Genomic DNA, 45,785 nt, shown 5'->3' with positions numbered 1-45,785 from the left:
GGCGCGTCCGGCGCGGACGGCCGGCACGGTCGTCAAGGACGAGGGTGAGGGCGGCAAGCAGCTCGCCGCGTTCCTCGCCGAGCAGAAGTTCATCTAATCCACGCAGTTTGCGTTCCAACGATCGATCAGGAGCAACGAATCATGGCTGAGATCCTGGTTCTCGTGGACCACGCCGACGGTGTGGTCCGCAAGCCGGCCCTCGAACTGCTGACCCTGGCCCGCCGGATCGGTGAGCCGTCGGCGGTCGTGCTGGGCGCCGGTGCGGCCGCGGCCGACCTGGCGGCCAAGGCCGGCGAGTTCGGTGCGGCGAAGGTGTACGTCGCGGACGGCGCGGAGTTCGCCGACCAGCTGGTCGTCCCGAAGGTGGACGCGCTGGCCCAGATCGCCAAGGCGACCGGTGCCGCGGCGGTGCTGGTCACCTCCTCCGGTGAGGGCAAGGAGGTCGCCGCGCGGGTCGCGCTGCGGATCGGCTCCGGCATCATCACCGACGCCGTCGACCTGGAGGCCGGTGCCGACGGCCCGGTCGCCACCCAGGCCGTCTTCGCCGCGTCCTTCCAGGTGAAGTCCAAGGTGTCGCACGGCGCCCCGGTCATCACGGTGAAGCCGAACGCGGTGGCCCCCGAGGCCGCTCCGGCCGCGGGCGCGGTGGAGAACGTCACCGTCGAGTTCACCGGCAACGCCGCCAAGGTCACCTCGCGCACCCCGCGGGTCTCCTCGGGGCGCCCGGAGCTGACCGAGGCCGCGATCGTGGTCTCCGGCGGCCGCGGCGTCGGCGAGGCGGCCGGCTTCGGCGTGGTCGAGGAGCTGGCCGACGCGCTGGGCGCGGCCGTCGGTGCCTCGCGCGCCGCCGTCGACGCCGGCTGGTACCCGCACAGCAACCAGGTCGGCCAGACCGGCAAGCAGGTCTCCCCGCAGCTCTACATCGCGGCGGGCATCTCGGGCGCGATCCAGCACCGGGCCGGCATGCAGACCTCGAAGACCATCGTGGCCGTCAACAAGGACCCGGAGGCCCCGATCTTCGAGCTGGTCGACTACGGCGTGGTCGGCGACCTCTTCGCCGTGCTGCCGCAGCTCACCGGCGAGGTCCAGGCCCGCAAGGGCTGACCGCACGGCGTCGGACCGACACTGCGCGAGGGCGCGCCCGGGAACCGTCCCGGGCGCGCCCTCGCGCTTTCGCGCGGGCGGATCCCCCGCTGCCGCGGTCCGTCCCCGTGGGCTCTGCGGGTGCCCGCCGCCGGGCCCGTAGAGTCGGACGCCGGACCGGCGGCGACAGGGCCGGCGGGGACAGAGCGCCACACCGCGACCAAGGGCGAGGGCAGACGCATGACACTCTTGACGGCACTTCAGGGCGACTTCGGCGACTCCGGCGACGCGCTCCGGATCGACGGGCGGGAGCTCTCCCGAGAGCAGCTGCTGGGAGCGGCGACCGCGGTGGCCGACCGGGTGGCCGGCGCCCCCGCGCTGGCGGTGCTCGCCCGGCCCACCGCCGAGACCGTCGTCGCGGTGGTCGGCGGGCTGCTGGCCGGCGTGCCCGTGGTGCCGCTGCCGCCCGACTCCGGGCCCAAGGAGCGCGCGCACATCCTGCGGGACTCGGGCGCCGTCCTGCTCGCGCACGCCGCCGGGGACACGGTGCCGGAGACCGGGGGAGTGTCGGCGCTGCCCGTCGACCCGGCCGAGCGCTCCGCCACCGGTCACGCCGAGCCCGCGCCGGACGCCACCGCGTTCGTGCTCTACACCTCGGGGACCACCGGCGCCCCGAAGGGGGCGATGATCCGGCGCTCCGCCGTCGCGGCCGACCTGGACGCGCTGGCCGAGGCCTGGCGCTGGACCGCCGACGACACACTGGCCCACGGTCTGCCGCTCTTCCACGTGCACGGCCTGGTCCTCGGCGTGCTCGGCGCCCTGCGCACCGGCAGCCGGCTGGTGCACACCGGGCGGCCCACGCCGGCGGGCTACGCGGCCGCCGGCGCCAGCCTGTACTTCGGCGTGCCCACGGTCTGGTCCCGGCTGGCCGCCGACCCGGAGGCGGCCGGGCAGCTCGCCTCGGCCCGGCTGCTGGTCTCCGGCAGCGCGCCGCTGCCGGTGCCGGTCTTCGAGAAGCTCGCCGCGCTGACCGGGCACGCCCCGATCGAGCGCTACGGCATGACCGAGTCGCTGATCACCCTCTCCACCCGGGCGGACGGCGAGCGCCGCCCCGGCAGCGTCGGGCTGCCCCTGACCGGCGTGCGGACCAGGCTGGTCGGCGAGGAGGGCGAGCCCGTCCCGCACGACGGCGAGAGCGTGGGCGAGCTGCAGGTCGCCGGGCCGACGCTGTTCACCGGGTACCTCAACCGGCCGGACGCCAACGGGGAGGCGTGGACGGCGGACGGCTGGTTCCGCACCGGGGACGTCGCCGTGATCGGCGAGGACGGCTTCCACCGGATCGTCGGCCGTGCCTCGGTGGACCTCATCAAGAGCGGCGGCTACCGGATCGGCGCCGGCGAGGTCGAGGCGGCGCTGCGCGACCACCCGGCGGTCGCGGACGCCGCGGTGGTCGGCGCGCCCGACGAGGACCTCGGCCAGGCGGTGGTCGCCTACGTCATCCCGGACGGCGCGGTGACGGGGGACCAGCTGACGGCCTTCGTGGCGGAGCGGCTCTCGGTCCACAAGCGGCCGCGGCGGGTGGTGCTGGTGTCCGAACTGCCCAGGAACGCCATGGGAAAGGTGCTCAAGAAGCAGCTGCTGGCGGAGTCGGCACTCGGGTGACGGGAGGTCACCCGGTGACGGTCGTTCATCTCTTCGACCGTCACCCCGGCGGTCCTCCTCACCTTCCGTGAACCCTTCCTTTGGCGCACTCCACTGCGCGCTGTGAGCGGCCGCGTGCCTAACGTGACACGCAGGCAGAACTGAATCCCAGGGTGACGAGCCGCGGCCTCCGGTCGCAGGGCCGGAAGCCGCGGCTCGTCACCGGGAACCCCTCTGCCCTCCCCGTTCAGTGTTCAGCCGGGGTTCAGCAGCGTCAGCGGTGCTGGGCAGTGCTGAGCCGCGTTCAGCAAAGGAAGACAGCAGGATGACGACCGTCAACACCGGCGCACCGGGTGCAGCCGACGACCCGACCGGGCAGACCGCCGCCACCACCGACGGGCCGGCGCGTGCCGCCCGGCCCTCCCGGGCGGCACGGGTCCGTCGGGGGATAGGCATGGTGGCGGTGATCGCGGCCGGTGCCGGCGTGATCGGCCTCGGTACCGGGGTCAGCAGCGCGGCCGCCGAGCCGGCGCCGGCCCACGCGGGCTGGGACGGGTCGCGGTACTGGTTCAAGAACAGCCAGGGTCAGTGGCGCTGGACCAGCCACTACGACATCTACCAGGCCCGGACCGGGAGCGGTGCCAAGGCCGCGGCCCCGGCGGGCTCCTCCTCGTCCGGGGGGATCACGCAGGGCTGGGACGGGTCGCGGTACTGGTTCAGGAACAGCCAGGGTCAGTGGCGCTGGACCACCCACTACGACGTCTACCTGGACCGGACGGGTGGCGGCTCCGCCGCCGGTTCGTCCTCCTCCTCGGGCTCGGCCGGGTCGTCCGCCGGCTCCGGCTCGGTGGCCGCCGACGGGGACGTCGAGACGGCGGTGCAGTTCGCTCTCGCCCAGCTCGGCAAGCCGTTCCGGACGGCCGGCAACGGGCCGGACGGGTACGACTGCTCGGGCCTGGTGCAGCAGGCGTTCAAGCGCGGCGGCATCGCGCTGCCGCGGGTGGCCAACGACCAGTACGAGGCGACCACGCCGGTCAGCGCCGGCCAGCTGCGCCGCGGTGACCTGCTCTTCTGGTCGGACGACGGCAGCGCCCGGGGCATCCACCACGTGGCGATCTACCTGGGCAACAACCAGTACGTGGAGGCCGCCCGGCCCGGCACCAACATCCGGATCTCGGGGCTCAGCAGCGGCTACTACCCGACGCAGATGGGCCGCCCCTGAGGAGCGTGCCCGCCGGGTGACGCCCGGCCGGTCGAGCGGCTGTCCGTACGCCGTCCGACCGGCCGGGCGTCCGGGCGTCCGGGGGCCTCGGCGCTTCCGCGCCTCCGCGCTTCAGGGATTCGGCACCCTGTCGCCGGGGCGGGCCGCCAGGGGTGCCGGGGGAGGTGCCGAGTGGGGCGCGGGGGATGGGGAGCGTGGGGCGGGTGGGGGCGCGAGAGGTGTTCAAGGGGGCGCGCGTAAGGTAGGTGGCCGCCGGTGATCAGGGGCGTGCGGACCGGCGGTCGGGCAGGCGCGCGTACCGTGGTGCGGACCGCCTGGCCTGGGCACATGCCCCTGTCACACGGCGTGGCCGGGTTCGGCCGCCGGGCCCGGTCCGCAGGTATGGGGACCGGCGCGGCGGGGGTACCACCTCGGGTGGCGCTGGTACGGCTGACGGGGGCGCCGCCCGGTGCGAACGGCATCGGGGGAAGTCGAGGGGCAGGGGACGTTGTGATCGTCTGGGTCAATGGCACATTCGGGGCGGGCAAGACGACTGCCTGCCGTGAGTTGGTGGAGCTGCTGCCGGGGAGCACGCTGTTCGATCCCGAGCTCGTCGGGTTCGGGCTGCGCGACCTCCTGCCCGCGGACCGGCTGGCCGCCGTGTCCGACTTCCAGGACCTCCCGGCCTGGCGCCGGCTCGTCCCCGAGACGGCCGCCGCGCTGCTCGGCGAGGTGCCGGGGCCGCTGGTGGTCCCGATGACGCTGCTCCGGGAGGACTACCGCGACGAGATCTTCGGCTCGCTCGCCTCGAACGGCATCACGGTGCACCACCTCGTCCTGGACCCTGAAGAAACGATCCTGCGTGCGCGTATCGCCCAGCGGGACGAGTGCCCCGGCGATCCGGAGCGCAGCGAGCGCGTCCGGCAGTGGTGCCTGGAGCACCTGCCGCGATATCGGGCCGCCCGCCGCTGGCTCATCGAGGACGCCCGGATGGTCGACAACGGCGAGCTGACCCCGCGCGAGACCGCCGCCCGGCTCGCCCAGCTCGTCCGTGACGGCTCGGCCCGCTGCCCGATCGTCCAGACCCCGGACCCGACCGGGGACACGGTGGCCTCCGCCGTGCTGTTCTTCGACGAGCAGGACCGGGTCCTGCTCGTCGACCCGGTCTACAAGCCGGACTGGGAGTTCCCCGGCGGGGTCGTCGAGCGCGGCGAGGCGCCGACCGACGCCGCCCTCCGGGAGACCGCCGAGGAGCTGGGGCTGCGGCTCGACCCGGGCACGCTGCGGCTGCTCGCCGTCGACTGGGAGCCGCGCACCGGCCCGCGCCGCGGCGGCCTGCGGCTGGTCTACGACGGCGGGCTGCTGGACGCCGCCGCCCGGCAGAACCTGCTGCTCCAGCAGGAGGAGCTGCGCGGCTGGCGCTTCGTCAGCCTGGACGAGGCTGCCGGTCTGCTGCCCCCGGGCCGGTACCGGCGGCTGGCGGCCGCACTGGACGCCCGCCGCAGCGGCGAGTTGCGCTACCTGGAGGCCGGCCGCCGGGCCGGTCTCGGCCTGGCCAGGGCGGCGGACGCGGCGTAGCACCCGTCGTGGTGCCCGCGGCCGCGAGCCGGCGGGGCCGCCCCCGGTGCGGTTCGGGTGTGCCGGGCGGGGCGGGGGCGGGAGGATGGGGCCATGCCGTTCACACTGAGCCATCCGGCCGCCGTCCTGCCCCTGCTGCGCGCGGCGGGGGCGCGCGGCCCGCTGGTGGCGTCGGCGCTGGTCGCCGGGTCGATGGCGCCCGATGTGCCGTTCTTCCTGGAGTCGTTGCTGCCCGGCGTCTACGGGCAGGGCGGGACGACCCACCGCTGGTGGGCGGTGCCCACCGTGGACGTGGCGATCGCGGGCGTCCTGGTGGCCGGGTGGCACGGGCTGCTGCGCGCCCCGCTGCTCGCCCTGCTGCCCGAGCGGTGGGCCGGCGCGGCCGAGGCGCTGACGGTCCGGCGGGGCGGCGGCGCGAGTGCGGCCTGGTTCGCCGGCTCGGCGGCGCTGGGCGCGGCCACCCACGTCGGCTGGGACGCCTTCACCCACGAGGGCCGGCTGGGTGTGCGCCTGCTGCCGGTGCTGGACCGGACGGTCGCCGGGCTGCCGCTGTACACCGTGCTGCAGTACGGCAGTTCGGCGCTGGCACTGGCGGCGCTGGCCGGGCACCTGGCGCGGGCGGCCCGTGCGGTGGAGCCGGTCCGGCCCGCCCCGGCGCTCCCCGCGGGGGCCCGGCGGGCCGCCGTGGCGGTGCTCGGCGCGGCCACGGCGGCCGGGGTGGTGCACCGGCTCGTCCCGCTGCGGCGGAACCCGATCCCGGAGTTCTGCTTCGGGGCCGGCGCCGGCCTCGCGGCCGGAGCGGTCGGGTACGCGCTGGTGCACGCGGTCGCGGGGCGGGTGGCGGGCCGGCGGCGGGCGGCCGGGCGGCTGCCGGTGTGACGGCCGCCCGGCGCACCGGGTCGCCGTCACACCGGGGCGCCGTCGCACCGGGTCGCCGTCGCACCGGCAGGGCGGGGCCGGGGCTCAGACGGAGCGCAGCTCGGCGTACCGGTGCAGGAAGAGCGCCTCGGTCAGCGCCATCCGCTCCAGCTCCCGCGGGTCGACGCTCTCGTTGACCGCGTGGATCTGGGTGGTCGGCTCCTCGACGCCGATCAGCACGATCTCGGCCTGCGGGTAGAGCGACCGCAGGGTGTTGCAGAGCGGGATCGAGCCGCCCTCGCCCGAGGCGACCATCGGCGTGCCGAAGGCCTCGGCCATCGCCGCGCCCATCGCCTCGTAGGCCGGGCCGGAGGTGTCGGCGGCGAACGGCTCACCGGCTCCCTGCCGTTCGATCCGCAGCCGGGCACCGGCCGGTGCCTGCGCCTCCAGGTGGGCGATCAGCGCGTCCTGGGCGGCGAGGGCGTCGCCGCCCGGCGGCACCCGCAGGCTGACCAGCGCCTTGGCGGCGGCCTGGACGGAGGAGGTGGCGCCGATCACCGGCGGGGCGTCGATGCCGTGGACGGTGACGGCCGGGCGGGCCCAGAGCCGGTCCGCGACGGTGCCGGTGCCGGTCAGCGCCACGCCGTCCAGCACCTTGGCGTCGGCGCGGAACTGCTCCTCGGGGTACTGCACCCCGGGCCAGGTCTGGTCGCTGGTCAGGCCGGCCACCGCGACGTCGCCGTGCTCGTCGTGCAGCGAGGCCAGCATCCGGACCAGGCCCTGCAGGGCGTCCGGGGCGGCACCGCCGAAGGCACCCGAGTGCAGGTTTCCGGCCAGGGTGGTGAGCGACACCTCGACCATCGTCATACCGCGCAGGGTGGCCGTGACGGTCGGCAGGCCGGCGGTGAAGTTGCCGGTGTCGCCGATGACGATGGCGTCGGCCGCGAGCAGCTCGGGGTGCGCCTGGGCGTACTGCTCCAGGCCGCCGGTGCCCTGCTCCTCCGAACCCTCGACGATGATCTTCAGCCCGACCGGGTAGCCGCCGTCAACCCGGCGCAGTGCCCGCAGCGCCGTCAGGTGCATCAGGATGTTGCCCTTGCAGTCGGCCGCGCCGCGCCCGTACCAGCGGCCGTCCCGCTCGGTCAGTTCGAAGGCCGGGCTGAGCCAGGCGTCCTCGTCGAGCGGGGGCTGCACGTCGTAGTGGGAGTAGAGCAGCACGGTCGGCGCGCCCTCGGGGCCGGGCAGCTCGGCGTAGACGGCCTGGGTGCCGTCGGGGGTGTCCAGCAGCTGCACCTTCGTCAGGCCCTCGGCGGCGAAGGCGTCCGCGACCCAGCGGGCGGCGCCGCGGCACTCCTCGACCGGGAACTGGCGGGGGTCGGCCACCGAGCGGAACGCGACCAGTTCGGCGAGGTCGGTGCGGGCACGGTCCATCAGGGACCGGACGGCGTCGGCCAGGGGCTGCTGCGGCATCGGGGGCTCCGGTGGTGGTGGTCCGGCCCGGAGGGTGTTCCGGGCGGACGGTGCTGACAGGGGGATATGTCGATCATAGGCGGATCGAACGGGCGGTCCGGAGGGCCGTCCGGGCGTTCGGGGCGGCGCGACGGACGGTGGCTCCGGAGGACGCATAGGATTGCTCGACGTGACTGACTCCGGAAGCTCCGATTCCCGTAGCCCGCTCGACGCCGAGGCGCCCGGACAGCCGTCCGAGCCGCAGCCCGCCCCGCCGCGGGACGGGCCCGATCCGCTGGACGGCGTCTGGGACGTCGTCGTGGTCGGCGCCGGACCGGCCGGGGCCTCGGCCGCGCAGGCCGCCGCCGCCCAGGGCCGCCGCGTCCTGCTGCTCGACAAGGCCGAGCACCCCCGGTACAAGACCTGCGGCGGGGGCATCATCGGCCCCTCCCGGGACAGCCTGCCGCCGGGCTTCCGGCTGCCGCTGCAGGACCGGGTGCACGCCGTCACCTTCGCGTACGACGGCCGGTTCACCCGGACGCGGCGCTCGAAGCGGATGCTGTTCGGGCTGGTCAACCGGGACGAGTTCGACCTGCGCCTGGTCCAGGCGGCCAAGCAGGCGGGGGCGGTGCTGGTCACCGGAGTGACCGTCACCGGCGTCGAGCAGCGCGGCGGCGAGCACCGCACGGCCGTGGTCACCGCCGCCGACGGGCGCACGTTCGAGGCGCGGGCGGTGGTCGGCGCGGACGGCAGCGCCAGCCGGATCGGGCGGCACGTCGGCGTCTCCTTCGACCAGATCGACCTCGGGCTGGAGGCGGAGATCCCCGTCCCGGCCGAGGTCGTGGCGGACTGGGCCGGCCGGATCCACCTCGACTGGGGTCCGCTGCCCGGCAGTTACGGCTGGGTGTTCCCGAAGACCGAGTCGAACAGCCTGACCGTCGGCGTCATCTCGGCGCGCGGCGACGGCGAGCGGACCAAGCAGTACCTGGCCGACTACATCCGCCGGCTCGGGCTGGCCGGGTTCCCGCCGAGCGTGGAGTCCGGGCACCTGACCCGCTGCCGGGCCGAGGACTCGCCGCTCTCGCGCGGCCGGGTGCTGGTCGCCGGGGACGCGGCCGGTCTGCTGGAGCCGTGGACCCGCGAGGGCATCTCGTACGCGCTGCGCTCAGGCCGGCTGGCCGGGGAGTGGGCGGTCAAGGTGGCCGAGGCGGGCACCGCGGCCGAGGTCCGCCGCGAGGCGCTGAACTACGCGTTCGCGATCAAGGCCGGGCTGGGCGTGGAGATGCGGGCCGGCAAGCTGATGCTGGCCGCCTTCGAGCGCCGTCCGTACCTGTTCCACGCGGCGGTCTGCCTGGTCGCCCCGGCCTGGCGGGCGTTCGCCCGGACCACCCAGGGCCACACCACCTTCGCCCAGGTGCTGCGCCAGTACCGGGCGGCCCGCAAGCTGACCTCGCTCGCCTCGCGGTAGCGGGCGGGGCTCCCGCGGGCCGGCGTCGGCCGGTCCGCGGGAGCCTCTTCGCGCGGTTCGTTCCGAGGGCGGCGCCGGCCCGGGGACCGGCGCCGCCCGGGCTCACTTCAGCCCGGTGTCGAGCGCCGTCATGAGGGCGCCGTTCGGGGTGTCGCCGGTCATCTCCCAGATCATCGCGCCGAGCAGGTTCTTCGACTTCAGGTAGGTCGTCTTCTGGCCGATCGACCAGGCGTCGTCGAAGGTCCACCACTGCCCGCCCGCACCCGTGTACCCGTACGTGGCGATCGACTGGGTGTCGTGGTGGACGGTGAGGTTGGGGAAGGTGGTGATCAGGTTGTTGTACCCGCGGGTGCCGGCCTCCTCGGCGAACTGGCCGGGCGCCGCGCCGGTCGCGCTCTGCCACTCGCCCGCCGCGCCGCCGTCCGCCACGCCCTGCCAGCCGCGTCCGTAGAACGGGAAGCCGATGGTGAGCTTGCGCGGGTTGACCCCGGCGGAGAGGTAGGCCTGGACGGCCGCGTCCACGCTGAAGTGGAACGGGTACGGGTCCTGGCCGTCGGCGTACAGGTTGGCCTGGTGCCCGGCCCGGTTCGGCTCCCAGGAGTTGTCGCTGCCGGCGCCGTGGAAGTCGTAGCCCTGGACGTTGGCGATGTCCAGGTAGTTGAAGATCTTCGAGAGGTCCCAGCCCTGGCCGATCTTGACCGGGTCGGCCGGGGTGAAGGCGGTCAGCAGCTTGTGGGAGCCGCCGAGCGCGTCGAGCTGCTTGCGGAACTCGGCCAGCAGCAGGGTCAGGTTGGCCTTGTCGGCCGTGTTGTAGTGGTTGCCGGCGTGGCCGTCGGCGGAGCCGGGCCACTCCCAGTCGAGGTCGATGCCGTCGAAGATCCCGGCCGCCACGCCGTCACCGCCGGCGCCGTTGTAGAGCGGCAGGTTGCCCTTGATCCAGGTGTCGACGCAGGACTTCACGAACTTCTGCCGGGAGGCCTCGGTGGCGGCCGCGTCCGAGAAGTACTTGGAGTACGTCCAGCCGCCGAGCGAGACGACCACCTTGAGGTTGGGGTACTTGGCCTTGAGCTTCTTCAACTGGTTGAAGTTGCCGCGCAGTTTGCCCCAGCCGTCGTCGGCCACGCCGTCCACGGACTGCGCCGCGCTCATCGGGCGGGCGTAGTCGGCGTCGGCGTCGCCCGCGCCGGTGCCCTGGTCCGGGTCCTGCGGGTCGGCCGTGGTGCCCTTGGTGACGCCGGCCAGGCAGGTCAGGTTGACCGGATCGATGTTCTCGAAGGCGTAGTTGATGACGTCGAGCTTGGCCGCGCTGCCCGAGGTGTCGAGGTTCTTCACGAAGTACTGGCGGCCGTAGATGCCCCACTGGGTGAAGTAGCCGACCCGGGCGTACTTCCCGGCCCCGACCAGGTCGGAGGTGGTGACGGCGAGCGCCGCGGAGGCGGGGGAGGCGTTGTCGGCGCCGTCGCGGGCCTTCACGGTGAAGGTGTAGGCCGTCGACGGGGAGAGGCCGCCGACGGTGGCGGTCAGGGTGCTGCCGGTCACCGTCCTGACCAGCGCGGGGCCCTGGTAGACGTCGTAGGCGGCCACCCGCTGGTTGTCGGTGGCGGCGTTCCACGCCAGCGTCACGTCGGTGGAGGTCACCGCGGTGGCACGCAGGCCGGTGGGCGCCGTCGGCGGGACGGGGTCGGTGGCCGGGTCGAAGGTGGCGGCCGTGACGGACGCGCTCGACGGGCCGGTGTTGCCCCGGGTGTCCTTGGCGCGCACCGTCAGGGTGTACGAGGTGGCGGGGGTGAGCCCGGTGACCACGGTGTCGGTGGTCGCGGCGGTGGCCAGTACCGTGCTGCCGCTCAGGACCTCGTAGGAGGCGACCGGGAAGTCACCGCCGGTGGCGGCCGGCCACTTCAGTGCCAGGCTGTGCGCGGTCGACTCGGTGACCACCGGGGTGCCGGGGGCGGACGGCAGGACGTCCGAACTCCCGTCGCACTTGTCGCCGTTGATCCGGCAGCCGGTCGGCGTGCCGATCGGGCCGTTGGCCACGAACCAGAAGCTGTACGGCTCGGTGGTGCCGTGTGCCGGGACGCTCGCGTTGTAGAAGGCGTTGGTGGCGGTGACGTGCCGGCCTGTGGTGGTCGCGGTGCCGTTGTAGCTGTTCTGGACGGTCACGCCGGCCGGCAGGTCGAACTCCAGCGTCCAGCCGGAGACGGCGGCGGCGTTGTCGTTGCGGACGATGTAGGTGCCCTTCCACCAGGAGCCGTTGTCGGCGGTGGTGAAGGTGGCGGTCAGTTTTCCGGCCGCGTGCGCCGGGGCGGCCAGCGCGGTGAGCGCGGCCAGTGGCAGGAGCAGGGCGGAGAGCAGCGCCAGCAGTCTGCTGCGCGCTCGCGGGCGTCGGGCCCGGGGTCGAGCGGACATGGTTCTCCCTGTGACTGTGGGGGTTGAACAGGGCGACGTAGAACCGTACGGGTGGTGCCGCGGCCGTGGTGCGTGGCCGACCGGTGCCCGCGCCGTGGGGAGACGGGGGCATGGGCACTGTAGGAGGACTGGACCAATGCGTCAACAGGTCTGTACCAATTGGGAGTTGGTGCGGGCGGGCTAGCCCCGGCGCGGATGCCCGGTCAGCTCGTCGCCGAGCGGGCTGCGGCCGTAGAGCACCGAACGGCCGTGCCGGGCCCGGGTGACCAGGCCGGTCCGGTGCAGGACCGCCAGGTGCTGGCTGACGGCGCCCGGTGTGACGCCCAGGCGGTAGGCCAGCTCGGTGGTGGAGGCCGGCTCGGCGAGCAGCGCCAGCAGCCGGGCCTTGGGCGCGCCGAGCAGCAGCTCCAGCGCGCGGGGGGTGACCGGGGCGGTCGGCGCGGCCATCCCCGCCCGGCCGCGGGCCGGGTAACTGATCTGCGGCGGACGGTCATTGCTGATCATCGTGATCGCGCCGCGGGCGAAGAAGGTCGGGACCAGCACCAGCCCGCGGCCGTCCACGATGATCTCGCCGTCCCAGTCCGTCCAGCGGCGGTTGATCGAGAGCAGGCCGTCCGCCCAGTGCAGCCGGTGGTCCAGGTCGGCGAAGAGGGCCGCGGCACCCTGCTGGGACAGCACCCGCGCCCGGTAGACGAGGTCCGCCTCCAGAACGGCGCGGGCCCGGGGCCACCAGGCGGGGGCCAGGCAGCGCTCCCAGTACTCCTCCAGCGCGTCGGCGATCCGGGCCAGCAGCCGGACCGGATCGGCGAGCCCGGCCGCCAGCGGGGCGGGCAGCGGCCGGCCGTGCGGCAGGAAGGTCTGCTCCAGTTCGGCGCGCAGCTGCTCGGGCGGCAGCGCCCGGACCACGGCCAGCTCGGTCCGGAAGTCCGGCGCGGGGACGGACGGGCGGGGCGTCAGGAAGTCGGGGATCCACCGGTTGGCGGCGACCAGGGAGAGCAGCAGCCCGGAGTCCAGCCGTTCGAAGCTCGGGCGCAGCCGCTCGAAGGCGGCGGACTGCAGCGGGTAGACGCCCGGGTGGGTCCACATCCGCAGGCTGAGCGCGGCCTCCTGGATCGGCGAGCAGGCGAACCAGGTGGTGGCGAGATCGGCCAGATCCAGCCTGAACCGGTGCAACTCCGACCCCGTCCCTCCAGCTGCTTTGAGGCAGAGCCTAAATCATTACTGCGGACGCCGGGGACGCGGTGGGATCGGGGCATGAACACCTCACCGGCGTCGTCCGCCGCGCCTTCGCCCGTCGCCGGCCCGGCCGGTCCCCCGGATCCGCCACCGCCCTCGGCCGCGTCAGGTCCTTCGGACGCGGGTGGTACCTCGCGGCCGGGCCCGGTCGGTCGGCCCGCCGGGGGCTCGCGGCTGCTGCACCCCGACCCGATGGTGCGCCGGCTCGCCGGGATCACCCTCGTCAACACCGTCGGCAGTGGGCTCTCGCTCGCCGTCGGCGTGCTCTTCTTCACCCGCGTCCTCGGACTGAGCGCCGCCCAGCTCGGGATCGGGCTCACCGCCGCCGGCCTCTGCGGCGTCGCGGCCAGCGTGCCGGCCGGGCGGGCGGCCGACCGCTGGGGAGCGCGGCCGGTGCTGGTGGTCCTGATCACGGTGAACGCGCTGGGCACCGCCGGCTACGCCCTGGTGCACAGCTACCCGGCGTTCCTGGCGCTGGCCTGCGTGGTGAGCGCGGTCGACCGCGGCGCGGCCGCCGTGCGGAACGCGCTCTACGCCGAAGTGCTGCCCGCCGACCGCAGGGTGGCGGGCCGGGCCTATCTGCGGGTGGTCACCAACGTCGGCATCTGCCTGGGGACGGCGCTCGGCGCCGTCGCCCTCCAGGTGGACAGCCGGCCGGCCTATCTGACGGCGATCCTGGCCGACGCCGTCTCGTACCTGGTGGTCGCGGTGCTGTTCCACCGGCTGGCCGTCCCGGCCAGGGTCCGCCCGGCGGCCCGCCCGGTGGCGGGCGGCGGTCCGGGCGAGCCGCCCGGCCGGCGGCGCAACCCCGCCCTGCGGGACGGGCCGTTCCTGGTGGTGACCGTGCTGAACGCGCTGCTCTGCCTGCAGTTCGCGATGCTGGAGGTGGGTGTGCCGCTCTGGGTGGTCCAGCACACCGAGGCACCCCGGATCACCGTGGCCGGCACCCTGATCGTCAACACCGTGCTGGTGATAGCCCTGCAGGTGCGGGCCACCCGGGGCACCGAGGACCCGGCGACGGCCGCCCGGGTCTGCGGCCGGGCCGGGCTGATCCTGGCGGCCTCCTGCGTGGTGCTCGCCCTCGCCCACGGGCTGCCCGCGGTGGTCGCCGCCGTGCTGGTGCTCGCCGGGGTGGCGCTCCAGGCGTTCGGCGAGGTGCTGAGCCAGGCCGGCGGATGGGCGCTCAGCTACGACCTGGCCGGGGAGCGCGACCACGGCGCCTACCAGGGCGTCTACAACGCCGGGTCGGCCGCCTCGCTGATGATCGGCCCCGCCGTCGTCAGCACCGCCGTGGTCGGGTGGGGCCTGTTCGGCTGGGTCGCCCTCGGCGTGCTGCTCGCCGGGGCGGGCCTCGCCATGGGGCCCGCCGTCCGGTGGGCCCGGGGCCGCGAAGGGGCCACCGCGGGGTAGGCCGGGTCGCCCGGTGCGTCCGGCCCCCGGGGGCCGGACGGCAGCGGGTGGCCGGTCGGTCAGCGCTGCTCCGGGACCAGGGCGAGCGCCTCCACCTCGATCAGCACCTCGGGCAGGAACAGCGCGGCGACCTGCACCGCCGAGCTCGCCGGGAGCGGGGTCGAGCCGAAGTACGCGTCCCGGGCCTCGCGCACGGCCGGCATGAACGCCATGTCGGTGACGAAGTAGGTCAGCTTGACGACGTCGGCGAAGCCGGCCCCGGCGGCGGCCAGGCAGCGGCCCAGGTTCTCGAACACCTGGCGCGCCTGCGCCGTCGGGTCGCCGGCCCCGACCAGGTGCCGCTGTTCGTCGAACGCGACCTGGCCGGAGACGGCCACCAGCCGGCCGGTGCCGGTGACGACCTGGGTGTAGCCGGTGCCGGGGGCGACCCCGGGCGGCTCGGCGATGTGGGTGAGGTGCGGGCGCTGGGAAGTCATGGCCCCATCGTGGCCGACGGGTGATCAGATGCACCAGGGCCTTCGCCCGCCGCCGCTCAGCGGACCACCTCGGGCAGGGTCCGGCCGTACCGCCGGTCCGCCTCCGGGAGGTCGGCGGCCGGTCCGCCGGCCCGCAGCACCACCTCCAGCACCGCCGCCGGGTCGCAGGCGTAACCGCCGCTCGCCCACGCCGGGTTGGCCTCCACCACCGCCCAGCGGCCGGAGTCCAGCGGGCCGACGTCGATCACCACGGCGCTCGGCAGCGCCCCGGCCGAGGCGGCCAGCACGTCCGCGGCGAAGGCCGTCACCTCGGCCCGGTACCGGTCCTCGGGCAGCGGGGCGGTGTCCAGGTCGCCGTCCACCGCGTAGCGCGAGGCGGTGAGCACCTCGCCGTCCAGGACGAACAGCCGGTACTCGCGGCGGAACCAGACCACCTCGCTGGCCAGCACGGGGGTGTCGTCGTCCAGCGCGTCCGGGCCGGGCAGGCCGGAGCCGTCCGGGTAGATCCGGGCGGGGAACAGCTTGTCGCCCGGCGGCTTCAGGAACATCGGGCGGCGCAGCAGGCGGGCCGCGGCCAGCGTGGTGAGGGTGACCGATCGGCCGGTCAGCTCCGCCGGCAGGCGGGCCGGCCAGTCGTCCGGCGGCTCCAGCAGCGCCAGGTCGAAGGCGGCGCCGACCGCGTCGCCGAACAGCGGACCGCCGTAGAGGTGCACCGGCGAGCCGATCAGCTCCTCGGGCGCGCGCCAGGCCGTCGCGGTGTGCGCGCGCAGGCCGCGGCGGCCTGCGGCGGTGCGCAGCTGCAGGCCGGTCTCGTTGATCCGGGGTGCGAGCAGGAGGACGGCGTCGGTGGTCATGGCCCGATGCTGCCGGGGCGGACGGCCGCCCGACCACCGGATTTCGGCGCGAAGGGGTGACGGGGCTCGCGGCGGGTGGCTCTGGCCGAGCGGCGGGTGGGCGTGTCAGAGTCGACCGGGCGCCGTCCGAGCAGGGCGGCCGCCACGCAATCCGACCCACCCTCAGCCGGAAAGCAGGCCCGCACCGATGACCCGCGAAGTGCCCTTCGTCCGTGTCGCCACCACCGATGCCGTCACCACGCTGACCCTCGACTCGCCGCACAACCGCAACGCGCTCTCCACGCGGCTGATGGCCGAGCTGACCGCCGCCCTGGCCGCCGCCGCGGCCGACCCGGACGTCCGCGCGGTGGTGCTCGGCCACACCGGCAAGGTGTTCTGCGCGGGCGCGGACCTCTCCGAGGCGACCGGTACGGACCCGACGGTGGGCCCGCGCGGCCTGGTGGACCTCCAGCGGGCCATCGTGGACTGCGCGAAGCCGGTGATCGCGGTGATCGACGGACACGTCCGGGCGGGCGGCCTCGGGCTGGTCGGCGCGGCCGACCTCGCCCTGGCCGGCCCGGCCGCCACCTTCGCGTTCACCGAGGTCCGGCTCGGCCTGGCACCCGCCGTCATCTCGCTGCCGCTGCGCCCCAAGCTGGACCCGCGCGCCGCCTCCCGCTACTACCTGACCGGCGAGGTCTTCGGCGCCGCCGAGGCCGCCCGGATCGGGCTGATCACCGAGGCGACGGACTCCGCGGAGTCCACCGGAACCGCGCTGAAGGGCCTGCTGGACGCCCTGCGGCTCGGGTCGCCGCAGGGCCTCGCGCAGTCCAAGCGGCTGGCCAACGCCGAGGTGGTGCGCTCCTTCGAACGGGACGCGGACGAGCTGGTCCAGCTCTCGGCGCGGCTGTTCGGCTCGGACGAGGCGCAGCAGGGCATGCGGGCGTTCCTGGAGAAGCGGCCCGCGCCCTGGGCGCGCTGAACCCCGGCCGGGGTCAGCTCCAGCGGACGACGGCCGTCTCCCGCCAGAGGTCCAGCAGCGCCCGGTCCCCGGTCAGCTCGACCCGCTCGGCGGGCAGCCGGTTCCAGAGCAGCAGGTAGAGGTCGCGGGCCGGGCCGCTGATCGTGAGGTCGGCCGGGCCCGCGGCCCCGGCCGCCCGGCGGGTGACGGTGAGCGGCTCCCGGCTGATGGTGAGCAGCCAGGAGCCGGGCCCGTCGGTCGGTATGCCGCCGGGGGCCGGGTCGGTGGGCCCGGCGCTCGGCGTGACGTCGCCGGGTGCCGGGTCGGTGGGCCGGATCAGCACGGTGCGCGGCTGTTCGCTGCGCACCCGGGCGCGGCCGCGGGACATGAAGCCCGCCAGCAACTCGTCGATCCCGTCCAGGGCCAGGCCGGTGGCGACCCGGGGGCCGTCCGCCCCGGCGGCCGCGTCCGCGTCGAAGCGGTGCACCGCGGTCTCGTGCGCCTGACGGCGGGCCCAGAACGCCAGCGGGGTCGGCGCGGGCAGGAAGCTCCAGCACTCCAGGTCGGCCGGGGCCGCCGCGAGCGCCGCCACCAGGGCGGCGTGGCCGGTCCGGAACCAGTCGACCAGCGCCGCGTCCGACGGCTCCGGTCCCCAGGCGGCGCGCTCGCCCTCGGCGTCCAGCGGCTCCCGGTGGCCGTCCCGCACGAGGGCGGTGGCCCAGCGGTGGACCTGGCCGGTGTGCAGGACGAGGTCGCGCAACTGCCAGTCGGGGCAGGTGGGGACGGGGGCGGCGAGGTCGGTGCGGGCGGCCGCGTCGGCCAGCAGGACGCCCTCGCGGCGCAGCGCGTCGATGTGCTCGATGATCTCCATGGTCGACGAGTGTCGCACCGCTCGCGGATTTCGGACACGGTACGGGCGGCTTCCGGGACGGGTGTGATGTTGGCCGCCTCCTCGGTGACGGCGCCGGGGCGACCGGTAGCGTGGCGGCATGTCGATCACCAGTTCCCTGTTCTCCGCCGCCCGGGCGGGCAGCCGACGCGTCGCGGGCCGCCTCGTCCACCGGGGCTGGACGTGGGTTCAGCGGGCCGGTGCGGTGTCCAGCGAGAGCCCCGGTCCGTACCGGTTCGGTGAACTGGGCGCGGGGACGAAGCTGACCTTCCCGCTCGGGGCGATCTTCAACGAGCGGTGGATCACGATCGGCCCGTTCTCGATCATCGGCGAGCGCGTCACCATCAGCGCGGGCTTCCTGCCCGGCCTCGACCTCGGGCCGGACCCGATCGTGCGGATCGGCGGCGGCTGCGTGATAGGCCGTGACAGCCACATCGTCGGCCACCAGTCGATCGTGCTCGGCGACGACGTCTGGACCGGCCCGGGCGTCTACATATCCGACCAGGCCCACGAGTACCGCGCGACCGATCTGCCGATCGGCAAGCAGTGGCCGCGCAACGAACCGGTCGAGATCGGCGGCGGCAGCTGGATCGGGACCGGCGCCGTGATCCTCCCCGGCGCCCGGCTCGGCCGCAACGTGGTGGTCGCGGCCGGCTCGGTGGTGCGCGGCGAGATCCCCGACCACAGCGTGGTGGCCGGAGCCCCCGCGAAGATCGTCCGGCGCTGGACCGCCGAGGAGGGCTGGCAGCCGCCGTTCCGTACCGACCCGCCCAGCCCGTTGCCGGACGGCATCACCGCCGACCAGCTGCGCGCGCTCGCCGGGTGGGACCTGCGGCTCCCCGGCGAGACGGGGGTGTGAGGCGCGGCGGTCGGCGGGGCCGAAGGCGGGCGGCGTCGGCGGGGACGGCGGGCTGGGGGTCGAGGGCTGAGGGCTGTGGCGTCGGCGGCGGGCGGGTCCGGCCGGTCCGGCCGGTCAGGCCGGCTCCTGGGCGCGCTCGGCGTCCCGCGCGGCGATGGCGGCGGTGATCCGGAGCAGGTCGGCGGGCCGGGGCGGGTCGAGGCCGGTGAGGACGGCCACCCGGCGCAGCCGGTAGTCGACGGTGTTCGGGTGCAGGTGCAGGGTGCGGGCCGTGTGGCGGCGGTTGAGTCCGCCGGCCAGGTGGGTGCGGAGCGTGGCGAGCAGTTCGCCGACGTCCTCCAGGGGCGCGAGCAGTGAGGCGAGCCGGGCTCTCGCCTGGCTCGGCCGGCTGAGCTGGTACTCCAGCAGGACGTCGTCCAGGCGGTGCAGCCCGGGCGGGCGGGCGAAGGCCCGCGCCACCTCCAGCACTTCGGTGGCGAGCACGGCCGCCGCCGCCACCCCGGCGGGTGCGGCGACGGCCGCCCCGGCCCGGACCGGGACCCCGGCGGCCCGGGCGGTGCCGGCCACGGTGTCCGCGAGGCGCTGCCACATGTCGGCCGGGACGGCGTCCGGCCGGCACTCCAGCGGGATCAGCACCGGGCCGCCCGAGGAGGAGAGCGCGGTGAGCGCCGACTGCCGGGTGCGGTGGTCGAGTTCGGTGCGCAGCCGGCGCAGCTTGCGGTGGCCGGCCACGGTCCGGTCGACGCCGGGCGCCCGCTCGTCGGGATGGTCGGCGACGGCGAGGCAGAGCACGGCGTAGGAGGGCGGCAGCCGGATCCCGGCCCTGGTGGCGGTCTCCTCGGCGGGGGTCCCGTCGAGCAGCGCGGTGAGCAGGGCGAGGCGGGCGGCCCGCTGCTCGTCGGCGAGGGTGCGGCGTTCCTCGACGTACCCGGCGCCGGCGGCGGAGGTGGCCTGGCGGAGCTGGTCGAGCAGCAGCCGGTTGAGCACCAGCAGGTCGGCGGCGTCGTCGTCGTGGGCGTCCCTGGTCACCAGCTCCCAGCAGACCTCCATCCCGAGGTGGTGGGCGAGCAGGACGGCGTCCAGCGGCAGGCCCTCCTCCGCCCGCCGGGCGGCGGCCTCGCGGACGGAGGTGAACTCCTCGTCGTCGGCGGGGTTCCCGGTGCGGACGGCCTGGGCGAGGGCGCGGATCCGGCGTTCGGTGACCTGGCTGAGTTCGCCCGCCACCTGCTCGTGCGGCAGGCGGCGGTAGGTCGGCACCCGGGCGAGCAGGGTGGCGATGACGGCCTCGACCAACTCGGGTACGGCGCCGAGCAGCCGCTGGTCGGCGGGCACTCCGCCGATCAGCGGGATCCGCCAACCGGGGGCGCAAGCGGGTGAATTGTGACCGGTCACAGAAAACACCGTCCAGGTCTGGGGGACACCCAAGGGCCGGGCCGGAGGGGCGACCGCATGATGGAGGCACTCGGGTTACCTGTTGGTAACAAACTTCCGTTGTGGAGGCAACAGTTGAGAACCCCACTTCTCCGCTCCGCCGCCGGACCGGTACGCCGCAGACTCCTCGGAGCACTGGGCTCGGCCCTGCTGGCCGGTGCGCTGCTCGCCGGCGCCCCCGCCACCGCCGCACACGCCGCACCGGACGCGACCCCCACCGCGTCCGGCGTGGCGGCCCAACTGCCCCCCGACGGCGATTCGGTGGCCTCGCCGCCGGGTGCCAACGACTGGGCCTGCAAGCCGACGGCGGCTCACCCCGATCCGGTGGTCCTGGTGCACGGCACCTTCGCCAACCGCTACGAGAACTGGCTGGTGCTCTCGCCCCTGCTGAAGAGCCAGGGTTACTGCGTCTTCGCCCTGGACTACGGCATGGTCCCCGGCATCACCTCCTCCGGCAGCGGCCTGGTGCTGCCGATCGGCGGGCTCGGTCCGGCCGCCGAGTCGGCCGCGCAACTCGGCCGCTTCGTCGACCTGGTGCGCGGCGCGACCGGCGCGACGAAGGTCGACCTCGTCGGCCACTCGCAGGGCGGCATGCTCCCGAACTACTACGTGAAGTTCCTCGGGGGCGCGTCGAAGGTCGACAAGTTGATCGGCCTGGCGCCGTCCAACCACGGGACGACGCTCGACGGCATCGCCAACCTCGCCCCGTACCTCCCCCGGGTGGCCGAACTGATCTACACGGCCTGCCCGGCCTGCAAGGACCAGGTGGTGGACTCCGCCTTCAACCGGAAGATGGCGACGGTGGCGGACACCGTGCCCGGCGTCCGCTACACGGTGATCTCGACCGTGTACGACGAGGTCGTCACGCCGTACCGGACGCAGTTCCTCAGCGGCCCGAACGTGAACAACATCGTCCTGCAGGACCGTTGCCCGCTCTCGCTCGCCGAGCACGTGGCCATCGCCTTCTCGCCGACCGCGTTGCACCTGGTCACCAACGCGCTCGACCCGGCCCACGCGTCCCCGGTGTACTGCGGCTGACGCGCCGTCCGGCCGCCGGGTGCGGCGGGCCGCCCGCACAGGAAGTCGGACCCGCCGACTTCCTGTGCGGTGGTGTGTCCTGGGCGCGTGTGCCGGGCGGTGTCAGGCGAGCGGCGTGCGGAAGGTGACGGCGGCGGTCACGCCGTCGGGCCGGAGCTCGTACGGGCCGGGCCCGGCCGGCAGGGCGGCGTCGTAGCGGTCGAGCACGGTGTCGCCGACGGTGGCGCGGCCGGCCAGGCAGACCAGCAGGACGGTGCCGCCGGCCGGGACGTCCACGGTGCGCGGCCCGGTGGTCAGCGCGAGGTCGGCGGTGGTGCGCCCGCGACGGGTCATCACGTTGAAGTCCACCACCGGGCCGCCGAGCAGTCGGCAGCCGGTGTCGGCCTCGCCGGAGAACGCGAACGGGCGGAACGGGGTGTCGACGAGGTGCTCGGCACCGTCGACGGTCAGGGCCATGCCGGTGCCCTCGACCAGGGTGATCACCCGGTCGACGCCGGGGAACGCGGAGAACGGCCCGGCGGAGGCGACGTCGGCGAGGCTGACCCGCCAGTCGAAGGCGTCCAGCCCGGCCCCGGCGGGGAACCCGGCGACCTCCCTGGTCACCCCGCCCCCGTTCAGCCACGCCGTCGCCGGGCGCTCGTCCGCCCGCAGTACCTGGATCCGCCCGGTCGTCGTCATGGCCGCATCCTGTCACGGGGCGGGACGCGGGAGTGCGCCCGGAGGGTCCGGGGCTGCCGGGGGCGCCCGCCGGGGGAGTACGGGAGACCGCCGGTCCGCGGACCGGCGTGCGGGGGCCGCCGAGGAGGTCGGCCGGCCGTGGGTCGCCCCGGTGGGGCCGTGGGTGGGTGGCGTGGTCGGTGGCCCCGACCGGGGGATGCGCTCGCGGGGGTGTGCCGCCGGTCCCGGCGTGGCGCCGGTGGGCACCCCGGCCCACCGGTCGGGAGCCCCGACCGGCGGGACGTGCCGCGGGCCGTCGTGCGGTGGCCGGCGGCGGGTGCGACGCGTGGTGGGGCGTCCTCACCGCCCGCCGTACCCGCCGCCGGGCTCCGTCAGCGGGTACGGCGGGCGGTGAGGGGGAGCAGGGCGGCGAGGACGGCGGCGAGCGCGACCGAGGTGAGGGCGAGCGGGAGTCCGACGGCGTCGGCGAGGAAGCCGATCACCGGCGGGCCGATCAGCATGCCGCCGTAGCCCAGGGTGGAGGCGAGCGCGACGCCCTGCGGGCCGCCGGTGGCGCCGGCCTGGGCGATGGCGAGCGGGAAGATGTTGGCCAGGCCGAGGCCGACCAGCACGAACCCGGACAGCGCGAGCGGTACCGAGGGCGCGAGTGCGGCCAGCAGCATGCCGGCCGCGGCGGTCAGGCCGCCGAGGACGATCACCCGGTTCTGGCCCAGCCTGATGGAGAGCCAGGTGCCGCCGACCCGGCCGCTGGTCATCGCGAAGGCGTACGCGGCGTACCCGGCGGCGGCCGTGCCGGCACTGGCGTGGACGTCGTCGGTGAGGTGCAGGGTGGTCCAGTCCGCGATGGCGCCCTCCCCGTAGGCGCAGCAGAGCGCGGTGAGGCCGAGCAGCAGGACGAGCAACCGGGCGTGCGGCACCCGGGCCGGCTCCTTGGGGGCGGCCGGGGCGGCCGGAGTGGCGGGGGAGTCGGCCGCCCGGCCGGGGGCGACGACCGGCGCGGCCGGGCCGCGGAGCAGCACGACGCCGGCGCCCGCCGTGACGGCCAGGCCCAGCAGGCCGCTCAGGGCGAGCGCCCACGTGGTGGTGAGGGTGCCGGCGAGCAGGCCGCCGACGCCCGCGCCGAGCAGGCCGCCGAGGCTGTACCCGGCGTGGAAGCTCGGCATCACCGGGCGGCGCAGCTGGGCCACCAGGTCGACGGCGGCGCTGTTCATCGCGACGTTGGCGCCGCCGTACCCCGCCCCGAAGAGCAGCAGGACGCCGCCGAGCGCCGCGACCGAGTGGGCGTGGGCGGGCAGCGGGACGGCGAGGCTGAGCAGCGCCAGCGAACCGACGGTGACCGGTCGGGAGCCGTACCGGAGGCAGAGCCGGCCGACCAGGGGCATGGTGGCGACGGCGCCGGCCGAGACGCAGAGCAGGGCGAGCCCGAGCGCGCTGTGGGAGGCGCTGACCTGGCTGCGGATGTCCGGGATGCGGACCACCCAGGCGGCGAAGAGGAAGCCGTCGACGGCGAAGAAAGCGGTGAGTGCGAGCCGTGCCGCGCCCCAGGGGGTGCCGGAAGCGGCCGGAGTGCTGCGAGACTGGAGGGACGGCCGGTCGACCCGGTCATGGACGTGGATTTTGTTTCGGAGCGGCACAAAGTAACAATAGGGCCGTGCAGCTCACTCCATCAAGTCCGAAGCCCGGCTCTGGGGCCGACCACGACGCCCAGCGTGACGCCCACCGCCGCTCGGCCCCCGATCGCGGTCGCACGCTGCTCGGCCCGGCGCTCTCGCTCATCCACACCGGCCAGACCCCCACCCGCTCGGCGCTCACCCGCGCGCTCGACGTCACCCGGGCCACCGCCGGAGCGGTCACCGCGGAGCTGGAGGCGCTCGGCCTGATCACCGTCGACTCCCGGCCGGCCGGCGGCGGCCGCGGCCGCCCGTCGCACCGGCTGGCCATCGACCCGGCCGGTCCGGTGGTGATCGCCGGCCAGATCCACGCCGACGGGCTGAGCGTCACCCTCGCCGGACTCGGTGGACTGCTCGATCCGCCCGTGCACCGGCCGCTGCCCGCCGCCACCGACCCGGTCCGGATGCTGCGCGCCGTGGCCGAGGCCGGCGCCGAACTGGCCCGCCACAGCGGCCGCCGCTGCCTCGGTGCCGCGCTCGCGCTGCCCAACCCGGTCACCGAGCCGGACGGCACCGCGCTCGCCGCCCTGCACTTCGCCTGGCCCAGCGGCACGCCCGTCGCCGACCTGTACGACGTCGAGGTCGGCCGCGCCGACAACGGCCCGCTCGCGCTGGACCCGCTGCCCACCGCGATCGCCAACGACGCCAACCTCGGCGCCCTCGCCGAGTACCGGCACGGCGCCGGCCGGGGCGCCCGCCACCTGCTGCTGGTCACCTCCGGCCACCGGGGCGTCGGTGGCGCGCTGGTGATCGACGGCCGCCTGCACACCGGGAGCGCCGGGCTGGCGCTGGAGGTCGGCCACCTCACCGTCGACCCGCAGGGCCGCCCCTGCCAGTGCGGCAACCGCGGCTGCCTCAACGCCGAGACCGACCCGGACGCGCTGTTCGCCGCCGCCGGGCTCACCCCCGACCCGGACCGCCCGCTGCTCGACCAGGCCGGCGAGCTCTGCCGGGCCGCCGCGACGGACGAGCGGGCCCGGGCGGCCGTCGAGCACGTCATCGACCGGCTCGGCCTCGGACTGGCCGGCGTCGCCAACATCCTCAACCCGGACCGGGTGGTGCTCAGCGGTCTGCACCTCGATCTGCTGGAGGCCGCGCCGGAGCGGCTGCGGGCGGTGGTCGCCGAGCGCAGCCTCTGGGGGCGCAGCGGCCGGGTGCCGATCGTGGGCGCCGAGCTGGCGCACGGCGCACTGGCGGGCGCGGCCGAACTGGCGTGGCGGCCCTACCTCGCCGACCCGCAGTCGGTGCAGGCGGGGGCGTAGCAGGGCGGGCGGCGGCGGAGCGCGGCGAGGCCCGGTGGCCGTGGATAAGCGGAAGCTGGGGCTACGAAAACCGTCACTTATCGTGACTCTCGTACACTCGTAGTGAGCAACCGGGGGGTTCGAGCGAGGAGAGTGACGATGGGTGCGCAGCTGAGTGCCGAACGGACCGAGGATGTGGACCGCTCCGACGCGGCCTACCGCGGCTGGCTCAAGGAGGCGGTGCGCAAGGTCCACGCCGACGCCAACCGCTCGGCCGACACCCACCTGCTCCGGTTCCCGCTCCCCCTCGACTGGGGCATCGACCTCTACCTCAAGGACGAATCCACCCACCCCACCGGCTCGTTGAAGCACCGGCTGGCCCGCTCGCTGTTCCTGTACGGGCTCTGCAACGGCTGGATCCGGCCCGGCAAGCCGGTGATCGAGGCATCCAGCGGCTCCACGGCCGTCTCCGAGGCCTACTTCGCCCAGCTCATCGGCGTGCCGTTCATCGCGGTGATGGCCAAGTCCACCAGCCAGTCCAAGATCGACCTGATCGAGTTCCACGGCGGCGAGTGCCACCTGGTCGAGCGCTCCGACGAGGTGTACGCGGCCTCCGCCCGGCTCGCCGAGGAAACCGGCGGCCACTACATGGACCAGTTCACCTATGCGGAGCGGGCCACCGACTGGCGGGGCAACAACAACATCGCCGAGTCGATGTTCGCCCAGCTGCGCCTGGAGCCGCACCCGGAGCCGGCCTGGATCGTCGCGACCGCCGGGACGGGCGGGACCTCGGCGACCATCGCCCGGTACGTGCACTACATGCAGTACGACACCCGGATCTGCGTCGCCGATCCGGAGAACTCCTGTTTCTTCGAGGGCTGGGTCGGCCACGATCCGGACGCGGTCTGCGAGAGCGGCTCGCGGATCGAGGGGATCGGCCGGCCGCGGATGGAGCCGAGCTTCGTGCCCGGCGCGATCGACCGGATGATGAAGGTCCCGGACGCCGCCTCGATCGCGGCCGTGCGGGTGCTGGAGCAGGTGCTCGGCAAGAAGGCCGGCGCCTCCACCGGGACGGGGCTGTGGAGCGCGCTGAAGATCGTCGCCGAGATGCGGGCGGCCGGGGTGCGGGGCAGTGTGGTCACCCTGATCTGCGACCCGGGCGACCGCTACCTCGACAAGTACTACTCGGACGACTGGCTGGCCGGGGAGCGGATCGACATCGCGCCCCACCGGGCCCGGCTGGAGTCCTTCCTGGCCGACGGGGCCTGGACCGGCTGACCCGCGGCGGGCGTCACCCCTGCCCCCGGCATTGCCGCGGGCAGGGGTGACGCGTTCCTTTCAGGGCTCTATTGCCTAGCGCTGCTAGAGTCGATGTCATGTCAATCCAGGAGCGCCGCGGGCGCGAACGCGCCGAGCGGCACCAGCTGATCATTCGAACCGCCCGTGAGCTGGCGGAGTCCGAGGGCTGGGAGGCGGTGACGACCCGCCGGCTGGCCGAGCGGATCGAGTACAGCCAGCCCGTGCTCTACAGCCACTTCGCCGGCAAGGACGCGATCGTGGCCGCCGTCGCGCTGGAGGGCTTCGCGGAACTCGCCGCCGAGCTGCGGGCGGTCACCCGCGGGGCGGCCGGGCCGGCCGGGGCCTTCCGCGCCGTCGCGGGCCGCTACCTGGCGTTCGCGGCGGCCAACCCGGCGCTCTACGACGCGATGTTCGTGCTCGCGACGGACCTGCCGTTCGGCCGTCCGGACTCGCCCGCCCCGCTGAAGGAGGCGTTCGCCGCCCTCGCCGGACCGGTCGCCGAGGTGGCCGGGGCCGAGGACCCGGAGCCCTTCACCGAGGTGGTCTGGGCGGCCCTGCACGGCCTGGCCACCCTCGCCCGGAGCGGCCGGCTCCGGCCGGACCACGCGGAGCCCCGCCTGGCGCTGCTGGTGGACCGGATGCTGGGCGACGAGGCGGCCGCGGAACGCGGCTGAAAGCGCGGGGACCGAGCGGAGGTTCACCTGCCCGGTGGACGACGGTCAGGGCAGGCGGGCCGCCGGCAGGTCGGCGGGGACGAGCAGTTGCAGCTCCTCGGTCGACGGATCCGCGAGGTGGGCGACCCGCATGGCGTGCCGCTCCACCATCGTCTCGAAGACCTGCCGCGCGGTGCGCCCGTTGCCGAAGTTGGGGCCGCGCTCCAGCGTCCCGAAGTGCAGGAGCAGCGCGCCCTCGGTCGCCTCGGCCAGCGCGTACTCGTGCTCGGCGCACTGCGCGCGGGCGATCTCCAGCAACTCGTCCGCGGAGTAGTCGGGAAAGGTGATGGTGCGGGAGAACCTGGACGAGACACCGGGGTTGGCGGAGAGGAAGCGTTCCATCTCGGCGGTGTAACCGGCCACGATGACGACCACTTCGTCCCGGTGGTCCTCCATCAGCTTGACCAGGGTGTCGATCGCCTCCCGGCCGAAGTCCCGGGCCCCGTCCTCGGGTGCCAGCGCGTACGCCTCGTCGATGAAGAGCACGCCGCCGCGTGCCCGGTCGAAGGCGGCCGCGGTGCGGATCGCGGTGGAGCCGATGTGCTCGCCGACCAGGTCCACCCGGGCCACCTCGACCAGGTGCCCGCGCTGGAGCACCCCGAGCGAGGCCAGGATCTCGCCGTAGAGCCGGGCCACGGTGGTCTTGCCGGTGCCGGGGGCCCCCGTGAAGACGAGGTGGCGGCGGAGCGAGGGGGCCTTCAGCCCGGCCTGGCGGCGCCGGCGCCCGACCGCGATCAGGTCGATCAGGGTCCGGACCTCCTGCTTGACGGTGGCCAGGCCGACCAGCGCGTCGAGTTCGGCCAGCGCCTCGTCGGCCGGGCGGCAGTCCGGGATCGGCCCGATCGCCGAAGGCGCCGGCAACGCCGGTGCGGTGGCCGTCAGTTGGGCGGCCCGTGCGGTCCGTGCGGCGCGGGGGGCCGGCAGCTCGGCGGCCGGAGCGGCCGGGGCGACGTCGTCCGACGTGCAGGCCTCCACCACCGGGCCGGGTTCGGAGAACTCGAAGCCGGCCCGTTCGTTCTGCTCGGCCCGGCAGCGGGTCAGCACGGTGCGGCAGCCGTCGATGATGTGGAAGCCGAAGCCCTTGCCGTGCGAGACCCGGCAGTCCTCGAAGGTGCCCCGGCCCTGGGCGGAGACGTAGACGCCGGCGTCCGAGCTGGCCCGGACGGTGCAGTCGCGCAGGACCGGGTCGGCGCCCTTGGTGACGATCACGCCGGTCGCGACGTCGGAGATCTCGCAGTCGGTGAGCAGCCCGCCGCTGCCGTGGTCGCGGAACCAGAGCCCGGTGCCGGCCTCCTGGACCCGGCAGCCGCTCAGCGTCACCCCGGCGCCGCCGCTGACCGAGACGGCCGAGCTGCGGATCCGGCTGAACGAGCAGCCCTCGGCGGTGGCGGCGGAGTCGCGGTCCAGCACGAAGAGCGCGTCCGGCAGGTCGTGCAGCGAGCAGTCGGTGAGGGTCAGTCGGGCGCCGTCGCTGACCCAGAGGGCCGGGTACTCGCCGGTCGAGCTGTGGATCTCGCAGGATTCGGCGATGGCCTCGGTGCCCTGGTCCCAGACCGAGAGCGCACCGCGCCCGAAGTCCCGCACGGTGGTGCCGGCCAGTGTGAGCCGGGCCCGGCCGCGCAGGTCGGCGCCGTTCTCCGGCAGGTCGTGCACCCGGCAGCCGGTCAGGACGAGTTCGGCCCCGCTGTCCAGGGTGATCCCGTTGCCGGTGACCCGGTGGATGTCGCAGTCGACCAGCCGGCCGCCGGCGTGGGCCTCCGCCTGGACGCCGCTGCCGCGGATCTCGTAGATCTCGCAACCGGTCAGCTCGGCGGCGCTGCCCGGGTCGGTCAGGAGCACCCCGGCGCCGGTCGCGTGGTGGACCCGGCAGCGTTCCAGCGCGGCCGTGGCCCCGCCGAGCACGGCCAGTCCGGCCTGTCCGGCGGCGGCGACCTCGCAGTCCTCGAAGGCCGCCGCGGTGCCCTCGCCGCGCAGCCGCAGGCCCAGCCCGGCGGGGTTGGCGACCACGCAGCCGCGCAGGGTGGGCCGGGCTCCGCCGGTGACCTCGACGCCGGTGGCCGAGCGGGTCTCCACCCGGCAGCCGCCGAGCGCGGGCGTGGCCTCCGGGCCGGTGATCAGCACGGCCGGGAGGGAGGTGTCGCTGCCCTCGATCACCAGGTCGCGGACGGTCGCGGCGGCCGTGACGGTCAGCGGGACACCGCTCGGGGGGTCGATCCGGACCGTGCCGGGGCCCTGCGCCGGGACGATCGTGAGCGGCTTGTCCAGGACGAGGTTCTCCCGGTAGGTGCCGGGTCGGACGGTCACGGTGTCGCCCGGCTCGGCGGCCGCGAGGGCCTCCGTGAGGGTGTCGTACTCGCCGGCGCGGCGACGCCAGCGGGAGGCGCTGTCCTGGGTGACTCGGACCCTGTGCTCAGCCATGACGGTCTGTCGTCCCCACCTTCATCGAGCCGGCGATCCCATCGGGCCGCACGCGCGGGGTGCGCGGGTGGCCCGCCCACCGTAGCGCGCCCGCGACGGTGCTCCGGCCGCCGGCGGTCGGCCCCGGCCGGGGACCGTTCCGGGTTCCACACATGTTTCAACGAGCGCACACAGTCGGGGTTCCGAACGCGGCGCCGGCGCGGCCGTGTCCGGCGACGGCGCAGCCGGTGCGCGGAGCGGCGCCCGGGGCGGCGACAGGGCGGTGTACGGAGGGCCGTTCGTGGCGAAGGCCGGGGCGCCCGGGCCCCCGGAGGGGCCGGCCCACCGGGCGACGGCCGCGCGGACCGCGGGCCCGCCGGCGGCGCGGGCGGGAGGGGCGCCCGCCGCTCGCGGGCGCCCCCGGCTCACGCCCGTTCGTCCGCCGGCCAGTGCGCGCCGCCCTCCAGCAGCTCGACCTCGTCGCCGAGCCGGAGCGTGCCGAGCACGTCGCCCCCGACGCCGGCCGGGCGCTCGGGGATCAGGTTCTGCCCGAACGAGGCCTTCTTCAGCAGCCGGTGGTGCCGGGCCAGGGTTCGCAGTGGCTCGGGGCCGCGCCGCTCGCCGCTCTCCTGGTCGGTGGTGGTGACCACGCAGCGCCCGCACGGCTTGACCACCTTGAAGGTCAACTCGCCGATCCGGATCCGGCGCCAGCCGTCCTCGGCCCACGGCTCGCTGCCGGAGACGACCACGTTGGGGCGGAACCGGGCCATCGGGAGCACCTCGTGGCCCTCCGGGTGCTCCTGTGCGATCAGCGCGTTGAGCCGGTCCAGCGAGGCGGTGGTGGTGAGCAGCAGCGGGAAGCCGTCGGCCATCGAGACGGTGTCGCCGGGCCCGCCGAACTTCGGGTCGACCGGGCGGGCCCGGGGGTCGTCCAGGTGCACCAGCCGGTAGTCGCCGGTCAGCTGTTCGGCGATCCAGAGCTGGGCTTCCTTGGCGGCCTCGGCGGCGTGGAACCGGGTGCCCCAGACCTCGACCTCGGCGAGCGGGTCGCCGGCGGCGGCGCCGGGCGCCGGAACCTCGATCCGGGAGCCGCCGGGTGCGGTCAGCACCAGCGTGCCGTCGGCGGCCGGTTCGGCGCGGATCAGACCGACGGCGGTGTCGTCGCGCTGGCTGACGAAGCGCCCGGTGGCGTCCACCAGCATCCAGCGCCGGTCGCCGGCCAGCCCCCACGGCTCGACCTGGGCATGCTCGGGGCTCAGGCGGTACATCGACTTGACGGGGTGGATGTGGAGTCCGGTGAGCAGCATCCCCCCATCCTGCCAGCTCCCCCCGGGAGCCCGGCGTCCCACCCTCCGCGGCCGCCCGGGGCCGGAACGCGCACGGACCGCCCGGACGCCGTGGGGTGGCGGTCCGGGCGGTCCGTGGATGACCCGTTTCTCCGTACGCCCGGCGCGGGATGACGTCGGGATCGTGCTCAGGTGCTGCGGGCGGGGGCCGGGTGGGGCCGGCCGGGGGTGTCGGTCAGTAGCCCTGCCCCTGGGGCTGGTAGCCCTGCTGGAACTGGGCGGGCTCGCCGTACGGGCCCGGACGCTGCGGCTGCATCGGGCGGACCGGGGCGACCGGGGTGACGGCCGGGCGCAGCTGCGCGCCGCCGAACCCCTGCTCGCCGCCCTGGCCCTGGTAGCCGCCACCGTTCTGGCCCGGGGTGCCGAAGGACTGCTGGCCGCCGAAGCTCTGCTGCCCGCCGAAGCTCTGCGGGCCACCGTGCGGCTGACCGCCGCCGTGCGGCTGGCCGCCGAAGGAGCCGGGCGCGCCCATCGGCTGCGCGCCGAAGGTCTGCTGGCCGCCCTGGCCGGCGCCGACGAAGGTGTTCTGGCCGCCGAAGCTCTGGCCGCCGGAGGGCTGGAAGGCGCCGCCGCCGGTGGCCTGCGAGAAGCCGGGGGCGGGGGCCTGCGGCCGCTGCGCGGACAGGTACGGCTGGGGGGCGCCGTAGCCGGGGGCGGGCGGCTGGGGCGCGGAGGCGTACGCCGGTGCGGGCTGCGCCGGGATGTATGCCGTGGCGGGGCCGGCGGAGGGAGCGCTGCTCGGGCCGGGGCCCAGGGCGAGGCGCGCGGGCGGCAGCGCGGGGAGGTTGCTGCCGGGGGTGTCGTACCCGGTCGCGTACCGGTTCTCGTAGGACTGGCCGAGGCTTGATCCGTAACCGGACGACAGTGCCGGCGGCAGGGCGGCCGGCACGTTGATGGGCGCGATCTGCGGGACACCGCGCTCTGCGACGAGGCTGTCGTAGATGGGCGTGCCGGAGGAGAAGGACGGAGGGGGGTAGCCGACTCCGTCGTAGGAGCGGGGCGAGGTCATGGGGCATACGGTAAGCCCACAATGCGCCTGCTGAGGAGAGTGGGAGGGCGAGCAGTTCGAGTGTTTACACAGTCTTCGCTCGCACAAAAGTTTCGAAAGTGCGAAGAACGGACATTCCGGCGACGACTTCCGGCCAGCTTCGGACCGGGGTGCACGGTCGAACAGAGCCCGGACTGGGCTGGTGAAGCCCCGTGCGGTGACGGGCCGGTGGACGGTTCCGGGCCGGGCGAAGAAACTTTTGCGGTCAGGGCGTGCGCCGGCGCATTCAAGCCCCCGCCGACTGCGCGGCGAGGGCTCGTGAATGTTTCGGGGATAAAGTCACGGTGAGAGCCGGCGGGCGTGGCAGAACCCGAGGTCAGCGCACCTGGAGCGGCTCCGCCGCGGACTGCGCCGGGAAGCCCGGCCGACCGGCCACCTCGGAGGTGCAGAACGAGCAGCGCACCGCCGCCGCCGGGATCGGGCTCAGGCACTCCGGGCAGTCCGCCTTGGCCATCGGGGCGGGCTTGGCGCCGTCCAGCCGGGCCTGCAGCCGGCCGACCGGGACCACCACGATGAAGTAGATCACCGCGGCCACCAGCACGAAGCTGATCAGCGCGTTCACGAAGACGCCGTACGGGAAGTCCGTCCCGGCCACCGCGAAGGTCTTCTGGGTGAAGTCGCCGACGGCGCCGCTCGCGACCCCGATGAGCGGGGTGAGGAACGCCGTGACGAACCCGGTGACGACAGCGGTGAACGCCGCACCGATGACGATGCCGACCGCGAGGTCCACGACGTTTCCGCGCAGCAGGAAGCTGCGGAATCCCTTGAGCACCGGGTGACTCCAAATCCGTACGGGGGAGGGTGAGATGGGACCGCGGGCCCCGGCCGGACATCCTGCCGACCGGGCGGGGCCGCGGTCCAACCGCGTTCACCCGATCCGCCTAACGGGACGCGGCCCGGTCAGGCGGCGCGCAGACGCTCCGCGTACGGCTGGATCCGGACTACCGCTCCGGCGATCCGGCGTACCGTGGGCGCGTCCATCTGGGTCCAGAGCGGCACCGTCAGCACCGAGTCCGCCAGCCGGTCGGTCAGCGGGAGCGACTCGGCCTGGCCGAGGTGGGCGTAGGCCCGCTGGCGCTGCACCGGCGGGTGGAAGTAGCGTCGCGAGTCGATGCCCTCCGCCCTGAGCGCGTCGGCGAGTTGGCGCGCGCTGAGCCCGAACGCCGCGGCGTCCAGGATGAGCGTGAGGTCCTTGAAGGTGGACACGTCGCCGTCCTCCGGCAGGGCCAGCCGCAGCCCCGGCAGTCCGGCGGTCACGGCGGCGAACTCGGCGACGAGTGTGCCCCGGTGGACCACCCGTTCGGGCAGCCCGGCCAGCCAGTTGAGACCGACGGCGGCGTGCAGCTCGCTCATTCGGGCATTCAGGCCGGGGAACAGCGTGTCGTAGTCGCCCGGGTTGCCGTAGTCGCGGGCGGTGCGCAGCCGTCGGGCGAGCGCGGCGTCCCGGGTGGCGACCAGGCCGCCCTCACCGGCCACCGCGACCTTGGTGGGGCTCATCGAGAACACCTCGGCGTAGCCGAAGTTGCCGATCGGCACACCGCGGCGGCTGCTGCCGAAGCCGTGCGCGGAGTCGTACACCAGCGGCACGCCGGTCGCGTCGGCGACCTCCTGGAGGCGCTCCACCTGGCAGGGCGTGCCGTACACGTGGGTGGCCATCAGCGCGGCCGGGCGGTCGGCGGCGGCGAGCCGGGCGGCGGCGTCCTCGGGGTCCAGGGTGATGTCCCGCTCACGGGCCTCGGCGAACACCGGGGTGCCGCCGGCCCAGTGCGCGGCGTGGGCGGTGGCGGAGAAGGTGAAGCCGGGCATCACCACCGGCCGGCCGTCGGCCACACCGGCCGCCTGGAGCACCAGCATCAGGCCGGCGGTGCAGTTGGAGACGGCCACCACGTGCGGCACGTCCAGCAGTTCGGCGGCGGCCTCCTCCAGCTCGGCGACGGTGCGGCCGTTGGTCAGTTGCCCGCTGTCCAGGACGGCGCCGAGCCGCTCCAGCAGGGCGGCGCGGTCCGGGACCTGGACGCGGGTGAGCGGGAGCCCCTCCGGGAAGGCGGGCGTGCCGCCGAGGGCGGCGGGCAGGGCAAGGGTGTCGGTGGTCATCAGATACCTCCGTGGATAGTCCGGTGCTCGCCGGTGGCGGGGGAGTGCGAACGGGCGGTGGTGTCCGCGAGGTCGGCGGAGCCCTGGAACCGGGCGCCGGGGACGGGCCAGAGCCCGGGCGGGGGGAGGGGTCAGGGCGCGGTGGATCCCCCTCGGGACGGCGCCGCCTCCCCGGGCTCCCGTCCGCCGAGCCGGACGGGGTGGGGCCCGGGCGGCCGCCGCTGCCCGCCCCACTGCCCCGGCGCCACCCGCCAGACCGGCGGCGGTCGGCGCTCGGCGGCCCCCCGGGCGGCGGTGGAGGCGGCCGGGACGACCAGCAGGACCAGCACCAGGGGCAGTACCTGGACGCGTTCGCGGGACAGGATGCCCATGTTGTTGATGGTCGAGAAGGCCCAGCAGAACAGCAGCGTGTAGACGGTGGTGAAGGCGACGTAGGACCGCTGCACGAAGAGCCGCGGCACTCTGCTGAGCTGCGGCCAGCTCCGGATGAACATCACCAGCAGGGCGAAGCACTCCACCGACTGGATCAGGTTCTGGATGTTCGAGGCCTCGAAGGGGAACGGCCGGAAGAGCACGCTGACCACGGCGACCGGCAGCCCGGCCGGATTCAGGCTGAAACGCGGCGCGGCCTCCTCCGGGGCGGTCGCGCTGATCATCGAGTTGCCCTGGCTGGTACGCCGCGAGGTCTCCGAGAGCACCTGGTTGACGGCGTCGCCGCCGGTGCCGTCGGTACCGAAGAAGGTCGAGACCTGTTGCAGCATCAGCACCGCCATCGCGCCGAGCACCACGGCGGTCAGGATGGTCCGCAGCGGTCCGAGCGCGCTGGCCTGCCGCGGCCGCTTGCGCAGCACGTAGGCGACCAGCAGGCCGGCCCCGGCGAGCGCGGTGACGTGCGGGCGGACCATCGCGGTGCCGACCGAGCCGAGCGCGATGCAGGCGAAGGCGCCGAACCGGCGGTCCAGCAGCCGGGCGGTCCCGTAGGTGGTCAGGCCCAGGCAGAACATCATCCAGGCGTCCTTACCGATGCTGGACGGCCAGAACAGCAGCGAGGGCAGGAAGAAGACCAGCTTGGCGTACTTGCGGGTGTCCGCCTCGGGGAAGGCGATCTGCAGGGCCCGCCAGAACAGCAGCAGTCCCCAGAAGCCCAGCCAGGAGAAGACCAGGAAGCCACCGATCAGCGACGGCCCGGTGATCGCGTAGACCACCCCGGTGACGATGATGACGAACCCGGTGCCGGCGACCTTCATCCCGAGGTCGTAGTGCACGCCGGCCAGCAGGTCGGCCTGCCCCAGGTAGGTGGCGAGTTCGGCGCCCTTCTGGTGGTACATCTTGGCGTCGGCCGCGCCGCCGTACAGCACGAAGGCCATCAGGTAGCGGGGGAAGGCGCAGAGCAGCTTGGCGGTCATGGCCAGCACCAGCAGCCGGAACACGTCCCGCTCGGGGTTGGCGGCGGCGATCCGGGCCAGGACCGGGGTGCCGACGGCCATCAGCACCGGCAGGACCAGCAGCGCGCCCCAGGTGTCGTACGAGGTGTGCACCATGGCGACGACGAAGAGCGCGACGTAGGCCGTCACCAGGGTGGCGGCGACGGCGGACGGCCAGGGCACCCGGGCCCGGACGGCGGCGACGGCGGACGGCCGGGGTGTGCGGCGCGGCACGGCCCGAGCCGGAGCCGGCCGGGGCATCAGAAGACCTCCAGGTCACCGAGGGTGAACCGCCAGTCGGGCAGGGTCAGTGCGGTCCGGCCGGTCGGGGTGCGCGCGGCGAGCGTCATCCCGGTGCGGGGGGCCCGCAGGAAGCCGGAGCGCAGCGCCGCGGCGGCGGCCTCGGTGCCGGGGGAGAGGTGCGTGGCGACGTGGTCGCAGCCGGACTCGCGGGCGGCGGCGCGCAGCAGCCGGGCGGCGCTGTCCCGGTCGCCGGGGCGGACCAGGACGTCGGCGAGGGTGAACTCGGCGAGCGGGCCGCGGCGTCGGGGCCGGCCGACGGCCAGGCCGGTCAGCTCGCCGCCCCGGTGGCAGGTGAGGACGCGGTAGTCCAGGCCGGGGGCCTCGCCGTAGCGCCAGCGCAGGAACTCCGGGGTGCGGAGCACGGCGAGGCGGGGGTCGGCGCGGTCGGCGGCGGCCCGTTCGCGCAGCAGCTCGGCCAGCGGGCCGTCGGCGCCGGCCATCGGGTCGCCGGCGGGGCCTCCGGAGGAGCCGGTGGCCGCGTCGGGAGCGGCCCGGCCGGCGGTCGGGTTCTGGCGGTCGGCGGTGGTCGGGCCGTCGGGAGCGGCCCGGTCGGCGGTCCGGGGCGGGTCGGGGAGCGTCACGCGGTCGGCGAACCACGACCGGGCGGTGGGCAGCCCGCAGGCCGGTGGCGCGGCCGCACCGGCCGGGGTGCGGGCCAGCGCCGCCCGCACGCCGCGGGCGAACGCGGCCGGGCGGACCGGGCGCAGGGCCACCGGTACCCGGCCGAGTTCCTGCCAGCCCATCGTCCGGTACCCGGGCAGGCTGTTCCCGTTGGGCGTGTTGAAGACCAACTCGGCCTCACCGGCGACCTGTCCGAGCAGGTCCAGGGTGAGCCGGCGGAAGATCCCGCGGCCCTGGAAGTCCGGGTGGGTCGCGGTGTCCACCGGCCGGACGGCGGTGACGGTACGGCCGGTGGAGCCCTCGTGCCACTGCCAGCGCAGGAACAGCCGCACGCCCGCGAGCCGCCCCTGCGGGGTCTCGGCGACCAGGCCGGGGCTGGCGCCGAAGGGCCCCAGCCGGTGCTTCCAGCCGAAGAAGTCGGCGGTGCGGGTGCCGGTGGGGCCGCCGGCCAGGGAGGCGGTCAGCAGGTCGAGCACCGCGGGGAGGTCGTCCTCCGCGAGCGGGCGGAACGTCAGCTCGGCAGGGGCGGGCAGGGCACTCACGTCCGGACTCGCTCTCCGTTCGGTGGTAGCAGCCTTCGGGGGACCAGGGGGCTCAGCGCCGCAGCACCTTCTCGTACACCGCCTCCACGGCCCGCTGGGCGCCCGCGACGTCGAAGCGGGCGGAGCGCTCCCGCGCCGCCGCCCCGAGGCGTTCCCGCAGCTCCGGGTCGTCGGCCAGCCGGCCGAGCGCGGCGGCCAGGGCGACCGGGTCACCGGGCTCCACCAGGAGGCCCTGCTCGCCGTCGTCGAGCACCTCCGGCATGCCGCCGACCCGGGTGACCACGGCCGGCAGGCCGCTGGTCATCGCCTCCATCAGGGCGACCGGCAGGCCTTCCTGACGGGAACTCAGGGTGAAGACGTCCAGTCCCGGCAGCAGCGCGGGGACGTCCGGGCGGGAGCCGGTGAACAGCACGCTGTCGGTCACGCCTAGCTCGGCGGCCCGGGCCCGCAGCCGCTCGTCCAGCGGCCCGGCGCCGATCACCACCAGCCGGACCGGCGGTCGGCCGCGGCACAGCTCGGCATGGGCGGCGAGCAGCGTGGACTGGTCCTTCTTCGGTGTCAGGTTGCCGACCGTGCCGACCACGAACGCGTCCTGCGGCAGGCCGAGTCCGGCCCGCGCGGCGGCCCGGGCGGCCGGTCCCTGCGGGGCGCCGGCCAGGTCCGGGCCGTGGTGCACCACGTGCACCCAGGCACCGGGTCGGCGGCGCGCGGCCGGGATGGTCCGCTCGACGGCGTGCGAGACGGCGATCACCGCGTCGTTGCGCCGGTAGGTCAGGGCGTTGGCCCAGCGGGTGGCCGGGCGGTAGCGGTCCCAGACGTTGTGCTCGGTGTGGACCAGGCGCGGCCCGCCCCCGCCGCCGAGCCCGTAGGACAGCAGCCGGGCGGCGGTGGCCGGGACGGGCATGTGGGTGTGCACCAGGCCGTAACCGCGGTCGGCGAGCAGGCGGCGCAGCCGCAGCGGCCAGCGCGGGTCGGCCCGGCCGGGCGCGCCCGGCACGCCGCCCAGGCAGTGCACCCGCACCCCGGCCTCGGTGAGCGCGGGGGCGAGCGCGTCCTTCCAGGGCAGTACGTAGGCGACCTCGACCTCGTAGCGCGAAGCGTCCACCTGGCGGGCGCAGTTGAGCAGCAGCTGCTCGGCGCCCCCGCGGCCGAGGCCCTTGGCCAGCCAGAGCACCCGGGTGCGTCCGGTCACCGCTCCTCCGCCTCGCGCAGCAGGGCCGGCTCGCCCGGGTCGCCGCCGACCGCACCGGCCTTGGGGCCGTGGCCGTTGACGCCCGGACCGGCGTCGGGGCGGGTCCGGCCCGGTCCGGCGGTGTCACGCCGGGCCCAGCTCGGCGCCGCCCGCTCGGAACCCCGCTCGGTGCCCCACTCGGCACCCCGGTCGGTGCCCCGGTCCGCACTCCGGGCCGCGCCCCACTCGGGCCCCCGGTCCCGGCCCCGCTCCAGGGCCCGGTCGGGGGCCCGGTCCACTGCCGGCGCGGCCGGGCGCGGCAGGGTGGACGGGGCGGCCCGGCCGCCCGGTGCCGCCGGTCCGCCGACCGGGCCGGTGCGCCGGCGCCGTCCGCCCGGGCCGAAGCTGGCGAGCAGCGCCACCCCGGCCACCGGCACCCCGGTCCGGGAGAGCAACTCGGCGACCCGGTCCGCCTGTTCGGGCGTCACATTGCCGCTGCGCACGGTGACCAGTACCGCGTCGGCGTGCTGGACCAGGTCGTAGGCGTCGTTGGCGTGCAGCAGCGGCGAGGTGTCCACCAGGATCACGTCGGCGTGGCGGCGGGCCCGGCGCAGGACTTCGGCGGCGCGCAGCACCAGTGCGGCCGGGTAGGCGGTGGTGTTGCCGCCGGTGATCAGCGAGACGCCCGCCACGTTGGTCGGCCGGATCAGGTCGTCCAGCTCGCCGAGCCGCTCGCCGCTGAGCAGCTCGGCCATCCCCGGACCGCCGCCCACGCCGAGGTGGGCGTGCAGCTGCGGGTGGCGGAAGTCGCAGTCCAGGACGAGCACTTCGCGACCGGTCTCGGCGAGCGCGGCGGCCAGGTTGGCGACGGTGGTGGTCCGTCCGTCCCCGCTGCCGCCGGAGGCCACCAGCACCACGGGTGCCGGGTCGGCGTGCCGGCGCGGGGCGGGCTCGGCGTGCTCCCACTCGGCGGGCCCGGCGGCCGAACGGCCGAGCGCGTCCGGCCCGGTGAGCAGCAGGGTGGAGCGCAGCGAGCGGTACGCCTCGGCGGCCGGGTCCGAGGGGCGGGCCCGGACCAGCGGCTCGCGCAACCGCCGCAGCCGGCGGGAGAGTTGCGGCACCTCGCCGATCACCGGCAGGTTGAAGCCCTCCTCGACGGCGTTGCGGGTGCGCAGCCGGGTGTCCATCCGGCTGAGCATCAGCGCGGCGACCACGCCGAGGCCGAGGCCGAGCGCGACCGCCAGGCCCAGTCGGACGTTCCGGCTGGGGGAGGAGAGCAGGTTGCCGGCGTTCTGCCGGGCGTCGATGCTGCCCCACTGCTGGATGGCGTCGGTCTGGGCGCCGTTCTGCAGCTTGCTGATGGCGGTCAGCGTGGCGGTCAGCGAGGTGGACGCGGCGGTCAGCTTGGGCTGGAGCTTCGGCTGGTCGCCGGCCGAGGAGCGGTTGAACTGCTGCTGGATGTCGTCGAGTTGCTTCTGCTGGGCGTCCGCCTGCGCCTGCAGCCTCCGGATCGTCTCGGCGGCACTCTTGGCGGACTCGTCGCTGAAGCCCTTGATGATCGCGGCCGAGTAGGCGGCCGCGAGGTCGGAACAGGACTGCTGGGTCGGCCCGGTGGTGGCGATCGAGAGCATCTGGGCGCTGTCGGCCGTCACGGTCCGGCGGGCGATCACGGCGGCGGCGTCGCCGATGCCGAGCTGGTGGGCCGCCGCCGTCGCGACGTCCGAACCCTGCGCGTACGAGAGCACCTGGTCGGCCCGCACGGTGTCGCCGGCCCCCGCGACCGGCGTGATGGCGACCTTGCACTTCCATTTGGCGTTGTCCACCGTGTCACCGGTGGGGGTCAGCAGCCAGCCGACGACGAGTGCGGCGAGCGTGCAGCCGACGAGCAGCCGCCAGTATCGCCGCAGGACGGTGAAGTGGTTTGCCGGTTCCACCGGTGGGATCCCCTCGCGTTCGTGGTGCGGTGGTGCTGGTGAGCTCCCCTCGGGAGCGCGGCGGTCCGGGTGCTGCTGCCTCTGTCTGTCCTGCGCCACGCTCTCGGCCCGGTGGAATCCCTCGCCCGATGTCGCAACTCGCCCCCTGACGAACCGCTGCCCGACCCGCCCCCCTGACGGCTCGCTCCCCGCCGACCCGCCCCCGGCGGCGCAGCGGTGCCGGGCCCCGGCCGGCCCGGTCGGGGCCGCGCCCTCGCCCACGCCGGCCACGCACGCCGCGCACCGGCCCCCGGTCCTCCTGCGATGCTTGCCGAGCCCCGACGTGCGGCGCAACCGCTTTGGCGATACTGGGACCGCCCGATGGCCGGGCGGCGCCCGGGACCGACGGGATCCCGTCAGATCGTGCGCAGGCGCAGGGAGCGCTCGTAGAACCCGACCATCTGCGCCGACACCTGGTGCAGGGTGAACGAGGTGAGGAACCGCGCCCGCGCCGACTTCGCCCGCACCCGGGCCGAGGCACGGTCCTGCACCGTGTCGACCAGCGCCGCCGCCAGCGCGGCCGGCTGCTCCGCCGGCACCAGCCGGGCGTAGTCCTCCGAGCCCACCGTCTCGCGCAGCGCCGGCACGTCCGCGCAGACCAGCGGCACGCCGACGCCCATCGCCTCCATCGCCGCGCTGCCCAGCCCCTCCCAGCGGGACGGCACGGCGAACGCGTCGGACGCGGCCATCAGGTCGAAGACGTCGCCGCGCGGCCCGAGGAAGCGCACACCGCCCGCCGCCTCGGCGAGGGCCGTGAGCCGGGCCGTCTCGGTGCCCTCGCTGCCGGCCAGCAGCAGCACCGCGTCCGGCTCCGCCCGCAGGACCGCCGGCCAGGCCTCCAACAGCACGTCCAGGCCCTTCTGGTACTGCTGGCGGGCGGCCGCGAGCACCACCGGCGCGTCCTGCGGCAGGCCCAGCGCGGCCCGGACGGCGGCCCGCCGCTCCGGGGTGACGGTGCCCAGCAGCTCCGGGTCCCGCCCGCGCGGCACCACATCGATCCGCTCCCGCGGCACCCGCAGCCGCTGCGCCATCGCGCCTGCGACGTGCCTGGTGAGGGCGTGGAACCGGCGGGTGCCCTGGGCGGTCACGGCGTCCACCGTCTGGGCGGCCCGCACCTTCCAGGGGCTGAGGCCGCGCGCGTTGAGGTGCTCCGGCCCGTACGCCGAGTTCACCAGGCTGGAGACCACCGGCGTACGCGCCGACAGCGCGGCGGCCCGGCCGAGGACGTCCGACTCGTACAGCGTGGTGTGGACGAGGTCCGGGCGGCGTTCGCGGACCAGCCCGCGCAGCGCGGCGAGCGTCCGCCCCCGGGTGGCCCGGCCGACGCCGAAGACATCAGCGCCCGCTCCGGTCAGCTCCGGCTGGAAGCCCCCGGGCGAGTCCTTGAGGTACGCGACGTCCAGCTTCACCCCGGACCGCACCAGTTGGGGGGCCATCGCCACCAGGCCCTGCTCGGCCCCGCCGACCCGGCTCACGCTGTCGATCACATAGAGCACATGCACAGGCCAACCCCCGCCCTCCGGGGCGCGGCCGGTCTCCCGTGCCGGTCGGCACCCTGACTGCCGATCAGCATCGCAGGTGGCGCCGCCCGCCCGCCAGGTATTCGGCCAGGAGCCTCCCGCCGCCCCGGGCGGTCGGGGGCGGCCAGGGGCGCGCACCGGGGCGCGCGCCCGACGCCGGCGGCGTACGACGGCACCCGACCGGCGTCCGACAGGGGTAACCGCGCTGGCGCACGGGCCACCGCCGGGTTGCGCGAAGGGGCTGCCCCGGACGCCCCCCTGTGCCAAGGTCGTTCCCATGCCCGACGCGACACCGGCGAAGACGGCCGGAACCCGCCCCCGCATCCTGCACGTGATCACCGACCCGCGCCGCCGCGGCGCCCAGAACCTCGCCCGGGACCTGCACCGGGAACTGCGCCGCCGCGGCCAGGCCTCCGCCCTGCGGGCCCTCGCCCCGCACCCCGACGCGGCCCCCGACGCACCCGACACCCTCGCCACCACCGTGCTCGGTCGCGCCCGGCTGCACCCCGCCACCCTGCTCGCGCTCCGCGCCGCCGCGCGCACCGCCGACGTGGTCGTCGCGCACGGCTCCGCCACCCTCCCCGCCTGTGCCCTCGCCCTGGCCGGCACTCGCACCCCGTTCGTCTACGTCTCCATCGGCGACCCCCGGCACTGGACGGCGAGCCCGCTGCGCCGGCTGCGCACCGGCGCCCTGCTGCACCGCGCGGCCGCCGTCACCGCGCTCGCCGACGAGGCCCGCACCCTGCTGCAGGAGCGCTTCCGACTGCCCGCCGGCAAGGTCCGCACCATCCCCAACGCCCGCGCCGCCGACGGCTACCCGCCTGCCGGGAGCGAGCGCGAGCGGCGCGCGGCCCGGCAGGCGCTCGGCCTGCCCGCCGAGGGTCTGCTGGTCGCCTGGATCGGCGCGATCGCCCCGGAGAAGCGGCTCGACCTCGCCCTCGACGCGCTCGACCGGCTCCCCGACGTCCGCCTCGCGGTGGCCGGCGACGGCCCGCAGCGCGCCGCCCTGGAACGGCACCCGGCCGCCGCCCGGGCCCAGTTCCTCGGCACCCTCGCCGACCCGGCCCCGCTCTACCGGGCCGCCGACGCCCTGCTGCTCACCAGCGACAGCGAGGGCGTCCCCGGCGTCCTGATCGAGTCGGCGCTGGCCGGGCTGCCCGCCGTCGCCACCGACGTCGGCTGGGTCCGCTCGGTGGTCCGTGACGGCGCCACCGGCGCGCTGGTCGCTCCCGGGGACCCGGTCGCGCTCGCCGAGGCGCTGGCCAAGGTGCTGGCCGGCGACCGGACGGCGCTCGGCGCGGCCGCCCGGGAGCACGTGCTGGCGCACTGCGAACTCGGCGTGGTGGCCGACGCCTGGCAGCGGCTCTTCACCGACCTGTGCGGCCGCTGACCCGCGCGGACGGCAGGCGCCGGCCCCGGGCCGGTCCGCCGGTGCGGACGCCGTCCGCGCCGCCATTCGCACCGGCCCCCGGGCCGGGCTGCGCCGATCGGGCGAATCGCGGCCCGGCCCCCTCGGGGCGAGTGGCCGTCGACGATCCGTCACCGCCACACTGCCCGGTGTGAAATCGCTGCTGAGGTCCACCGTCCTGCTCGCCGTCGCGACCGGGATCGCCGCGTCCCCCGTCCAGGCCGGCGCGGCCACCACCCACCAACCGTCCCGCGAGGGCTCCCAGTCCGTCCGCGTCGACCAGCTGAAGCCGGTGCGCGAGAGCGCCCGCACCGAGGCCGTCGAGTTCTTCTGGTACGACTGCGGCCACTCCCAGCAGCTGGAGCAGCCGCTCCAGGCCTGGGCCGAGAAGCACCGCTCCGACGTCAACCTGCGCCGGGTGCCCGCGATCTGGCCGGGCAGCCCCGAGGAGCGCACGCAGCGCGGCCACGCGCGGCTCTACTACACCCTGGAGCGCCTCGGCCTGGTCGAGCGCCTCCAGACCAGTGCCTTCCGCGCCGTCCACACCGACGACAAGGACCTCACCACCGAGGACCCCGCCACCGACTGGGCGGTGCGCCAGGGCGTCGACGAGCGGACCTTCCGGGACGCCTACCGCTCCGACGACGTGCGGCGGGCCGTCGACGACGCCGCCGCGATGTTCGTCCAGAACAAGATCAACGAGCTGCCCACGGTGATCGTCCAGGGCGAGGAGCGCACCACGCCGACCCGGGCCGGCGGTGTCTCCGCGATGCCCGACGCCCTCGACCGGCTGGTCGAGCAGGACCAGCAGCGCCACCCCCGCGGCTGACCCCTCTCCCGACCGACCGATCACCTTCACCGAACCGACCCCCGGCGACCACACTCTGTGCCAGAGTGGACGCCGGGCCGCGCCGCCGGAATCGAGAACTGCCGTGGTGGCGGGCCTACTTCTCGATACCGGCGGTACCGGAGAGGGCAGGGGTCCGTGGGGGGACAACGCGCGCAGCTCGTCGACGAGCGCGACAGCCAGACATCGGCCGCGTCGTGGCGGCCCGCGGTCGCCGACGGGCCGCCACCCGACCTGGTCTTCAAGCGACGGCTGCGCCCCGCACAGGTGGCCCGGGAGCTGTGGGGCGCGCGGGAGCTGGTGCGGGCCCTGGCCGAGCGCGACCTGCGCGCCCGCTACAAGCAGGCGGTGCTCGGCTTCGCCTGGGCGGTGCTGACCCCGCTGGCGCTCTGCGCCATCTTCACCCTGGTGTTCCACCGCGCCGTGAAGATCGACACCGGCGCGGTGTCCTACCCGCTCTTCGCCTACGTCGGCCTGATCGTCTGGCAGTTCTTCAGCAACACGATGAACCAGGGCGCGCTGAGCCTGGCCAACAACCTCAGCCTGCTGAACAAGGTCTACTGCCCGCGCGAGGTCTTCCCGCTGGCCACCATGCTGGTCGCCAGCGTGGACATGGTGATCGGCGTCGGTGTGCTCGGCCTGCTCTTCCTGATCTTCTGGACCGCCCCGGCCGTCACCTTCCTCTGGGTGCTGCCGCTGCTGCTCATCCAGTTCGCCTTCACCTACGGCGTCGCGCTGATCCTCTCGGTCGCCGTGGTCTACCTGCGCGACGTCCGCCACCTGCTGCCGATTATCACGCAGATGGGCGTCTTCGCCACCCCCGTCGCGTACCCGCTGGCGCAGATCCCGCAGCGCCTCCAGGAGATCTACGTCGGCTTCAACCCGCTGGGCGCCGTCATCGAGGGCTACCGCGGCGCCCTGCTGTACGGCGACGCGCCGGACGTCACGCTCACCTCGATCGCCGCGGTCTCCTCGCTGGTGTTCCTGGTCGGCGGCTACCTGCTGTTCAAGAAGCTGGAGACGGGGATCGCCGATGTCGCCTAGCCCGACGCACCCCCTGGGGACCATCCGCACCGACCGGGTGTGGAAGCGCTTCAAGGCCGACCAGCAGCGGATGCTGCTGCGCGACAAGGTCGACTCGATGGCCCGTCGGCTCCGCGGTGAGAAGGGCGAGGAGTGGCGCTGGGCGCTGCGCGACATCAGCCTGCACATCGAGCCGGGCGAGTCGGTCGGGCTGATCGGCTCCAACGGCTCCGGCAAGTCCACGCTGCTGAAGATGCTGACCCGGGTGATGTACCCGTACGGCGGCGTGATCGACGTGCGCGGCCGGATCGGCGCCCTGATCGAGATCAGGGCCGGCATCCACCCCGACCTGACGGGCCGGGAGAACATCTACCTGTTCGGCGCGTTGCTCGGCCTGCGCCGCCGGGAGGTGGCCGGCCGCTTCGACGACATCGTGGAGTTCGCCCGGCTCGGCGGTGCGATCGACCGGCAGGTGAAGTTCTACTCCTCCGGCATGCAGATGCGCCTCGGCTTCGCCGTCGCCGCCTACCTGGAGCCCCATGTGCTGCTGGTGGACGAGGTGTTGGCGGTCGGCGACGCCGTGTTCCAGCAGCGCTGCCTGGACCGGATGCGCGAGGTGGCCGAGCAGGGCACCACCATCGTCTTCGTCTCCCACGACCTGCCCGCCGTCGAGTCCATCTGCCGGCGCGGGATCTGGCTGGAGCAGGGTTCGGTGCGGGTGGACGCGGGCATCAAGGACGCCATGGCGGGCTACCGGGACTCCATCGAGGCGCAGTCGGAGTCCGGCGGCCGCACCGGCGAACCGCTGCGACTGCTCGAGCACGCCGTCCGGGGCGAGGACCGCGACAGCCTGACCACCGACGAGCCGATGACGGTCGAACTGACCCTCGGCGGCGACTACCGGGGGGACGCCACGCTGCACCTGGGCGTCAGCGAGGGCACCTCCAGTCCGATCTTCCAGATCAGCCACGAAGTCCGGCTCACCGGGGAGGACCACCAGGTCGCCTGCGTGATCCCCCGGCTGCCGCTGCCGCGCGGCCGCTACACGCTCTGGGCCGGCGTCTACAGCATCGGCCGGACCGACGGCGGTACCCTGATGAGCTGGCACTCGGTCGGCCAGTTCGACGTGTTCGGACCGATGCTGGACTCGCCGCCGCGCGCGGTGGTGCTGGCCGCGCCGGTGTTCGTCCCGCACCACTGGGAGGAGTGACCCGTGAGCCCGGTCCGGGTGCTGGTCCACCTCAACAACCTCGCCCTGGGCGGCGCCCAGCTCAACGCGGTCGACATCGCCCGAACCCTGCGCGACCGCGGCCACGATCCGGTGCTGTTCGCCCAGGGGGTCGCGGGCCCGGCCCCGCTGCTCGACGTCGCGGCCGGCCACGGCCTGGACGTGGTGGTCGCGGGCGGGCCCGACACCCCGCGCGCGGACGTCCGCCGCCGGCTCGGCCGGCTGGCCGCCGAGCACGGCAGCCAGCTGCTGCACGCCTGGGAGGTCCGGGCGGCGCGCAACTCCTACTTCGGGCCCGGGCGTTACGGCCGTCTGCCGCTGGTCACCACGTTCTACGGGATCCGGATGCTGCGCGGCCTGCCCCGGCACCAGCCGCTGGTGCTCGGCCTCGGCGCCCTGCTGGGGGACGGCCGGGCCTTCGG

Annotated in this window: 36 protein-coding genes and 2 pseudogenes (1 of these 38 only partly in view); 19 read left to right on the top strand and 19 right to left on the bottom strand. The window is 75.3% G+C overall.

The annotated features are described in order from the left end of the window. The 6 genes and pseudogenes from ACZ4UX_RS29915 to ACZ4UX_RS29890 all read left to right on the top strand — a co-directional run. Nucleotides 1–97, top strand: a pseudogene (locus tag ACZ4UX_RS29915) (electron transfer flavoprotein subunit beta); the annotation flags it as partial. 44 nt (nt 98–141) lie between these two features. Further along, nucleotides 142–1,104 carry an electron transfer flavoprotein subunit alpha/FixB family protein gene (locus tag ACZ4UX_RS29910; RefSeq protein ID WP_329490786.1) on the top strand — a complete coding sequence of 321 codons (963 nt, stop codon included), beginning with the start codon at nt 142–144 and terminating at the stop codon, nt 1,102–1,104. Between the two features lie 219 nt (nt 1,105–1,323). Continuing rightward, entirely contained in the window at nt 1,324–2,745 is a 1,422-nt protein-coding gene (locus ACZ4UX_RS29905) for an acyl-CoA synthetase (protein WP_465708915.1), read from the top strand. Nucleotides 2,746–3,049: 304 nt separating this feature from the next. Further along, the gene (locus ACZ4UX_RS29900; protein WP_465708914.1) at nt 3,050–3,946 is read left to right on the top strand and encodes a C40 family peptidase; all 897 of its coding nucleotides are present in this window, start codon (nt 3,050–3,052) and stop codon (nt 3,944–3,946) included. Nucleotides 3,947–4,435: 489 nt separating this feature from the next. Next, a complete protein-coding gene (locus ACZ4UX_RS29895; protein WP_329490790.1) occupies nt 4,436–5,503 on the top strand; it encodes an NUDIX hydrolase in 1,068 nt (355 codons plus the stop codon). A 93-nt stretch (nt 5,504–5,596) separates the two neighbouring features. Beyond that, the gene (locus ACZ4UX_RS29890; protein WP_396491313.1) at nt 5,597–6,382 is read left to right on the top strand and encodes a DUF4184 family protein; all 786 of its coding nucleotides are present in this window, start codon (nt 5,597–5,599) and stop codon (nt 6,380–6,382) included. An 84-nt stretch (nt 6,383–6,466) separates the two neighbouring features. Here the strand turns inward: ACZ4UX_RS29890 and ACZ4UX_RS29885 are convergent, their stop codons facing one another. Next, entirely contained in the window at nt 6,467–7,831 is a 1,365-nt protein-coding gene (locus ACZ4UX_RS29885) for a M20/M25/M40 family metallo-hydrolase (RefSeq protein WP_465708913.1), read from the bottom strand. Between the two features lie 169 nt (nt 7,832–8,000). Between ACZ4UX_RS29885 and ACZ4UX_RS29880 the strand changes: the two genes are divergently transcribed. Next, on the top strand, nt 8,001–9,278 hold the full coding sequence (locus ACZ4UX_RS29880; RefSeq protein ID WP_465708912.1) for a geranylgeranyl reductase family protein: 1,278 nt from the start codon (nt 8,001–8,003) through the stop codon (nt 9,276–9,278). A gap of 102 nt (nt 9,279–9,380) precedes the next feature. Here the strand turns inward: ACZ4UX_RS29880 and ACZ4UX_RS29875 are convergent, their stop codons facing one another. After that, nucleotides 9,381–11,684, bottom strand: coding sequence for a glycosyl hydrolase family 18 protein (locus tag ACZ4UX_RS29875; protein WP_465708911.1), 2,304 nt, complete (start codon nt 11,682–11,684; stop codon nt 9,381–9,383). Between the two features lie 180 nt (nt 11,685–11,864). Then, nucleotides 11,865–12,857 (bottom strand): ArsR/SmtB family transcription factor, encoded by a 993-nt coding sequence (locus ACZ4UX_RS29870; protein ID WP_465708910.1) that lies wholly within the window; start codon nt 12,855–12,857, stop codon nt 11,865–11,867. A gap of 255 nt (nt 12,858–13,112) precedes the next feature. Here ACZ4UX_RS29870 and ACZ4UX_RS29865 point away from each other — a divergent pair, with 255 nt between their 5' ends. Further along, nucleotides 13,113–14,330, top strand: coding sequence for an MFS transporter (locus ACZ4UX_RS29865; protein ID WP_465708909.1), 1,218 nt, complete (start codon nt 13,113–13,115; stop codon nt 14,328–14,330). A gap of 59 nt (nt 14,331–14,389) precedes the next feature. Here the strand turns inward: ACZ4UX_RS29865 and ACZ4UX_RS29860 are convergent, their stop codons facing one another. Both ACZ4UX_RS29860 and ACZ4UX_RS29855 read right to left on the bottom strand, forming a co-directional pair. After that, nucleotides 14,390–14,806: a RidA family protein gene (locus tag ACZ4UX_RS29860; protein WP_465708908.1), complete on the bottom strand. Its 417-nt coding sequence runs from the start codon at nt 14,804–14,806 to the stop codon at nt 14,390–14,392. Between the two features lie 56 nt (nt 14,807–14,862). Continuing rightward, nucleotides 14,863–15,660: an ATP-grasp domain-containing protein gene (locus ACZ4UX_RS29855; RefSeq protein ID WP_465708907.1), complete on the bottom strand. Its 798-nt coding sequence runs from the start codon at nt 15,658–15,660 to the stop codon at nt 14,863–14,865. A 187-nt stretch (nt 15,661–15,847) separates the two neighbouring features. On the opposite strand from ACZ4UX_RS29855, the gene ACZ4UX_RS29850 reads away from it, so the two are divergent. Beyond that, nucleotides 15,848–16,621 carry an enoyl-CoA hydratase family protein gene (locus ACZ4UX_RS29850; protein ID WP_465708906.1) on the top strand — a complete coding sequence of 258 codons (774 nt, stop codon included), beginning with the start codon at nt 15,848–15,850 and terminating at the stop codon, nt 16,619–16,621. A 13-nt stretch (nt 16,622–16,634) separates the two neighbouring features. Here ACZ4UX_RS29850 and ACZ4UX_RS29845 read toward each other — a convergent pair whose 3' ends face one another. Then, complete coding sequence (locus tag ACZ4UX_RS29845) at nt 16,635–17,471, bottom strand: maleylpyruvate isomerase N-terminal domain-containing protein (protein ID WP_329490799.1); 837 nt, start codon at nt 17,469–17,471, stop codon at nt 16,635–16,637. Nucleotides 17,472–17,589: 118 nt separating this feature from the next. Here ACZ4UX_RS29845 and ACZ4UX_RS29840 point away from each other — a divergent pair, with 118 nt between their 5' ends. Continuing rightward, nucleotides 17,590–18,348: an acyltransferase gene (locus ACZ4UX_RS29840; RefSeq protein WP_352294372.1), complete on the top strand. Its 759-nt coding sequence runs from the start codon at nt 17,590–17,592 to the stop codon at nt 18,346–18,348. 114 nt (nt 18,349–18,462) lie between these two features. Here the strand turns inward: ACZ4UX_RS29840 and ACZ4UX_RS29835 are convergent, their stop codons facing one another. Beyond that, nucleotides 18,463–19,740, bottom strand: a complete 1,278-nt coding sequence (locus ACZ4UX_RS29835; protein ID WP_465708905.1) for an RsbRD N-terminal domain-containing protein — start codon at nt 19,738–19,740, stop codon at nt 18,463–18,465. Nucleotides 19,741–19,854: 114 nt separating this feature from the next. On the opposite strand from ACZ4UX_RS29835, the gene ACZ4UX_RS29830 reads away from it, so the two are divergent. Beyond that, nucleotides 19,855–20,817: an esterase/lipase family protein gene (locus ACZ4UX_RS29830; RefSeq protein ID WP_465708904.1), complete on the top strand. Its 963-nt coding sequence runs from the start codon at nt 19,855–19,857 to the stop codon at nt 20,815–20,817. A gap of 102 nt (nt 20,818–20,919) precedes the next feature. Here ACZ4UX_RS29830 and ACZ4UX_RS29825 read toward each other — a convergent pair whose 3' ends face one another. Then, nucleotides 20,920–21,495 carry a HutD/Ves family protein gene (locus ACZ4UX_RS29825; RefSeq protein ID WP_465708903.1) on the bottom strand — a complete coding sequence of 192 codons (576 nt, stop codon included), beginning with the start codon at nt 21,493–21,495 and terminating at the stop codon, nt 20,920–20,922. Nucleotides 21,496–21,866: 371 nt separating this feature from the next. After that, the gene (locus ACZ4UX_RS29820; RefSeq protein WP_465708902.1) at nt 21,867–23,129 is read right to left on the bottom strand and encodes an MFS transporter; all 1,263 of its coding nucleotides are present in this window, start codon (nt 23,127–23,129) and stop codon (nt 21,867–21,869) included. A gap of 116 nt (nt 23,130–23,245) precedes the next feature. Between ACZ4UX_RS29820 and ACZ4UX_RS29815 the strand changes: the two genes are divergently transcribed. From ACZ4UX_RS29815 to ACZ4UX_RS29805, 3 genes are all read left to right on the top strand, one after another. Next, nucleotides 23,246–24,427 (top strand): ROK family protein, encoded by a 1,182-nt coding sequence (locus tag ACZ4UX_RS29815; RefSeq protein ID WP_465708919.1) that lies wholly within the window; start codon nt 23,246–23,248, stop codon nt 24,425–24,427. A 138-nt stretch (nt 24,428–24,565) separates the two neighbouring features. Then, nucleotides 24,566–25,684 carry a PLP-dependent cysteine synthase family protein gene (locus ACZ4UX_RS29810; protein ID WP_465708901.1) on the top strand — a complete coding sequence of 373 codons (1,119 nt, stop codon included), beginning with the start codon at nt 24,566–24,568 and terminating at the stop codon, nt 25,682–25,684. Between the two features lie 98 nt (nt 25,685–25,782). Then, complete coding sequence (locus ACZ4UX_RS29805; protein ID WP_352294361.1) at nt 25,783–26,379, top strand: TetR/AcrR family transcriptional regulator; 597 nt, start codon at nt 25,783–25,785, stop codon at nt 26,377–26,379. A gap of 45 nt (nt 26,380–26,424) precedes the next feature. Here the strand turns inward: ACZ4UX_RS29805 and ACZ4UX_RS29800 are convergent, their stop codons facing one another. From ACZ4UX_RS29800 to ACZ4UX_RS29755, 10 genes and pseudogenes are all read right to left on the bottom strand, one after another. Further along, complete coding sequence (locus tag ACZ4UX_RS29800; RefSeq protein ID WP_465708900.1) at nt 26,425–28,836, bottom strand: right-handed parallel beta-helix repeat-containing protein; 2,412 nt, start codon at nt 28,834–28,836, stop codon at nt 26,425–26,427. A 404-nt stretch (nt 28,837–29,240) separates the two neighbouring features. Then, nucleotides 29,241–30,122 carry an MOSC domain-containing protein gene (locus ACZ4UX_RS29795; RefSeq protein WP_465708899.1) on the bottom strand — a complete coding sequence of 294 codons (882 nt, stop codon included), beginning with the start codon at nt 30,120–30,122 and terminating at the stop codon, nt 29,241–29,243. Between the two features lie 622 nt (nt 30,123–30,744). After that, nucleotides 30,745–31,170, bottom strand: a pseudogene (locus ACZ4UX_RS29790) (DUF6643 family protein); the annotation flags it as partial. A gap of 355 nt (nt 31,171–31,525) precedes the next feature. Further along, nucleotides 31,526–31,981, bottom strand: a complete 456-nt coding sequence (gene mscL, locus ACZ4UX_RS29785; protein ID WP_465708898.1) for a large conductance mechanosensitive channel protein MscL — start codon at nt 31,979–31,981, stop codon at nt 31,526–31,528. A gap of 128 nt (nt 31,982–32,109) precedes the next feature. After that, complete coding sequence (locus ACZ4UX_RS29780) at nt 32,110–33,303, bottom strand: DegT/DnrJ/EryC1/StrS family aminotransferase (RefSeq protein WP_465708897.1); 1,194 nt, start codon at nt 33,301–33,303, stop codon at nt 32,110–32,112. Nucleotides 33,304–33,434: 131 nt separating this feature from the next. After that, nucleotides 33,435–34,961, bottom strand: coding sequence for a hypothetical protein (locus ACZ4UX_RS29775; RefSeq protein ID WP_465708896.1), 1,527 nt, complete (start codon nt 34,959–34,961; stop codon nt 33,435–33,437). A 26-nt stretch (nt 34,962–34,987) separates the two neighbouring features. Continuing rightward, nucleotides 34,988–36,193, bottom strand: coding sequence for a GNAT family N-acetyltransferase (locus ACZ4UX_RS29770; RefSeq protein WP_465708895.1), 1,206 nt, complete (start codon nt 36,191–36,193; stop codon nt 34,988–34,990). 52 nt (nt 36,194–36,245) lie between these two features. Continuing rightward, nucleotides 36,246–37,385, bottom strand: coding sequence for a glycosyltransferase (locus ACZ4UX_RS29765; protein WP_465708894.1), 1,140 nt, complete (start codon nt 37,383–37,385; stop codon nt 36,246–36,248). Then, nucleotides 37,382–39,298 (bottom strand): polysaccharide biosynthesis tyrosine autokinase, encoded by a 1,917-nt coding sequence (locus tag ACZ4UX_RS29760; protein ID WP_465708893.1) that lies wholly within the window; start codon nt 39,296–39,298, stop codon nt 37,382–37,384. The genes ACZ4UX_RS29765 and ACZ4UX_RS29760 overlap by 4 nt, the downstream gene beginning before the upstream one ends. Nucleotides 39,299–39,693: 395 nt before the next feature. Further along, the gene (locus tag ACZ4UX_RS29755; protein ID WP_396491330.1) at nt 39,694–40,833 is read right to left on the bottom strand and encodes a glycosyltransferase family 4 protein; all 1,140 of its coding nucleotides are present in this window, start codon (nt 40,831–40,833) and stop codon (nt 39,694–39,696) included. 301 nt (nt 40,834–41,134) lie between these two features. On the opposite strand from ACZ4UX_RS29755, the gene ACZ4UX_RS29750 reads away from it, so the two are divergent. The 5 genes from ACZ4UX_RS29750 to ACZ4UX_RS29730 form a co-directional block, all read left to right on the top strand. After that, nucleotides 41,135–42,247, top strand: coding sequence for a glycosyltransferase family 4 protein (locus ACZ4UX_RS29750; protein ID WP_359808406.1), 1,113 nt, complete (start codon nt 41,135–41,137; stop codon nt 42,245–42,247). A 169-nt stretch (nt 42,248–42,416) separates the two neighbouring features. Next, entirely contained in the window at nt 42,417–43,094 is a 678-nt protein-coding gene (locus ACZ4UX_RS29745; RefSeq protein WP_465708892.1) for a thiol:disulfide interchange protein DsbA/DsbL, read from the top strand. Between the two features lie 156 nt (nt 43,095–43,250). Next, complete coding sequence (locus ACZ4UX_RS29740) at nt 43,251–44,156, top strand: ABC transporter permease (protein ID WP_329490818.1); 906 nt, start codon at nt 43,251–43,253, stop codon at nt 44,154–44,156. Continuing rightward, nucleotides 44,146–45,345 (top strand): ABC transporter ATP-binding protein, encoded by a 1,200-nt coding sequence (locus tag ACZ4UX_RS29735; protein WP_396491331.1) that lies wholly within the window; start codon nt 44,146–44,148, stop codon nt 45,343–45,345. Before ACZ4UX_RS29740 ends, ACZ4UX_RS29735 begins: the two co-directional genes overlap by 11 nt. A 3-nt stretch (nt 45,346–45,348) precedes the next feature. Next, on the top strand, nt 45,349–45,785 hold the 5' portion of the coding sequence (locus tag ACZ4UX_RS29730) for a glycosyltransferase family 4 protein (RefSeq protein ID WP_329490820.1). It continues 763 nt past the right edge of the window; only the first 437 of its 1,200 coding nucleotides appear in the window; it begins with the start codon at nt 45,349–45,351; its stop codon lies beyond the right edge, outside the window.

This window comes from Kitasatospora sp. NPDC028961 (assembly GCF_055564815.1).
This window is presented reverse-complemented; position numbering and strand designations above follow the sequence as displayed.

Coding starts and splice junctions, on each gene's coding strand:
- ACZ4UX_RS29910 (WP_329490786.1), top strand. CDS start 142: ATGGCTGAGATCCTGGTTCTCGTGGACCACGCCGACGGTGTGGTCCGC.
- ACZ4UX_RS29905 (WP_465708915.1), top strand. CDS start 1,324: ATGACACTCTTGACGGCACTTCAGGGCGACTTCGGCGACTCCGGCGAC.
- ACZ4UX_RS29900 (WP_465708914.1), top strand. CDS start 3,050: ATGACGACCGTCAACACCGGCGCACCGGGTGCAGCCGACGACCCGACC.
- ACZ4UX_RS29890 (WP_396491313.1), top strand. CDS start 5,597: ATGCCGTTCACACTGAGCCATCCGGCCGCCGTCCTGCCCCTGCTGCGC.
- ACZ4UX_RS29885 (WP_465708913.1), bottom strand. CDS start 7,831: ATGCCGCAGCAGCCCCTGGCCGACGCCGTCCGGTCCCTGATGGACCGT.
- ACZ4UX_RS29875 (WP_465708911.1), bottom strand. CDS start 11,684: ATGTCCGCTCGACCCCGGGCCCGACGCCCGCGAGCGCGCAGCAGACTG.
- ACZ4UX_RS29865 (WP_465708909.1), top strand. CDS start 13,113: ATGGTGCGCCGGCTCGCCGGGATCACCCTCGTCAACACCGTCGGCAGT.
- ACZ4UX_RS29860 (WP_465708908.1), bottom strand. CDS start 14,806: ATGACTTCCCAGCGCCCGCACCTCACCCACATCGCCGAGCCGCCCGGG.
- ACZ4UX_RS29855 (WP_465708907.1), bottom strand. CDS start 15,660: ATGACCACCGACGCCGTCCTCCTGCTCGCACCCCGGATCAACGAGACC.
- ACZ4UX_RS29850 (WP_465708906.1), top strand. CDS start 15,848: ATGACCCGCGAAGTGCCCTTCGTCCGTGTCGCCACCACCGATGCCGTC.
- ACZ4UX_RS29845 (WP_329490799.1), bottom strand. CDS start 17,471: ATGGAGATCATCGAGCACATCGACGCGCTGCGCCGCGAGGGCGTCCTG.
- ACZ4UX_RS29840 (WP_352294372.1), top strand. CDS start 17,590: ATGTCGATCACCAGTTCCCTGTTCTCCGCCGCCCGGGCGGGCAGCCGA.
- ACZ4UX_RS29825 (WP_465708903.1), bottom strand. CDS start 21,495: ATGACGACGACCGGGCGGATCCAGGTACTGCGGGCGGACGAGCGCCCG.
- ACZ4UX_RS29810 (WP_465708901.1), top strand. CDS start 24,566: ATGGGTGCGCAGCTGAGTGCCGAACGGACCGAGGATGTGGACCGCTCC.
- ACZ4UX_RS29805 (WP_352294361.1), top strand. CDS start 25,783: ATGTCAATCCAGGAGCGCCGCGGGCGCGAACGCGCCGAGCGGCACCAG.
- ACZ4UX_RS29800 (WP_465708900.1), bottom strand. CDS start 28,836: ATGGCTGAGCACAGGGTCCGAGTCACCCAGGACAGCGCCTCCCGCTGG.
- ACZ4UX_RS29795 (WP_465708899.1), bottom strand. CDS start 30,122: ATGCTGCTCACCGGACTCCACATCCACCCCGTCAAGTCGATGTACCGC.
- ACZ4UX_RS29780 (WP_465708897.1), bottom strand. CDS start 33,303: ATGACCACCGACACCCTTGCCCTGCCCGCCGCCCTCGGCGGCACGCCC.
- ACZ4UX_RS29750 (WP_359808406.1), top strand. CDS start 41,135: ATGCCCGACGCGACACCGGCGAAGACGGCCGGAACCCGCCCCCGCATC.
- ACZ4UX_RS29735 (WP_396491331.1), top strand. CDS start 44,146: ATGTCGCCTAGCCCGACGCACCCCCTGGGGACCATCCGCACCGACCGG.